33 protein-coding genes and 1 pseudogene (1 of these 34 running past the window's edge) are annotated in these 57,671 nt (G+C 71.7%); 20 read left to right on the top strand and 14 right to left on the bottom strand.

Annotated elements, in window-relative coordinates; genetic code table 11:
* The 3 genes from QOZ89_RS25740 to QOZ89_RS25730 form a co-directional block, all read right to left on the bottom strand.
* Positions 1–372, bottom strand: the 5' end (the start) of a protein-coding gene (locus tag QOZ89_RS25740; RefSeq protein WP_071054186.1) for a sensor domain-containing phosphodiesterase. It extends 849 nt beyond the left edge of the window; 372 of the gene's 1,221 nt are visible here — the first part of the coding sequence; its start codon is at positions 370–372; its stop codon lies beyond the left edge, outside the window.
* Positions 373–1,008: 636 nt separating this feature from the next.
* A complete protein-coding gene (locus tag QOZ89_RS25735; RefSeq protein WP_312625821.1) occupies positions 1,009–2,682 on the bottom strand; it encodes a GMC oxidoreductase in 1,674 nt (557 codons plus the stop codon).
* 715 nt (positions 2,683–3,397) lie between these two features.
* Positions 3,398–3,544 carry a hypothetical protein gene (locus tag QOZ89_RS25730; protein ID WP_198543630.1) on the bottom strand — a complete coding sequence of 49 codons (147 nt, stop codon included), beginning with the start codon at positions 3,542–3,544 and terminating at the stop codon, positions 3,398–3,400.
* A 2,936-nt stretch (positions 3,545–6,480) separates the two neighbouring features.
* On the opposite strand from QOZ89_RS25730, the gene QOZ89_RS25725 reads away from it, so the two are divergent.
* Genes QOZ89_RS25725 through QOZ89_RS25700 form a run of 6 tightly spaced genes read left to right on the top strand, consistent with a single transcriptional unit; the run spans position 6,481 to position 23,336 of the window.
* Positions 6,481–13,839, top strand: coding sequence for a type I polyketide synthase (locus tag QOZ89_RS25725; RefSeq protein WP_071054180.1), 7,359 nt, complete (start codon positions 6,481–6,483; stop codon positions 13,837–13,839).
* A gap of 3 nt (positions 13,840–13,842) precedes the next feature.
* Complete coding sequence (locus QOZ89_RS25720; protein ID WP_071054178.1) at positions 13,843–18,834, top strand: type I polyketide synthase; 4,992 nt, start codon at positions 13,843–13,845, stop codon at positions 18,832–18,834.
* Complete coding sequence (locus QOZ89_RS25715; RefSeq protein WP_071054176.1) at positions 18,831–19,139, top strand: phosphopantetheine-binding protein; 309 nt, start codon at positions 18,831–18,833, stop codon at positions 19,137–19,139. Before QOZ89_RS25720 ends, QOZ89_RS25715 begins: the two co-directional genes overlap by 4 nt.
* Positions 19,140–19,141: 2 nt before the next feature.
* Positions 19,142–19,957, top strand: a complete 816-nt coding sequence (locus QOZ89_RS25710) for an alpha/beta fold hydrolase (RefSeq protein ID WP_312625815.1) — start codon at positions 19,142–19,144, stop codon at positions 19,955–19,957.
* The gene (locus QOZ89_RS25705; protein WP_071054172.1) at positions 19,954–21,204 is read left to right on the top strand and encodes a glycosyltransferase; all 1,251 of its coding nucleotides are present in this window, start codon (positions 19,954–19,956) and stop codon (positions 21,202–21,204) included. Before QOZ89_RS25710 ends, QOZ89_RS25705 begins: the two co-directional genes overlap by 4 nt.
* A 59-nt stretch (positions 21,205–21,263) precedes the next feature.
* Positions 21,264–23,336 carry an ABC transporter ATP-binding protein gene (locus QOZ89_RS25700; protein WP_241842417.1) on the top strand — a complete coding sequence of 691 codons (2,073 nt, stop codon included), beginning with the start codon at positions 21,264–21,266 and terminating at the stop codon, positions 23,334–23,336.
* Between the two features lie 159 nt (positions 23,337–23,495).
* Here QOZ89_RS25700 and QOZ89_RS25695 read toward each other — a convergent pair whose 3' ends face one another.
* On the bottom strand, positions 23,496–24,572 hold the full coding sequence (locus QOZ89_RS25695) for an alanine racemase (protein WP_312625812.1): 1,077 nt from the start codon (positions 24,570–24,572) through the stop codon (positions 23,496–23,498).
* Between the two features lie 449 nt (positions 24,573–25,021).
* On the opposite strand from QOZ89_RS25695, the gene QOZ89_RS25690 reads away from it, so the two are divergent.
* The 3 genes from QOZ89_RS25690 (at position 25,022) to QOZ89_RS25680 (ending at position 28,121) form a co-directional block, all read left to right on the top strand.
* Positions 25,022–26,734: a flavin-containing monooxygenase gene (locus QOZ89_RS25690; protein WP_312625810.1), complete on the top strand. Its 1,713-nt coding sequence runs from the start codon at positions 25,022–25,024 to the stop codon at positions 26,732–26,734.
* Positions 26,735–26,797: 63 nt separating this feature from the next.
* On the top strand, positions 26,798–27,631 hold the full coding sequence (locus QOZ89_RS25685) for a mycofactocin-coupled SDR family oxidoreductase (RefSeq protein ID WP_071054170.1): 834 nt from the start codon (positions 26,798–26,800) through the stop codon (positions 27,629–27,631).
* 58 nt (positions 27,632–27,689) lie between these two features.
* On the top strand, positions 27,690–28,121 hold the full coding sequence (locus QOZ89_RS25680; RefSeq protein ID WP_071054168.1) for a PPOX class F420-dependent oxidoreductase: 432 nt from the start codon (positions 27,690–27,692) through the stop codon (positions 28,119–28,121).
* Positions 28,122–28,422: 301 nt separating this feature from the next.
* Here QOZ89_RS25680 and QOZ89_RS25675 read toward each other — a convergent pair whose 3' ends face one another.
* A complete protein-coding gene (locus QOZ89_RS25675; RefSeq protein WP_071054166.1) occupies positions 28,423–29,712 on the bottom strand; it encodes an ABC transporter substrate-binding protein in 1,290 nt (429 codons plus the stop codon).
* Positions 29,713–30,364: 652 nt separating this feature from the next.
* On the opposite strand from QOZ89_RS25675, the gene QOZ89_RS25670 reads away from it, so the two are divergent.
* Together QOZ89_RS25670 and htpG are read left to right on the top strand one after the other, a co-directional pair.
* On the top strand, positions 30,365–33,433 hold the full coding sequence (locus tag QOZ89_RS25670; RefSeq protein ID WP_241842416.1) for an ExeM/NucH family extracellular endonuclease: 3,069 nt from the start codon (positions 30,365–30,367) through the stop codon (positions 33,431–33,433).
* 291 nt (positions 33,434–33,724) lie between these two features.
* On the top strand, positions 33,725–35,677 hold the full coding sequence (htpG, locus tag QOZ89_RS25665) for a molecular chaperone HtpG (RefSeq protein ID WP_071054162.1): 1,953 nt from the start codon (positions 33,725–33,727) through the stop codon (positions 35,675–35,677).
* A gap of 126 nt (positions 35,678–35,803) precedes the next feature.
* On the opposite strand, the gene QOZ89_RS25660 is transcribed toward htpG, so the two are convergent.
* Positions 35,804–36,541, bottom strand: a complete 738-nt coding sequence (locus QOZ89_RS25660) for a TetR/AcrR family transcriptional regulator (RefSeq protein ID WP_241842415.1) — start codon at positions 36,539–36,541, stop codon at positions 35,804–35,806.
* A gap of 80 nt (positions 36,542–36,621) precedes the next feature.
* On the opposite strand from QOZ89_RS25660, the pseudogene QOZ89_RS25650 reads away from it, so the two are divergent.
* From QOZ89_RS25650 to QOZ89_RS25640, 3 genes and pseudogenes are all read left to right on the top strand, one after another.
* A pseudogene (locus QOZ89_RS25650) lies at positions 36,622–38,024 on the top strand (MFS transporter).
* The gene (locus QOZ89_RS25645) at positions 38,021–38,353 is read left to right on the top strand and encodes a nuclear transport factor 2 family protein (protein ID WP_071054158.1); all 333 of its coding nucleotides are present in this window, start codon (positions 38,021–38,023) and stop codon (positions 38,351–38,353) included. Before QOZ89_RS25650 ends, QOZ89_RS25645 begins: the two are co-directional and overlap by 4 nt.
* A complete protein-coding gene (locus QOZ89_RS25640) occupies positions 38,350–39,540 on the top strand; it encodes an SGNH/GDSL hydrolase family protein (RefSeq protein WP_071054156.1) in 1,191 nt (396 codons plus the stop codon). The genes QOZ89_RS25645 and QOZ89_RS25640 overlap by 4 nt, the downstream gene beginning before the upstream one ends.
* Positions 39,541–39,580: 40 nt before the next feature.
* Here the strand turns inward: QOZ89_RS25640 and QOZ89_RS25635 are convergent, their stop codons facing one another.
* The 5 genes from QOZ89_RS25635 to QOZ89_RS25615 form a co-directional block, all read right to left on the bottom strand.
* Positions 39,581–40,549: a thioesterase II family protein gene (locus QOZ89_RS25635; protein ID WP_071054154.1), complete on the bottom strand. Its 969-nt coding sequence runs from the start codon at positions 40,547–40,549 to the stop codon at positions 39,581–39,583.
* A 252-nt stretch (positions 40,550–40,801) separates the two neighbouring features.
* Positions 40,802–42,010, bottom strand: coding sequence for a beta-1,3-glucanase family protein (locus tag QOZ89_RS25630; RefSeq protein WP_071054151.1), 1,209 nt, complete (start codon positions 42,008–42,010; stop codon positions 40,802–40,804).
* Between the two features lie 232 nt (positions 42,011–42,242).
* The gene (locus QOZ89_RS25625; protein WP_071054149.1) at positions 42,243–43,754 is read right to left on the bottom strand and encodes a cellulose binding domain-containing protein; all 1,512 of its coding nucleotides are present in this window, start codon (positions 43,752–43,754) and stop codon (positions 42,243–42,245) included.
* Positions 43,755–43,857: 103 nt separating this feature from the next.
* Complete coding sequence (locus QOZ89_RS25620; protein WP_071054147.1) at positions 43,858–45,273, bottom strand: sensor histidine kinase; 1,416 nt, start codon at positions 45,271–45,273, stop codon at positions 43,858–43,860.
* Positions 45,270–45,977 carry a response regulator transcription factor gene (locus QOZ89_RS25615; protein WP_071054145.1) on the bottom strand — a complete coding sequence of 236 codons (708 nt, stop codon included), beginning with the start codon at positions 45,975–45,977 and terminating at the stop codon, positions 45,270–45,272. The genes QOZ89_RS25620 and QOZ89_RS25615 overlap by 4 nt, the downstream gene beginning before the upstream one ends.
* Positions 45,978–46,007: 30 nt before the next feature.
* On the opposite strand from QOZ89_RS25615, the gene QOZ89_RS25610 reads away from it, so the two are divergent.
* On the top strand, positions 46,008–46,622 hold the full coding sequence (locus tag QOZ89_RS25610; protein WP_071054143.1) for a hypothetical protein: 615 nt from the start codon (positions 46,008–46,010) through the stop codon (positions 46,620–46,622).
* A gap of 518 nt (positions 46,623–47,140) precedes the next feature.
* Positions 47,141–47,902, top strand: coding sequence for an aminoglycoside adenylyltransferase domain-containing protein (locus QOZ89_RS25605; RefSeq protein WP_198543627.1), 762 nt, complete (start codon positions 47,141–47,143; stop codon positions 47,900–47,902).
* 231 nt (positions 47,903–48,133) lie between these two features.
* Here QOZ89_RS25605 and QOZ89_RS25600 read toward each other — a convergent pair whose 3' ends face one another.
* Together QOZ89_RS25600 and QOZ89_RS25595 are read right to left on the bottom strand one after the other, a co-directional pair.
* Entirely contained in the window at positions 48,134–50,107 is a 1,974-nt protein-coding gene (locus tag QOZ89_RS25600; protein WP_312625796.1) for an acetoacetate--CoA ligase, read from the bottom strand.
* 38 nt (positions 50,108–50,145) lie between these two features.
* Positions 50,146–51,012: a helix-turn-helix domain-containing protein gene (locus tag QOZ89_RS25595; protein ID WP_131804233.1), complete on the bottom strand. Its 867-nt coding sequence runs from the start codon at positions 51,010–51,012 to the stop codon at positions 50,146–50,148.
* Between QOZ89_RS25595 and QOZ89_RS25590 the strand changes: the two genes are divergently transcribed.
* The 3 genes from QOZ89_RS25590 (at position 50,972) to QOZ89_RS25580 (ending at position 53,972) form a co-directional block, all read left to right on the top strand.
* Positions 50,972–52,465: a hydantoinase B/oxoprolinase family protein gene (locus tag QOZ89_RS25590; RefSeq protein WP_131804232.1), complete on the top strand. Its 1,494-nt coding sequence runs from the start codon at positions 50,972–50,974 to the stop codon at positions 52,463–52,465. The two genes, QOZ89_RS25595 and QOZ89_RS25590, sit on opposite strands and share 41 nt — an antisense overlap.
* Before the next feature lie 13 nt (positions 52,466–52,478).
* On the top strand, positions 52,479–52,997 hold the full coding sequence (locus QOZ89_RS25585) for an acetone carboxylase subunit gamma (protein ID WP_071054135.1): 519 nt from the start codon (positions 52,479–52,481) through the stop codon (positions 52,995–52,997).
* A 213-nt stretch (positions 52,998–53,210) separates the two neighbouring features.
* Positions 53,211–53,972 (top strand): SDR family NAD(P)-dependent oxidoreductase, encoded by a 762-nt coding sequence (locus QOZ89_RS25580; protein WP_071054133.1) that lies wholly within the window; start codon positions 53,211–53,213, stop codon positions 53,970–53,972.
* Positions 53,973–54,226: 254 nt separating this feature from the next.
* On the opposite strand, the gene QOZ89_RS25575 is transcribed toward QOZ89_RS25580, so the two are convergent.
* The gene (locus QOZ89_RS25575; protein ID WP_071054131.1) at positions 54,227–55,408 is read right to left on the bottom strand and encodes a sulfotransferase family protein; all 1,182 of its coding nucleotides are present in this window, start codon (positions 55,406–55,408) and stop codon (positions 54,227–54,229) included.
* Positions 55,409–56,906: 1,498 nt separating this feature from the next.
* On the opposite strand from QOZ89_RS25575, the gene QOZ89_RS25570 reads away from it, so the two are divergent.
* Positions 56,907–57,671, top strand: a 765-nt coding sequence (locus QOZ89_RS25570; protein WP_312625787.1) for a DUF222 domain-containing protein, incomplete at its 3' end; no start/stop codon positions are given.

The following is a 57,671-nucleotide window of genomic DNA, read 5'->3' as shown; positions in this document are numbered from 1 at the left end:
GCGTCCGTCGTCGAGCACCACCGGAGCGCCGATGTAGGCCCCGATGCCCCACCGGTGGGTCAGCACGAGGGGAGCGGTCCGCTCGTCCGCCCGCGCGTTGGGGATGACCGGTGGGAGGCGTCCGTCCAGGACCCGCGAGCAGTAGGAGTCGGCGTAGCAGGTGGTGGTCCCGGGGCCGATCCCGAAGGACTCCGCATCGCCGTGCAGAGCCTCGATGATCTGCAGCTCCGGGGTCAACCGGGACAACCAGGACAGTTCCATCATCAAATGGCGGCGAGCCAGCGACAGCAGCCAGGACACCACCTCCTCCGGGTCGAGGGCGGCTTTGCGAGGGCTACGCAGCGCGCGCCCGCAAATGTCGGTCTCGGACATAACAGATCCCCCCGACGCCCTCACGACGCGGCGTTCCCCGCCTTGACCCGGCCTAACCGGTCCCCGCCCACGAGCCCGTTCGGCTCATGCTGTTCCGGATGGCTGTGCCCACGTGTCTGCGCACCTTCCGGCGGCGCCCGCCGTCAACCCGGCCGGGCGGTAATTCCCGACCACCCGACCACCGGACACCGCGGCACGTCGCTTCCGGCCGCCGTGGACCAGACGGCAAGCCGCGATCAGGACGGGCGCGGTCCACGCCACCGCGAGGCTCGGCGGTTCCTCCGATCGCGCCACCCTCCGGGGTCGGACTCTCGACCTATAGTGACCAATAATCTTCCTCGTGGACCGCGGCGACACTCCGTGCGTCGTCCCGTCGGTCGATCCCGTGCGTCATCGCCGCTCTGGCGGGCGACCGGTGCGGCCGGGCCGCGACGCGCCGGTTCCGCGGGCGGGCAGTCGCCGCCCGGGGAACCGGCGCGCCGCGGTGATCACGCCGGCCCGGGAACGGTCGAGGGGCCGTGATGGCGGCGCGGCGCGTGGCGTCGGCCGGTCGGAGCGGAACCCACCCGAGGAACGCCGCTCATATCGGCCCTCGGCCGGGCACCAGTCGCGGCGCTCAGAGGACCCTCCCGATATCTAGAAGACCTGCCCGATGTCCTGACTGACGATCCTTGCCATGCTGTGCTCGGCGAGGGCCGCGATGGTCATGGACGGGTTGCAGGCGCCGGTGGAGCCCGGTATGCGGGCACCGTCGAGGACATAGAGGCCGCTCTGCCCGAGAACGCGGCCATAGAGGTCGACCGCCGATCCCATGGGAACGCCACCGAGAGTGTGCCACGTCGACGCCTGGGTCGCGTTGGTGTCGACCATGGTGCCGCCGCCGGCCTGGGCGATGGCGTTCACCTTGTTGCGGATCAACGTCTGGAGCGCGGCGTCGGCGTTGGTGGGCCAGGTCAGCTTGGCGTCGTCCGTGGTCGAGTCGTAGGCCCAGGTGCCGGACCCGGGGACGATGCCGAAGCCGACCAGGGTCATCAGCCGCTGGCCGGCGAGGGCCGCCGGAGGTGCGCCGGCGTGGATGATCCGCAGCGGGATCGCGCTGAAGGGGTCGGTGCCGCCGACGGCGGCCGGGCCGCCCTGCGTCGTGCCCGGGTCGTCGTTCATGCCGATCCAGGTGTAGATGCGGTCGCCGTTGTTCCCCCACTGGGTGCCGACCGCGTCCGGCAGGTTCGGGATGAGGTTCTTGCCCTTCGCCTTGACCAGCAGCCGCGTCGTTCCCGGCGAGCCGGCGTTGAGGAACACCGCGCTCGCAGTAATGTTCTTGTGCTCCTGGACGACCCCGGCGGTGTCGATGCGGTCGACCGACAGCACCCATTTCTTGTTGGCGCCCAGTTTGATGTCACGGACGACGTGGAGCGTCTGCACCTGCACCTTGCCCGTCGCCTCCGCGGCGGCGAGGTAGGTGACATCGATCGAGTGCTTCCCGCCGTTGTTGACGCCAAAGGCGATGTCGCTGTTGGTGTAGGCGGCGTTGTACTGGCCGCCCAGCTCCCCGCGCACGAAGTTCCAGTCGACCGGCAGCGGCACGCGGAACGTCTGGAGGCCCGCCTTGGGGGCGACGTCCAGGAAGATCCGGGAGGAGGCGTACGGGCTTGCGTTGAGAATGTCGTCGGGAATGGTGGAGATGCCCAGCATCGAGGCGACGGTGGGATACCACTTCGAGTTGAGCTCGGGATAAAGGCCGGTCGCCAGCGGCATGGACCGGGCGAACTCGACTATGTTCGGCTGCAGCGTCATGCCGTGGTACATGATGGAGCCGCCGCCGACGCAGGCGCCGCAGTTGACGGTCATCCCGTTGCCGTTGATGACCTCGAGGACACCGGTGTAGGGCGGCCAGAGCGGGAAGGGCGGGGCGCCCGGTACCGGTGCGTAGGGGGACAGCCAGGCCGACCGGCTGTCCAGGTTCGCGAGGGTCGCGAAGGTGTTCGAGTTCGGGCCCGTCGGCCACCGCAGGCCGCGTTCCAGGACCAACGTGGTCACCCCGGCCTTGGCCAGCCGAAGCGCGGTCACACCCCCGCCGAAGCCTGTGCCGACGACGACGGCCCGTGCGGTCACCTCTGTCGTCGTCACCGCGCGCGCCGGCGTGGCGCCGGCTACCAGCCCGCCGAACGCGACCGCTCCCGCGCCCGCGGCGGCGGCGCCCATGAACCCCCGGCGGCTGAAGCCGGTGGAAGATGTCGGGCTGACCGGCTCGGGTAATGCCGACTCGGATGATGCCGGCTCGGATGATGCCGCGGATGCCTCGTCTGACATGTTCGCCTCCAATTTTCGTGCGTTGCGGTCTCCGCCTCCGCGCCTGGCCCCGACAGGCGCTCACGCCCTGCGGTGACCCCGCTGCGACAGCGTTGGACCAGGTGCTGGATCCATCGCCAAATCGTGCGGGCCGGACCAGGTGGATGACGGCATGAAAAAAGATGGCCGGCTATTCGCAAACCATCTCAAGAAGTTTGGTGAAAAGAGGGGGAAGGCGGCCCGGCGTAGCCAGCCGAGCTGGTGCGTATGCACCGGCCAGAAACGGTGTCGAGCCGGGGCTCGCACGATACCGGACATATGGATAGCATCCGGTTGTCGCGCTGTCAAGAAGACTCGTGGCGTCATCGTATACAAAATACATTCGCGTGGTCCGGCGGCGTGAATGAGGCACGGAGACGTCGTGGCTGGTCCTTCGAAACGGCGTCATGACATGCTCCTGTGGGCACCCGAAACCGGTCGGCAGCATCCAGCCGAGCTCGGCCCGCCAGAGTCTCGGCGGCTAGGGCCTGAATCTGGGCGGTTAGTCAGCTCGATGCGCCGGGCTTGTCCGTGGATCTTTCGGAGCGGTTCTCGGCGGTCAGCCGACGCCAGTTCCCGTGCGCCGCCGGCGATCACCGCCCCTCGGCTGACGAAGCCGGCCCATGATCGACGAGTGGGTCTGTGGGCCGGCGTCTCGTGCCCCCTTCTGTTCGTCTTGCGCATACCCGCGGCGCGATCAACGGATGGTCCACCGCCTGGACGCGTCGAAGATCACCGGCGGGCCTGAACGAGTGATCACATCGGTGACGATGCCCAGGGCCGCGGACGACCCGGCGTGGACGTGGTGGCCGCCGTCGAGTGCGCGCCGAGCCGGGTCTTCCACGCCGGGTTCCAGGCGGCCGAGCTCACCGCGAACGGCCGTGCGCAGGCGATGCCGGGCGGCCCGTCGGCCATCGTGGGGCAGAGCGCGACGTTGCCCCGCGATCCCAGTACAGAAGAAAAGACGGCGGGACAGACCGCCGGGGGCTGTGCCGATGACAACAGGCCGCAATGTGCTTGGCGAGGTCGGCCCGTGGTGGGTGAACGAGATGACGTCATTCGCCGCCGCCGCCAGCGTGCCGGCCACACGGTCATTGGTCGCCGATGACGATCGGCCCTTGGTTCGGGGGCATCAGTTGGTCGGATCGTCGTTTCCGACGGGTCGTCGCCGGCGTTTGTATCGTCATGCCCGTTCGCCGTCCGGTCGCCGGACGCGGCGGCTCTGGTGGTACCGGTCCGCACGGCGATGCGGGCCGATAAAGCCGCCTCGACGGTGAAGTCATTTTCTGTACCTGTCCTTGAGTTTTTCCCGACGGGCACCTCTCCTCCCTGATCCAGCCTTCGCCGGCACAAGCGTGCCGTCTGTCGACCCGAGGAACCCTGAAGACAACCGGTGCGGCATTTGCCTCCACCTCTGTGATCTTCGCGTTCAGCAGCATCAAGGCGACGCGCCGCCGGGGCAACTTCTCCGCGCGGCGCCGGAACGTCCGCAGGGCTGTGACCCCGGCGAACACCGTCGCGCGTCGATGGCACTTTGGTGCCATCGGCGTGGTCGGCGTGCCTAGCCTCGCGGCGGGAGGCGCGAGGGATCCGAGCTGTGAGACGGATGACTTCCGCTCCGGAAGGGGGCGGCAGCGGCCGCGCGGGGCGGGTCGTCTCCGGCTGAGGCGGACGTGGGGGAGGAGCTCCATCTCCGCCGCGCAGCGCCAGCCGGGCGGGCTCGACAGGCCGCTCGTTGGGATTCGTCCTCATTTGGTCCCATGAGCATCGGTACATTTTTTGACATCGACATCGATAAACAGTTCCGTGTCCATCACATCGTGCTCGGGCTGGGGAATCCGGCCTTCGCGGCCGTGCGTCCGCTGGGGAATCCGCGTTGTGGGAACGAGGCGCCTGGTTCCGTGACGCCCACCCTCTGTGTCGCTAGGGCAAAAATTGTGAGTGCTCACTCATCTAGATGGATGGTGTTCGTCGCCGTGACGCGCAGTAGATGATTCGCGACATCTGTGACTCGATTTGTCCGAAGTGGAGGTGCTTGGCGCGGCTCCCTGGGGCGGACCCGCTCCCGGGCCTCGCTCGCGGGCGCCTGCCCGAGATCCGGCGATGCGAGCCGAGCGTGGCGCGTCGCGGAGCGGGCCGCCCGAGAGCTGCCGCGCATGCGCCATCGGGGTTCCCGCTGATCGTCGCGACCGGGCCCGGCCGTGGCCGCGCCGCTGGTCCGCGCGAAGCGCTGCAGGTGGTGGCCCATCTGGATCTGGAGGGCGGCCTGGGTGTTCCGCGAGATCGAATGTCGACTATGGTTCAGCGCCGCCGCGCTGGCGGCGAACGGCCGGGGGCTGTGGGCGTGCCAAGGCGCGCCGAGTGGGTTGTGGCCATGTGGAGGCATGCCAGGTGGTTCGACCGCCTGGCGTGGGCTCAAGGGAGCCTCAGCGGGCGGCGGTAACACGGAGCGACGATCGTGCGTAGTCGGGTGACCTCGGGACGTAATCATCCGTGGTGGCGACGGTGCGTGTAGCCGCCCCTTACTCATCGCTCCTCATCAGTAAGTGCTCACTTGCGCAGATGTGTCCCGTCGTTTACTGTCTGTCCTCGTCAACGGCGGATGGATGGCCGAGAGGGGTACTTGCTGGGTATGGCCAACGCGGCCGCGGGCGACGGTTCCAGGTGATTCGTCTTTTTGTCGAACGCTAAACATCTGCATATTTCCGACCCCTCGGGCCTGGTTGCTCCGGCAGCTCTCGCATCGAGGGGCCGGGCGTCGCCCGGTGGGCGGGGTGGCGGGAGCCGGTGCGGGGACGCGGGACCCACGGTGCCCTGACCGCCTGGGGCGCCGTTGAAGGCGCCTGCCGGCGGTGGCCGTTCATGTTCGCCTGTCGACGGCGAGACAGGCGGCATTACCACACCCAAGATGATGCGTGCAAGCTGTTCCTGCACAGTGGATATCGACGGCCTCTTTCGTTCGACCGCGAACTGGTTCGGCCCGTCGTCTCCTTCATGCGCACGCCGGCGTTGTGAGGCGGCACGCGCTGATGCGCCGCCTCGCGGGCTGACGCCTATTCGCTGACGAACTTTGTGGTTCCCGGCCGCGTCGCAGCCAGGCATGCTCGCGCACCCGCGGGCGTGTCGTTGACCGCAGCCACGGCCGCAGGCCAGTTAGGCGCGGCCGGTTGACGCTCGTTGGACCGTGTCAAAGTGCGGCTGTCATCGTGTTGACGGAGCACCTTGCGCCCGGTCCTGCCGGCCGCGCCATTCGAATGCGTGTGCCGCGCCCGTGCTGTATGAAAGCGGAGACGCTGGACAAAGGATTGGAGGTAGGCCGCCGGTCCACGCGGATCGCGCTGGGAAATGGCCTGGTCGGGAGCCGGACGACGTTGGCTGGCGCGTGACACGGGATCATACGGCGGACCGCTCACCGCCCATCCGGCGACGGGAGGCCGGCGGCGGTCCGCACGGTCAAGAAGTCCGTACTCGAGATGGCGTTCGCCAAAAGCATCATCTGAGATGGCGTTCGCCAAAAAACGGAAAACCAAGCTCATTCGCTGGATACGTAGGTGGCGAGCACCGCCGGACTCGCTGCCCGACGCCGGTCGCATGTCACGGCCCCTCCGCCCCCTTGCCGGCGCCCTCTCGTCGCCGGTCCGCCCAGCCGAAAGCCCCTCGGCCGCCGGGCCGGCGACGCATCACCCACTCCCTGGCCGGCATCGCCGGCCCCATGGACACCTCTGGAAGTGATCTGTGAAGCACAGTGCTACGCGGAGCCCGGTTGTCGGCGGCCGCGGGGTGACAGACGCGCGACGCCGCGACGTCGGGAGACGGGACCAGGTCATCGGGGTAAGCCCGCTCGGAGAACCGGACCCCAGGCTGGCCGCGGCGGTCAGCGGCGCCGGAGCGCTGGGCGTGCTGGATCTGGGATCCGACCCGGCCGGCGCGACCCGGGCGCTGCGATTGACCGCTCGACTGACCGAGTCGTCGTTCGGCGTGTGGGTCTCCCGGCTGGACGCGGTGGACACGGACGAGCTGGCGCGGCACCGCGACCGGATCGACACCCTGCTGGTGGCCGGCAGCGCTCTGGCCGACGCCGCCAGCCAGCGGCTGCTGGACGCGCTGCCCGATGCCCGCGTCCTGGCCGAGGTCACGAGCGTGCGCGAGGCGGTGGCGGCGGTGGCCGCCGGTGCCGACGGCCTGCTGGCCCGGGGTAACGAGGCCGGCGGCCGGGTCGGCGAGCTCAGCTCCTTCGTCCTGCTGCAGCAGGTGCTCGAGGAGCGGGAGCTGCTCGGGGACGAGGGGGCGGCCCTGCCCGTCTGGTGCTGGGGCGGGATGGGCGTGCGCACGGCGGTCGCGGCGGTGGTCGGCGGTGCGGCCGGGATCGTGCTGGACACCCAGCTCAGCCTGCTGCGCGAGGCCACGGTGACCGAGCCGGTCGGCAGCGCGCTGCGCCGCATGGACGGCACGGAGACGGTCGTCGCGGCCGGCTACCGGGTCTACCAGTCGCCCGCCGGCCGGCGGGCGAGCGGCAACGCCGAGGACTGGCCGGCCGAGGCGGTCGCCGCCCGGCTCGGCGGCCAGGACCCTGGTCGCCAGCTGTTGCCGGTGGGGCAGGATGCCTTCCTCGCCCAGCTGTTCGCCAACCGGTTCGGGACCACCGCGCGGGCCGTCCAGGCGATCCGCGCCGCCCTGCGCGCCAGCACGGGCTCGGCGGAACTCGCGGCCGCCGAGTCCGTGCTGGCGACGGACTCGCCGCTGTGCGCCTCCTGGGGAACGACCCGGCCGGTCGCGCAGGGGCCGATGACCCGGGTGAGCGACCAGGCCGGGTTCGCGCGCCGCGTCGCCGTCGACGGCGCGCTGCCGTTCCTGGCGCTGGCGCTGGCGGACGCGGAGCAGTCCCGCCGGCTGCTGCTCGAGACCCGGGACCTGCTCGGCGAGCGCCCCTGGGGGGTCGGCCTGCTCGGCTTCGCCCCTGAGGATCTGCGCGCCTCCCAGCTGGAGGTGGTACGCGAGATCCGGCCGTCCTGTGTCATCGTCGCCGGCGGCCGGCCCTCCCAGGCGGCCGACCTTGAGGCGATCGGCATCCCGACCTTTCTGCACGTGCCGTCGCCGACGCTGCTGCGGCAGTTCCTCGACGCGGGCTGCCGGCGCTTCGTCTTCGAGGGCTCCGAGTGCGGCGGCCACGTCGGCCCGCGCGCGAGCTTCCCGCTCTGGGAGGCACAGCTCGACGTCCTGCTCGACTACCTCGACAGGACATCGCCGGGCGCCAGGACCGCCGGTTCCGGGCCGCGGGCCCAGACCGGCCTGGGCCTGCAGGTCCTGTTCGCGGGCGGGGTGCACGACGCCCGCTCGGCGTCCATGGTGGCGGCGATGGCGAGCCCGGTGGCCGCCCGCGGCGTCGGCGTCGGCGTGCTGATGGGCACCGCCTACCTGTTCACCCGGGAGGCCGTGGAGCTCGGCGCCATCCAGGACGAGTTCCAACGGCAGGTGGTGGCCGCGCGGGGCACGGCCCTGCTGCGGACCGGGCCGGGCCATGCCACCCGCTGTGTGACGAGCCCGTTCGTCGACCGGTTCCACGCCGCCCGCGACGAGCTACGCGCGCGGGGTGTGCCGGACCAGCAGGCCTGGGAGGCGTTGGAGCGGCTCAACGTCGGCCGGCTGCGGGTGGCCAGCAAGGGCCTGGAGCGGCACGGCGACGAGCTGGCCGCGGTCGACGGCGAGCGGCAGCGCGCCGAGGGCCTGTTCATGGCGGGGCAGGTCGCCGTGCTGCGGTCCGCCGCCACCACCATCCACCACCTGCACGACGACGTCACCTCGGGCGCCCGCCGGTTCCTGCGCGACCAGGCCGAGTGGCTGTGGGACGGGCATGGCCCGGCGGCCGCCTCCCGGGCATCCCAGACGGCGCCCCTGGACATCGCCGTCGTCGGCATGGCCTGCGTGCTGCCAGGTGCCGCCGATCTGGCGACCTACTGGGCCAACGTCGTGTCCGGCAAGGACGCGGTCTCGCTCGTGCCACCCGAACGGTGGGACCCCGAGGTCTACCTCGACACCGACGCCGACCATGACGGCGGCCCGAGTGGGGAGAAGACCCGCTCGAAATGGGGCGGGTTCCTGCCCCGGATCCCCTTCGACCCGTTGCGCTACGGCATCCCGCCGGCGTCGCTGGCGAGCATCGAGCCGGTCCAGGCGCTGGCCCTGGAAACCGCCCGGCGCGCGCTCGACGACGCCGGTCTCGATCCCGACCGCGTCAACCACATCCGCACGGGCGTGGTGTTCGGCACCGAGCCCAACAGCGACCTGTCCGCCGCGATCACCCTGCGCGCGCTGCTGCCGGCGTACTACGGCGAGGTTCCACCGGAGCTGCGGGACGTGCTGCCCCGCATCACGGCGGAGACGTTCACGGGCATCCTCGGCAACATCGTCGCGAGCCGGATCTCCAACCGGCTCGACCTGGGCGGCCCGGCCTACGTCGTGGACGCCGCCTGCGCCTCGTCGCTGGCCGCACTGGACATGGCCTGCAAGGAGCTTCGGTTCGGCGGCGCGGACGTGATGATCTGCGGTGGCGCGGACCTGCACAACGGCGTGCTCGACTATCTGCTGTTCTCCTCCGTCGGCGCGCTGTCCCCGACCGGCCGGGCCAGGCCCTTCGCCGCCGACGCCGACGGGACCACCCTCGGCGAGGGCGTCGCCTGCGTCGTCCTGAAGCGGCTCGCCGACGCCGAACGTGACGGCGACCGCGTCTACGCGGTGGTCAAGGGCCTGGGTGCGGCCAGCGACGGCCGGTCCCTCGGCCTGACCGCCCCCCGGCCGGAGGGCCAGCAGCTCGCGCTTGAGCGCGCCTACCACAACGCCGGCCTCTCGCCGGCCGACGTGGGGCTCGTCGAGGCGCACGGCACCGGCACGGTCGTCGGCGACCGCGCCGAGCTCACGACCCTCACCAGGGTGTTCACCGAGGCGGGTGCCCGGCCGGGCACCTGCGCGCTGGGGTCGGTCAAGTCCCAGATCGGCCATACAAAGACCGCCGCCGGTCTCGCGGCCCTGGTCAAGACGTCGCTGGCGCTGCACCACGGAGTCCTGCCGCCGACCCTGCACGTCGAGACACCCAACCCGGCCTGGGAGCCGGACGACAGCCCGTTCGTCCTCGCGGGCACGGCGCGGCCGTGGACGCGGCCCGTCGCCGAACGGGTGGCCGGGGTCAGCGCCTTCGGTTTCGGCGGGGCGAACTACCACGCCGTCCTCGCCGGTCACGCCGGCGCGGTCGACGCCCGCCACGCCCTCGACCAGTGGCCGGCGGAGCTGTTCGTGTTCCGCGGCGCCGACCAGGCGGCTGCCCTCGCCGGGGTCGCCGAGCTGCGGCGGCTGCTGGTCGCGAACGACGCCGGCGGGCGGCCGTGGCCGCTGCGCGACCTGGCCGCCACGGCCACCCGCCGGGCGCGGCCGCGGCGAGGGCTCGTCCGGATCGCGGTCGTCGCGCGGGACCTGGACGACCTCGCCCACCTGCTGGAACGGGCGGCCCGCGGCGAGTCGGACCCGCGGGCGGGGCTGTTCGCCGTCGGCGGCCCCTCTCCGGGTGCCCCTGACGGCGTGGGCGGCGGGGGTGTCCCGGGCGGCGCGGGCGCGGTAGCCGTGCTGTTCCCCGGGCAGGGCAGCCAACGGCCGGGCATGCTGGCCGAGCTGTTCGTCGCGTTCCCGGAGCTCCGGGACTACCTGCGGCTCGGTGAGCCGTGGCGGGACGCCATCTTCCCGCCGTCGACGTTCGACGGGCCGCCGGGATTGTCGCCGGGTGGCGCCGGGTCGGCCGAGGAGCGGCTGCGGGACACCCGGGTCGCGCAGCCGGCGCTCGGGATCGCGGGTCTCGGCGTCTACCATCTGCTGTCCCGGCTGGGCCTCGCGCCGGACATGACCGCCGGCCACAGCTATGGCGAGCTGGTCGCGCTGTGCGCCGCGGGCGCCTACGATCCCGAAACCCTGCTCGACCTGTCCGCCGCCCGGGGCGAGGCGATCGTCCGGGCCGTCACCGGTGTCGCGTCCCAGGCGTCCGCCGGTGGCACCGAGCCGCCGGACCAGGGCGCGATGGCGGCTGTGCGGGCACCGCTGGCGGTCGTCGCCTCGGCGCTGGCCGAGACGCGCCTCGCCGAGCAGGTGGTCGTCGCCAACCACAACGCACCCGACCAGGTCGTGATCTCCGGGGCGACACCGGCCGTGGAGGCGATGATCCGGCTGTTGCGCGACGCCGGGCACAGTGCCATCCGGCTGCCCGTCGCCTGCGCGTTCCACAGCCCGCTGATCGCCGGGGCCGGCCCGGAGTTCGCACAGCGGCTGGCGGGCGCTCCCCTGTCCGACCCGCGTTTGCCGGTGTGGTCGAACCGCACGGCGGAGCCCTACCCGGCCACCGACGGCGTCGGCGCGGCGGGCGACGCCGTCCGGGCCGAGCTCGCCGCGCAGGTGGCGGCGCCGGTGCGGTTCGTCGACCAGATCGAGGCGATGTACGCCGCCGGCGCGCGGGTGTTCGTCGAGGCGGGCCCCGGCCGGGTCCTGACCGGCCTGGTCGACTCCATCCTCGGTGACCGGCCGCACCTGGCCGTGGCCTGCGACGGCCGGCGCCGTGGGCTGACCGGCTTCCTGGACGCGGTCGCGACGCTCCTCGTCGCCGACGTACCGCTGTCCGTCGACTGGCTGGTCGACGGCCGCGACGCCGTCGACCGTGACGGCGCGACGGCGCCGACGCCGCCGCGGTGGAGCGTGGACGGCCGCAGTATCTGCCGCGCGGACGGCGAGCCGCTGCCAGGCGGCCTGCTGCCCGCTGCCCGGGTGCGCCAGGCTGGCCCACCGACGCTCGTGGCCGCGACGACCACGCTGTCCCTGACCGGTGTCCCGACGCCGCGCCACGCGGCGGCGGACGAGCCGGCGGTGGGCCGTCCGGCCGCCGCGCTGGCCGCTCTGGGTGGCACACCGTCGCCGGCCGGCCAGGCGATTCCGGCCGGCCAGGAGACGTCGACCGGCGGCGCGGCGAACCACACGATCGCCCCCGCGACCCGGGAGGCGCTGGTCAGCCAGTTCCTGCGGACCTCGCGGGACAACCTGGCCGCGCAGCGCGACGTGCTGCTGTCCTACCTGGGCGCGGGCCGGGACGCCGCCACGGCACTGTCCACGGCGGCGCGCATGCCGGCGGCCGACGGGCTGGTCGCGTCGTCCGTCGCCCACAGCTGGACGGGTGGGCCCGGTCCGGTCGACCTGCTCGCCAGGCCAGGTACGGCCATCCCCGTCGGTCCGCTCGCCGCGCCAGCCGACACTCCCATCGCCATTGCGGCCGCCGCCGCCGTGGTGCCCTCCGCGCCAGCCGGCGCGCAGGGGGACGTGACAGCCACCGTTCTCGACCTGATCGCCGAGAGCACCGGCTACCCGACCGACATGATCGAGATCGACCTGGACCTCGAGACCGACCTGTCCGTCAACTCCCTGAAGCGCACCGAGCTCGCCGGCCAGTTCGTCGACCGCTTCACGCTCACCGGCGCCGGCGGTGTCGATGAGCTCAGCCGCCTGCGCACCGTGCGCGCCATCGTGGGCTGGCTCACGGAGCACACCGGCACCGCTGCCGGCTCACCGGAACCGCCGACCATACCCGCAGAGCCGGCGGCGCCCACCGAGCTGACCGCGCCCGCACGGCCCGCGGGCGGTGCGCGCAACCGTGGCCCGACGCGGTTCGTCCTCACCCGGCGGCCCGCGTCTCCCGCCGCCCCTGGCCGGGTGGACCTGACGGGAACCACCTGGACGGTGTTCGGCCGCGCCGCCGACGTGCCCGGCCGGAAGCCGATCATGCACCTGCTGGCCGAGCTCGGCGCCGAGGCGCGCTTCAAGCTGGTCGAGGAGCTGGCTGACGGCGACCAGACGGCCCCGGATGGCGCGGTATACCTGGCCGGCTGGGGGGACGGCGGTGGGGAGCCGGAGCTGCCGGACGCCTTCGGCGCGCTGCGCGCCGTGGTGCGCGGTGGCCCGCGCTGGCTGTTGGCCGTGACCCCGCCTGACGCCATGCGGGCCGCCGGCCTGCGCGGCCTGTTCCGCACGCTCGGCCGCGAGTACCCGACGACCACGGTGAAACTGGTGGAGACCGACGCGGCCGCGGGCCCCGCCCTCACCGACGCCGTCGCCGCCGAGCTGGGTGAGCCTCCTGGCGGCCCGGTGGTCGTTGTCCACCGCGACGGCGCGCGCCTGGCCGAGGAGCTGACGGCGGTGTCCGCCGGAGCGCTCGCGACGGCCGGGGCGGGGCCGGCCGACGACGGCACCGCCGAGGCCACGGCGCTCGGCCTGGACCGCGACGCCGTGGTCGTCCTGGTCGGCGGGGCCCGCGGGATCACGGCGGGGTTCACCGCCCTGCTCGCGGGTGCCGCCGGCTGTCACCTGGAGCTGGCCGGGCGCACCCCCGAGCCGGTGAGCGAGGAGGACCCCCGGCTCGCCGCCGCGACTGACCGGGCCGCCCTGCTCGACGCCGTCCGGGAGCTCGGGCACCGGTCCGCGAAAGAGGCCAGCCGCGCGGTCGCGCAGGTCCTGGCACAGCGGGAGATCCGGGCGACGCTGGCCACCGTCGCGGCCCGGGGCGGCGACGCCCGCTACCACCAGCTCGACGTGCTCGACACCGAGGCGGTCCACCGGTTCGTCAAGCAGGTGTTCGCCCACCACGGCCGGATCGACGCCGTCGTGTACTCCGCCGGGGTGATCGAGGACCGTCTGGTGGCGGACAAGGAACCGGAGTCGTTCCGCCGGGTGTTCGACACGAAGGTGGCCGGGGCGCGGGCGCTGCTGGCGGCGTTCGACGAACTGCCCGTCCCGCCACGCACCCTGGCGTTCTTCGGCAGCATCGCCGGCGTCATGGGCAGCCGGGGCCAGAGCGACTACGCCGCGGCGAACGACGCCCTGGAGACCCTCGGCGCGGCCTGGGCACGGCGGACCGGGTCGCGGGCGCTCACGGTCCACTGGGGCCCCTGGGCGCCGGACGCGAGCCACCCCGGCATGGTCAGCGCCGACCTCGAACGGGACTTCGCCCGGCGCGGGGTCGACCTGATCGACCCGGAGGAAGGCCACCGGTGCCTGCTGCGCGAGCTCGCCTGGGGCCCGCGGGACATCCATGGTGTCGTCTACACCGCGTCTGGCTGGTAGGCGATGCCCACCTCCTCCGCCCCGGACTCCTCTTCTCCCTCGGACTGGCGGCCGCCGCCGGTCGCCATCGTCGGCATGGCGGTGCTCCTGCCGGGCGCGCCCGACCTGGAGACGTACTGGCGGAACCTGGTCGACGGCAACGACGCCATCGCCGAGGTCCCGCCGGGCCGCTGGGACCCGGCGTTCTACGACCCGCGGGGCGCGTCGGGGCCGGCCCGCGCCGACCGGATCTACTGCCGGCGCGGCGGGTTCGTCGACGAGTTCGCCTACGCCGACCCGCTGCGCTTCGGTATCGCGCCGAGCGACGTGCGAAGCATCGAACCCGACCAGCTTCTCGCGCTGCGCGTCGCGGCGGCCGCGATCGACGACGCCGGCGGCCCGTCCCGGCTGGGGGACCCGGCCCGGGTCGGGGTCATCCTCGGCCGCGGCGGCTACATCGGCGCGGGCATGGCCCGCCTCGACCAGCGGCTGCGCACGGCCCACCAGCTGGTCCACACCCTCGGGACGCTGCTGCCGGCGCTCGGCCCGGACGACCTCGACCAGGTCCGCGCCGCGTTCACCGACCAGCTCGGGCCGGAGGCGCCGGACGCGGCGATGGGCATCGTGCCGAACCTGACCGCGGCCCGGATCGCGAACCGGCTCGATCTCGGCGGACCGGCGTTCACCGTCGACGCCGCCTGCGCGTCGTCACTGGTCGCCGTGGACTGCGCCGTCAGCGAGCTGGCCTCGGGCCGCTGCGACACGGTGCTGGCCGGCGGGGTCCACCACTGCCACGACATCACCCTGTGGAGCGTGTTCACGCAGCTACGGGCACTGTCGAGGGCGCAGCGGATCCGGCCGTTCGACCGTGGCGCGGACGGCACCCTGATCGGCGAGGGAACGGGCGTCGTCGTCCTCAGACGGCTGGCCGACGCCGAACGCGACGGCGACCGGGTCTACGCCGTGATCCGCGGGACCGGCGTGTCCAGCGACGGCCGTGGCGGCGGGCTGGTCAGCCCGGATCCGGCCGGACAGCAGGTGGCCGTCGAGCGGGCCTGGCGCGCGGCCGGTCTCAACCCGCGCGAGCCCGGCGCCGTCGGCATGATCGAGGCGCATGGCACCGCCACGCCGGCCGGCGACGAGGCCGAGCTGACGACGCTGGCCCGGGTGTTCGGGCCCGGCCGCGACGACGAGGCGGCCCCGGGCGGCCTGGGCGCGCTCGGCTCGGTCAAGGCGATGATCGGGCACGCGATGGCGGCCGCCGGGGTCGCCAGCCTCGTCAAGGCGGCCCTGGCGCTGCACCACCGGGTCCTGCTGCCGGCCGTGAACTGCGACGACCCGCATCCCGCGGTCGCCGCGACCCGGTTCCGTCCGCTGCCGGCCGCCGTGCCCTGGGAGTCGGCCGGCCCTCGCCGGGCCGGCGTCAACGCGTTCGGCTTCGGCGGCACCAACGCCCACGTGCTGCTGGAGGAGGCCTCGGCCGCGGCGGCCGCGGCATCCGACGGCCCCCTCGGCGCACCTGCGCGGGTGGCGGCCGGCGCGCGGGTTCTCGACCCGCCGGTCTCGGCCTCCCCGGTCTCGGCGCCGGCGGCCGCGCGGCTCGCCGGCTCGGTGGCGGCCACGGCCACGGTCGTCGAACCCGAGCTGGTGCTGCGGCTGGCGGCGCCGACCGCGGACGAGCTGGGCGTCCTGCTCGAGGTCGAGGACGCGGTGCTGCGGGCCCAGGCCGCCACCACACCCGTGTACACCGGGGCCGGGGCGCGGCTCGGACTGGTGAACCCGACCGCGCGGCGGCTGGCATCGGCGCGTTACGCGGTCGGCGGGATCCGCCAGGGCGCCTGGAAGGCCTGGCGCGGCCGGAGCGAGGTGTGGGCCAGCGCGGAACCGCTGCTCGCCGGCGGGGACGCGGGCCGGACCGCGTTCGTCTTCCCCGGGCTGGAGGCGGAGTTCTCGCCGCGGCTCGACGACGTCGCCCGCCACTTCGGTTTCGCCGTCACGACGGACCTGTCCAGCGCCGACCTGGGTCACCACGGCACCGGCGTCCTGCTGGTGAGCCGGCTGCTGGACCGGGTGCTGCGGCGGATGCGGGTCAAGCCGGACGCGCTCGCCGGGCACAGCATCGGCGAGTGGAGTGCGATGTTCGCCGCCGGGATGTTCGACGACGACGCGGTCGACGCCGACATCTTCGCCGCCGATCCCTACGAGGGCGACGTCCCCGACGTCGACTACGCGTCGCTGGCCTGTTCGAGCGACCAGGCCAGGCAGGTCCTCGCCGACTACCCCGAGATCGTCCTGTCCCATGACAACGCTCCCCAGAGCTCGGTCGTCTGCGGGCCGCCGGGCGCGATCGCGGATCTGGCCGGCCAGCTGCGGCGCAAGAACGTGGTCGTGCGGGTCCTGCCGTTCCGCTCCGGCTTCCACACCCCGATGCTGCTGCCGCACCTGCCGGCTCTGCGGGCGCGGACGGACCGGCTTCGCCTGCGCAGGCCGGCGCGGGTCGAGCTGTGGTCGGCGACGACGGCGTCGCCGTATCCCGCCGGCCTGGAGGCGGTCCGGGAGCTGTTCGTGCGCCACCTGGTCGAGCCGGTGCTGTTCCGCCAGACCGTCGAGGCGATGTACGCGGCCGGTGTGCGGGTGTTCGTCCAGGTCGGGCCAGGGCGGCTAGGCGGGCTCATCGACGGCGTCCTGGAGGACTCGCCGCACCTGACGATCGCGGCGAACTCGGCCCACCGCGACGGGCTCGGCCAGCTGCGCCGGCTCGCGGCCGCGCTGTGGGTGGAGAACGGGGACCCCGACTTCGCCGCGCTCGACGAGCCCAGCGCCGACCGTGCCGGTCACGGCGGCCAGCCGGGCGCCAGCCTCACCGCCCACGCGGCGGACCCGGCGCCGGACGGTCCCCGCGCGCATCCTGTCCGGCTCGACCTCGGCGCGTCGACGATCATCATCGACCCCGGCAGGCTCCCACGTGTCGGTCTCGTCGGCGCCGGCCCGCCGCGACCAGGCGATGCCCCGACCGGCGTCGGGCAGGCCGGCGAGCCATCGGGGTGGCCCCTGCCCGCCGACCACCCGCTCACCACCCGGGCGGACCGGGACCCGCTGGCCAAGGAGCTCGTGGCGCTGCTGGCCGAGACCGCCGACACGGTCGCGGCCCTCCTGACCTACTCGGCCGGCGACGTCCCGACCGACGGGGTGTCCTCCGCTACCACCGGGATCGCCGCCGGCACCGGGACCGCTGGCACGGTCCTGGGAGCCGTCGTCGGCCGCGGGGCGGCCTCGTCCGGGGGACCGGCCGCGGCGCCGGTCCTCACCGGTGCGGACGACCTGCGCGAGGAGCCCGGGGGAGCGGGCTGGACGGCGACGCTGCGGGTGTCCACCGCGGCCATGCCGTACCTGCTCGACCACGCGCTGACACCGCAGGCGCCGGGCTGGCCGGACCTCGCCGACCGGCGCCCGGTGGTGGCCGCGACCACCACCGTCCGGCTGATGGCCGACTATGCGCAGCGGGCGTCGGGCCGAACCGCCGTCGGCGTCTACGACGTGCGCTTCGACGACTGGCTTCCGGCGGAACCGGCCACCGACGTGGCCGTCACCCTGCGGCCGGAGGGGCCGGACCGGTACCGGGTCACCTTCGCCGGGTACGCGAGCGGCCTGGTCCGGCTGGCCGACGCCTACCCCATGTCGAGGCCGCCGCGGTGGCCGGTCGACGCCGACGCCGAACAGCCGCCGGCCATGACCGGCCGGGACATGTACCGCGAGCGGTGGATGTTCCACGGCCCCGCCTTCCAGGGCGTGACCACCTTCCTCGGCCACGGGCCGTCCCACGTCCGCGGCGTCCTCACCGGCTCCCGGACGCCAGGGGCGCTCCTGGACACGGCCGGTCAGCTCATCGGCTACTGGGTTCGCATGCGGGAGTCGGACCGTTTCCTGATGTTCCCGGTCAGGATCGGAGGAGTCGAGTTCTTCGGCCCCGAGCCCGCGCCGGGCAGCCCGGTCGCCTGCCACGTCTGGGTCAGGCAGTTCGACAACGAGTGGGCCGAGGCGTACATGCAGCTCGCCGCCGGCAACCAGGTCTGGGCGAACGTCTATGGCTGGGTGAACCGCAGGTTCGACCTGCCCGTGGAGCTCGACGAGGCGTTCCGCTGGCCGGAGCGGCGGCCGTTCGCCGACCTCCGCCCCGGTGGCTGGGTCATGGCCACCGAGCGCTGGTCCGACCTGGCCGTCCGCGAGATGGTGCTCAGCCGCTACATCGGCTCGGCCGAACGCGCGCAGTACGACGCGCTGCCGCCCGGCCTGCGCCGGGAGTGGCTGCTGCGGCGGATCGCGATCAAGGACGCCGTCCGTGTCCGGCTCTGGGGGCCACGGCACCCGGCGATCTTCCCTGCCCAGATCGAGGTGTCGGACCCGTTCGGCCCCACCGCCGGACGGGACGGCACCGGCCGGCGGGCCGGCACTGCCGCCGGCGCCGCCGCGGGCCTGCCGGTGACCGTGTCCGGCGCCCACGGCTTCCCGCTCGCGCCCTTCGAGGTGCGCGTCGCGAGCGTCCAGGATCTCGCGGTCGCGCTCGCCGTGCCGCTGGACGGGCCGACGCGGGGCGGGCACGCCGTGCCGGGCTGGCAGGCAGCCGTCGGCCTCGCCATCGAGCCCGTCGCGGCGGAACCGTCGAACCCGGCTGCCGGCGCGGCCACGTGGGAGGCGCCGGCGGGCGTCGATCCCAACGACCCGTGGTGGCGCTGCCGCCTGGCGGCCGTGACGAACGCCGCCGCGCGGGCGGCCGGCGTCGACGCGTCCCTGCCACGGGTCACGGCGGCGGCGCGGGCCGCCACCGACCGGGACACGGTGACCGCGGCCGTCACCGCGGACGGCACCCGGTACTCGGTGAGCTGCGTCGAGGTGGCCACCAGCCCGCCAGGGCTGCCTGCCCGCGGATACGTGGTGGCCTGGACGACCGGTGCCCGGCCGGAGCACGACGAGAGAGACGACAACAGGCACATGGAGCGGAGGGGAGTCGACGCATGACCGTGGACGACAGCCGGACCAGCGAGGTCCTGGGCGAGGTCAACGACATGATCAATAAAATCACCCGGAAGTACGGGTCGCCGCCCGTCCAGGTGACCATGGACACGTTCTTCCACAGCGAGCTCGAGCTGGAGAGCATCGACCTGGTCACGCTCGGCGTGATGCTGGCGGAGCGGTACGGGGACGACGTGAGCATGGCCGAGTTCCTGGCCGACAAGGATCTCGACGACGTCATCGCGCTGCGGGTCGGCGAGGTCGTCGACTACGTCGTGTCCTGCCTGGACGTCCCGACCACCGTCGACTGAGCATGCCGACCATCCGCGTCCACGACACCGACATCCACTACCTGCACACGCCGGGCAGGCCGTCGGAGAACCCGGCGCCGACCCTCGTCTGCATCCACGGCCTCGGCACCGACAGCCTCGCCAGCTTCTACCTGACGCTGGCCGCGCCGCTGGCCGCCGCCGGCGTCGACATGCTGTTCTACGACCTGCGCGGCCATGGCAACAGCGGACGGCCATCCAGTGGCTACCAGGTGGGCGACTTCGTGGCGGACCTCGAAGGGCTGCTCAGCGAGCTCGACGTGCGGCCGCCGGTGCACCTGATCGGCAACAGCTTCGGCGGCACCGTCGCGTTCGGGTTCGCGGCGGCCCACCCGGACAAGGTCGCCAGCCTGGTCTCGATCGAGTCGGAGCCGCCGACCGAGCAGTGGGCGCTGCGGGTGGGCGACGTGCTGGAGAACTCCAAGCACGAGCTGTCGCGCGCAGAGACCTACCAGTTGATCTCGTTGCAGTTCGGCGACCATCACGCCCGGCTGTCGCGGCAGGCCTACCGGCGCCTGGCGGAGACCTCGATGGTCGAGGAGATCCCGAGCGGGCCGATGCTGGACCTCACGGACCTGAGCCGGATCACCGTCCCCGTCCTGAACATCGTCGGCAGCGACGGGTTCCAGTCCGACGATCCGTACCTGCTCGAAGGCGTGCTGCCCGACTGCCAGACCGTGGTCATCCAGGACCAGGACCATTCCGTCCTCGTCGAGGCCCACCGGCAGGTGCGCGACCTGCTGCTCGACTGGGTCTTCTCGCACCATCCCGTCGCGGCGGCGCCGGGAGCGCAGGCGTGAGCACCTTCCTGCTCGTCGTCCCGCCGCTCGCGGGCCACATCACCCCGCTGGTCGCGGTGGCCGAGCGGCTGGGCGCCCTCGGCCACCGCGTCGACTGGTGCGGCGAGCCGTCGCTGATCAGGCGGCTCGCCAGCCCGGACGCGGTGGTGCACCCCGCCCTCGGCGGCCCGGCCGACCCCGAGCGCGGTCTCGGCCTGCGCGGTTATGCGGCCGTCAGGTTCCTCTGGGAGGAGTTCCTCATCCCGCTCGCCGAATCCGCCCACGAGGCGGTCGCCGACGCGGCCAGGCGGTCCGGCGCCGACCTCGTCGTCGCCGACATGCAGGCCCTGGCCGGCCCGCTCGCCGCGGCCCGGCTCGGGATCCCGTGGGCCACCTCCGCCACGACCTCCACGTCCTTGCGGGACCCCTTCGGCGCCACGCCGAAGGTCCGGCAGTGGCTCGACGGCCTGTTCGCGGACCTGATCGTGCGGCTGTGCCCGGGCGCGACCGTGCCGCTGACGCCCGCGACGCTCGAACGCTCCCCGCTGCTCGTGCTCGCCTTCACCACCGAGGCGCTCGCGGGCCCGGCCGACCCGGCCGGCCCGGCGGAACCACCGATCGCCTGGGTCGGCCCGGCGCTGCGCCGCCCGACCGCCGCGGCGCCGCCGGACGCTGTCGCCACGGTGTCGCCAGCGGGCGCCGCCCCGGCGTTCGACGAGCCGTTCCCGCGGTCCTGGCTCGACCCGGCGAGCTCGCTGGTCGTCATCAGTCTGGGCACCGTCAACGGTCCGGTCGGCGGCCGCTTCCTGCTGGCCTGCGCGGACGCGCTGCGCCAGCTCGGCGGCGGGGTGCAGGCCGTGATAGCCGACCCGGCGGGCGCCATCGCGGGGGCACCCGACAACGTCCTCGCCCGGCCGTACCTGCCGATCCAGGAGCTGCTGCCCCGCGCGGCCGCCGTCGTCTGCCACGGCGGTCACAACACGGTGTGCGAGGCGCTCGCGCACGACCTGCCGCTGGTCGTCGCGCCGATCCGCGACGACCAGCCGGCCGTCGCGCAGCAGGTGGCCGACGCCGGCGCGGGCATCCGGCTGCACTTCGGCCACGCCACGGCCGACCTCATCGCGGCCGCGGTCAGCGATGTCCTGGACGACCCCCGGTACCGCCGGGCCGCCCGGCAGGTCGGCACCTCGTTCCGGGCCGCCGGCGGAGCCGTCGCGGCGGCCGACCACCTGGTGCGGCTCGCCGCCAGCCGCGGCCGGCGCGGATGAGCGGGAACGGCGAGCTGGGCCGGAACGGCCAGCTGGGCGGGAACGGCGAGATGGGTGGCATGAGCGAGACGGGCGGGATGAGCGCGACGGGCGAGATGGGTGGGATGGGTGCGGGCGAGCTCGGTGCCCCGGCCCCACAGCACCAGCCGCGCGGCCCCTTCGACCTTGTCCTCCGGTACACCGCCGGCTTCCGGGCCCGCCTCGTCCTCGGCGGCGTGCTGACGCTGTCGGGCACAGCGCTGTCACTGGCGCAGCCACTCATCGCGCAGCGCGTCCTGGACCGGCTCGCCCGCCACCAGCCGGTCACCGGTCTGCTGCTGATTCTGGCCGGCGCCGTCGTTCTCGGAACGGCCGTCGGGGCCGTGGGCTACTTCCTCGTCGAGACCGTCGGCGAGTCCGTCGTCCGGACCGTGCGGCGACTGCTGGTGGCTCGCATCCTGCGGCTGCGGCCAGCCGCGACCGACGAGGTCGGCCCCGCGGACCTGATGTCCCGGCTGGTCGCCGACACCACGCTGCTGCGCCAGGTGACGACCCAGTCGATGGTCGCCTCCGTCACGGCCGTGCTCGCCCTGCTGGGATCCCTCGTCCTCATGGGCCTGATCGACTATGTGCTGCTGGCGGTCACGCTCACCGCGGTCGTGACGATGAGCGTCTCGGTGCGCTGGTCCGCGGCCCGGATCGGGCGAGCCACCGGCAGGACGCAGGAGTCCGTCGCCTACCTGGCGATGCTGCTCGACCGCGACCTGGGGGCCTTCCGGACTGTGAAGGCGGCCGGCGCCGAGGCCCACGAGGTCGGCCTGCTGACCGACGCGGCGGACGCCGCCTGGCGCCGTGGCCTGCGGGTCGCGGGCTGGCAGGCGGCCAGCGGAGCGTCCGCGGGCCTGCTGATGCAGGCGTCGTTCCTCGCCGTGCTCGGCGTCGGTGGCGCCCGCGTGGCGTCTGGGCGGCTGCCGCTCGCCGACCTGATCGCCTACCTGCTCTACATGTTCTTCCTGACGCAGCCCGTGACGACCCTGGTCAGCGCCTGGGGCCAGCTCAGGGTCGGCGGGGCCGCCGCCGAGCGCATCGAGGCCGTGCTCCGGCTCGCCGTCGAACCCGTCGCCGTGCCCGTGCCCGCCGAGCCTCGGCCTCCCTGGAGCCGTTCCGGCAGCCGGCCTGCCGGCGCGCGCCATGCCCGCGCACGACGGCCCGGCGCCGGCAGCCCAGACACCGACGCCGCCGCGCCTGCTCCCGTTCCCGCCGTCGCACTGGCGGCCGCCGGTGCGAGGACGAGGGCCGGCGGGAGCGACCAGCCGGGCGCGAGCGGCCCGCCGGGCGGTTTCCCGTTCTACGGCCGGCCTGATCTCGCCCGTCCCAGCACGGGGGAGGCCGGCCACGGCGTGGCGGACGCCTGCGCCACCGTCGCGTTCCAACAGGTCGTGTTCAGCTACCGGCCAGGCCTGCCGTTCGTCCACCAGGGCGTGACGTTCACCGTCCCCGCCGGCGGCATGACCGCCGTCGTCGGACCGTCCGGGGCTGGCAAGTCCAGCCTGTTCGCCCTGCTCGAGCGGTTCTACGACGTGACGGCCGGCCGGGTTCTCGTCGACGGCCGGGACGTCCGCGACTGGCGGCTGACCGACCTGCGCCGCTCGATCGGCTACGTCGAGCAGGAGGCCCCGGTCCTCGCCGGCACCCTGCGGGCGAACCTCACGCTCGGGCTCTCCGACATCGAGGAGGAACACCTGTGGGAGGTGGTCCGGCTGGCTCGGCTCGACGACGTCATCCAGATTCTCCCCGGCGGCCTCGACGGCTGGATCGGACATCGCGGCGGCACCCTGTCCGGTGGTCAGCGGCAGCGGATCGCGATCGGCCGGGCCCTGCTGCGCCAGCCGCGCCTGCTGCTGCTCGACGAGGCGACCTCGGCACTGGACGCGGTCAACGAGGCGGCGCTGCGCGACGCGCTCGCGACCGCGGCAGAGACGACCACGGTGATGGTCGTCGCCCACCGGCTGTCCACCGTGGTCAACGCCCGTCAGATCGTCGTCCTGGAAGCGGGACAGGTGCGTGCCGTCGGCACCCACGCCGACCTGCTTGACCTCGACCCCGTATATCGGGAGCTCGCCACAAACCAGCTTCTCGTGCCCGACGCCTGACCCTGGCCGGCCGTTGCCGCGAGGTGCCGGCCACGACCGCGCTGGTGCATCGCCGGAGTGGCGCCGGGCGTGCCGAGTTCGACGCGCGCAGACGATCCGCGGAACGCCCACGACGGGTGCGTCGGCGCCGCGCGGGGGCTTGGCGCGTCAGGTTTCGGGTCAGAGGTTGGCACCGCGGGCGGTGACCGGCCAGTGGCCGGCCACGACGCCGCCACGGGTGACCACGAGGTGATCGACCAGGTTCACGGCGGCGCAGACGTGGTTGGGCACGATGAGAGTGGTGCTCCCGATCGAAGGAACGGGGCCGCCTGGCGTGACGGTGACCACGGCATGGTGTTCGGACAAGGACGTCACGGTGGCATCCGGAAACTCCGGGAGATAGCCGAATCCGGGTGTCCAGCCAGGACGGTCGGCCCCGAGGATCTTGCTGCCGGCGTCGAGCACGAACCGGTCGGGAGCCGGTGCGCTCACCACCGTCGTCGCGGCGGCCAGCGCTATCTGATCGGCGGTGCACGAACCGAGCGCGAGCTGCTGCGCGTCGTTGAAGACGTATACCCCGGGGCGGAGTTCGGTGGCCGTCCCAGGACGGGAGTACGCCAGGCTGGGCGTCGACCCGCCGCTGAGCACCGTGATGGTCAGACCCGCGGCGCCGATGGTCCGCGCGGCGATGGCGAGCGCGGTCTCCTCGTCGCGCGCCGCCTGGGACCGTGCATCGGGGTGGTAGGCGTGTCCGGGGAAGGTGAACACGCCGCGAACCCGCAGACCGGCGCCCGCGGCCGCGAGGGCGACCTCGGCTGCGGCGTCGGGCGCGACTCCGCTGCGGTGATGACCGCTGTCCACCTCGATCATCACCTCGACGGGCGCGTTCGCCGCGCCGAGGCGACGCGCGGCCGGGATGGAGTCGACGCCGACCGCGACCCGCGCGCGGTCGGCCAGGCGCCGCAGCCGTTCGGCCTTGGCCGAATCAGCCCACACCGGATAGGCGATGAACAGGTCATCGAACCCGGCCGCCGCGAACGCCTCGGCCTCACCGATGGTCGCCACGGTCAGGCCGACGGCTCCCGCTCTGCGCTGCAGGTCAGCGAGCCGCGGAGTCTTGTGCGTCTTGGCATGAGGCCGTACCGCGAACCCGCCGTCCGCGGCGGCGGAAGCCAACCGGCCGATGTTGTCGTCGACGACATCAAGATCCACCACGAGTGCGGGCGTGCTGATCCCATCGGGAACCGGGAAGATCACAGATGCCCTCGCAATACGCCCTCGCCACGTCGGGTTCGCTTCCGCGGCGCCGACCCGCCGGTGCCGACATCGGGTCAACGGATCGGCCGGGCCCATTGTCGCCTCGGCCGCCGATCGTTTTCCGGACGTTCGCCGCTCGACACCTGATCGTGGATCTCGCGCACCGGGCCACCAGTGGTGGTCTGCTGGCCGCCAGGTCACCGCCGGGCTCGTGGCAGGGATTCTGCGGTCAGAATGGTATACGTTATCCAATTGAGTCTCGGCGAGGCCCGGCCGAGCGGGGCAGCCGACGCCGGTGGGTCTGGCGTCACCGCTTGGGTCAGGTGGCCTGCTCGCGCTGCTCTCCGCCGGGCTCGGGATCGTCCGAACCGGCGAGAACAGGAGAGGGGGCGGGACGGCGTGACGACAGCGACTGGCACCGCGCCGAGCGACCATGGCGGCGTGACCGGATGACCGCCGACCTGAACCTCCCGGCCGACCTGAACCTCCCGGCCGACGTGAGCCCCGCGGCGGCGCTCGAACCCACGCTCGACCACGAGGTCGTCGTCATCGGGGCCGGGTTCGGCGGCCTGTATGCCCTCCACGAGCTTCGCGAAGCCGGCTTCTCGGCCCACGCGTTCGAGTCGGGCGGCGGCGTCGGCGGCACCTGGTACTGGAACCGTTACCCGGGGGCCCGCTGCGACGTCGAGAGCGTCGACTACTGCTATTCGTTCTCTCGCGAGCTGAACGCGGAATGGGCCTGGTCGGAGCGGTTCGCCGGCCAGCCCGAGATCCTGCGGTACGCGGAGCACGTCGCCGAGCGTTTCGACCTGCTGCCGATGATCACCTTCGACACGCGGATCACCTCCGCGCGCTACGACGACGGCGACCATACCTGGACCGTCGAGACCGACCAGGGCCGGCGATTACGCTGCCGGTTCCTCGTGGCGGCGGTCGGTGCGCTCTCGGCGACGCAGGTGCCGGAGATCCCCGGCCATGACCGCTTCACCGGCCCCACCCACCACACCGGCCGGTGGCCGCACGAGGGCGTGAACCTCGCGGGCAAGCGGGTCGGAGTGATCGGCACCGGCTCCTCGGGCATCCAGGCCATCCCTGAGATCGCCGCCGAGGCCGCCCACCTCACGGTCTTCCAGCGCACGCCGAACTACAGCCTGCCGGCGCGCAACCGGCCGATGTCCAGCCGGGAGATCTGGGTCGCCCAGCGCGACTACGAGGGACTTCTCGCGTCCGGCAACGCCACCAACGCGGGCGTGTACAACGTCGGGACCGGCCGTCCCGCCCTGGCCGACCCGCCCGAGCGACGCGCCGAGGAGTACGAACACCGCTGGGCCGTCGGCGGTACCGATCTCATGCGTACCTATGGCGACACCGGGCGCGACGTGGAGGCCAACGAGACACTGGCCGAGTTCGTCCGGGGCAAGATCCGCGAGATCGTCGCCGACCCGGCCACCGCGGCGTCGCTCGTCCCGACGGACCATCCGATCGGCTCGAAGCGGATCTGCCTCGACAGCGGCTACTTCGCGACCTACAACCGCGACAACGTCACGCTGGTCGACCTGCGGCGCGAGCCGATCGTGACGATCACCGAGACCGGGATCGACACCGACGCGGCGTCCTACGACCTGGACGTGCTGGTCTTCGCGACCGGGTACGACGCCATGACCGGCCCGCTGACCCGGATCGACCTGCGCGGCGCGGACGGCGACTCGCTCGCGCAGCGGTGGTCCGGCGGGCCGCGCAGCCTGCTCGGCATCGCCGTCGCCGGCTTCCCGAACCTGTTCACCCTGACCGGGCCGGGCAGCCCCTCGGTGCTGGCCAACGTGATCCGGGCGAACGAGCAGCACGTCGACTGGGTCGTCGCCTGCCTCACCTACCTGCGCGAGCGGGGCCTCACCCGGATCGAGGCCGACGCCCAGGCCCAGGACGCCTGGGCCGCCCACGTGCACGAGGTCGCGACCTACACCCTCTACCTCCACGCGAAGTCCTGGTATCTGGGCGCGAACATCGACGGCAAGCCCCGGCAGTTCATGCCCTACATCGGCGGCATGGTCGCCTATCGCAAGGCGTGCGACGACTGCGCCGCCGCCGGCTACCCGGGATTCGCCCTGGCGGGCGCCCCGCGCGGCTCCGCGGCCGCGACACCGGTCACGAAACCAGCCTGACCAGTCTGGCCGGACCCACGAACCTGATCAGCGAGCTTTGATCCACGAGACGGGAGTTCACTCATGGGGCGGTTCGACGGACGCGTCGTCTTCATCTCCGGGGGAGCCCGCGGCCAGGGCCGCTCGCACGCACTGCGGTTCGCCTCGGAGGGCGCCGACGTGGCGATCTTCGACGCGCCTGGGCAGCCCGGGTCCATCGTCTACCCGCTCGGAACGCGCGAGGAGCTGGCCGAGACCGCCAAGCTGGTCGAGGACCTCGGCCGCCGGTGCGTGACGATCGTCGCCGACGTCCGTGATCCGGCTCAGGTCGCCCAGGCGGTCACCGAGACGGTCGGGGAACTCGGCCGCCTCGACTTCTGCCTGGCCAACGCGGCCGTTCTCAGCAAGAGCTCGATCGCCAAGATGACCGACGACACATGGCGCGACGTCATCGACATCAACCTCACCGGTGTCTTCCACACCCTGCGGGCGGTGCTGCCGACGATGGTCGAGCAGCGGTTCGGCCGGATCGTGGCGACCTCGTCGCTCGCCGGGCGCACCGGCCAGCCGTACCTGGGGCACTATGCCGCCGCCAAGTGGGGCGTCATCGGCCTGGTCAAGACGCTCGCCCTGGAGGTCGCCGCGCAGGGCATCACCGTCAACGCGGTCCTGCCGACCTCGGTCGACACGCCGATGATCCTGAGCCGGGAGATGCTGCGCGAGATGGTGCCGGGCGAGAACCCGACGGTGGCCGACGCCGCGGCCGCGTACGGCTCGAGCCACGCCATCCCGGTCCCGTGGGTCGAGGCCGCCGACATCTCGGGCGCCATGGCCTATCTCTGCTCGGACGACGCCCGCTACGTCACCGGCGAGACGCTGTCGGTGACGGCCGGGGCGATGGCCCGGAACTCGGCGTAGGGGAGCCGGGGCTCCGGCAGGCGGAATGCGTCGCACGGTGGAGCTCCTTCTACCGGGCATGACCACCACGTCGTTCGACCCGCACGCGCTGCTCGCGGAAAGCCGGCTCGGCGTCCTCGCGACGATCAAGTCGGATGGCCGCCCGCAGCTTTCACCCGTCCTGCCTTACTACGACCATGGGGCCGGCGTCCTCTACGTGTCGATGACCGAGGGGCGCGCCAAGACGGCGAACCTGCGCCGGGATCCACGGGCGGCGCTGGAGGTGACCAGTCCCGACGGCAGGGCGTGGGCCACCGCCGAAGGCGGCGCGACGCTCATCGGGCCGGGGAGCGACCCCCTCGGCCCGGAGGTCGATGCCCTGGTGGACTACTACCGTCTCGCCGCCGGCGAGCATCCAGACTGGGACGAGTACCGCTCGGCGATGGTGTCCGACCGCAGGGTGCTCATGACGATGACGGTTGACCACGTGTACGGCACCAGGCTCGGCTGACGACGGCTCGGCTGACGACGGCTCGGTTGCCGCCGCGCGGGTATCGCCGAAGGCGGTGCGACCCCGGCCTGGGCCACTGGTGGGACCGTGGCCCAGGCCCGGGCCGAGGCCGGTCAGTAGCAGGGGAGACGCAGGTCGTAGGGGAGTCCCAGGTCGTTGAGGACCCTGCAGTAGGTGTCGCGGCTCACCTGCCAGCCGGCACGCCTCGTCTCCCTGGGAAGGCCCAATGTTGCCCCTTCCCACGCGCATCCGGCTCGGCCCACGATGCCTCCGGATGTCAGGCGGGCTTGTGCCTGAACCGTCAGGGCTGCTGGAGCAGGGTGCTCATCCGTTCCGGGGTGATCTTGACGCCGCATTCGGGCTGGGTGTCCGGCTCGAACCGGTCGCCGGCCTGGCTGATCCGGATGACGTCGTAGCAGACCGAGACGTTCTGGTAGTTCGTCGACAGGCTGATGGTGTCCTCGGGGGTCATTCCCGCGCTGTCGTAGTCCTTGACGCCGCGCAGGCCGGAGATGAACGACTCCCTGGTCGGGCACGGACCGGCCTCCTTGAGGCCGCGGACGAACAGGTCCGCCGACAGCCAGCCCTGGACCGCGCTGTCCTGCGTCGGTGGCTGGACCTCCGGGGAGTAGGTGGCCATCGCCTGCCTGAACTTCTGCTGCCCTTGAGTGTTGATCTCGAAGGGCTTGACGTTGGTGAAGATCGACACGCCGGCCAGCGACTGGCCGTACTTCGCCAGGTTGCTGCTGTCGTAGCCCGTCGGCATCAGCACGACCTTGAGCTTGCCGCCCAGCGCCAGGCCGACCTTGCGGAGCTCCGGCAGCAGGTTGGCCGCCATGTCCGGAGGCAGAACGCCGCCGATGGTGTCGGCGCCGGCTGCCTTGATCTGCTGCGCGACGCTCCGGTAGTCGATGACGGTGCTGGTGGTCTGAAACGTCTTGACGACTTTTACGCCGCGGGCCTTCAGGCTCGCGACGAACTGCTGCGTGAAGTCTCCGCTGGTGGCGCTCCCGTCGATCGCGAAGACGGCCGCGCGTGTTCCGCCCTGCCTGTAGACATACTTGCCCCAGGCGGTGCTGGAGCCATTTCCCATGTAGAACCACGAGAACATGTTGTTCTTGCCCTGCCAGTCGGGGTCGCTGGCCAGGCCCGTCACCGGGACGTTGCGCTCCTGCAACAGGTTGGCTGAATCCTCGCTGGCGCCGGACCCGTAGATGAATCCGAAGATGTTCTCCTGGTCGAGGAGCTCCTGGACCAGGGTCACGTTGAGCCTCGGGTCCCCCTGGTCGTCCCGCCAGGCGTAGGTGACCTTGCGGCCGAAGACGCCGCCCTCCTCGTCGTTGGCGACGTCGAGCCGGGCGTCCACGCCGGCCCGGAAGGCAAGCGTGCTGCTGGCCGATGGGCCGGTGTCACTCCAGGTCATGCCGGCCTTGACCTCGGTGGGCGTGACGCCCGGCGCGGTGTCGCAGACCGCGCCACCGGCCGCGCCACCGCCCTCGGCACCGCAGGCGACCAGCCCGACCGCCAGGCTGCCGGCGCTGGCCGCCAGCGCGATGGCCCTGAGTGTTCGCCGACGAAGTGGTAGCGGCATCGCGGGCAGGCTCCTCTGAGCGACAACGGCGGCCGTTCGGCTTCGTGAATCTCGTGTCCGCCGCCTCGGAAGACCCGCTGCCGAATGTTGTCCATGTCACAGCTGCCCGGCATTGCGCGGCCCGCCGTGCTCTGGATCCGCCGCTTTGGATCGATATCGGGCGCAATGCTATCGACCCACGCCGCCGTCAAGATAAACGGGTGCAGGCAAACGCCCGGTAAACATTGAGTTTATTTATCGGGGTTGCCTAATGTGGTCGCGGTCTCGCTGATTCTGTTGGTGCCGGTGGGATGGGTGTGGCCGAGTGCGTGCGCGTCCGGGCGTGGCGCGGGCCGTCGCCGGGCGGGTCGGGCTCGGTCGGGGACTTGTCACTGGACGCGAGGGGCCCGACCTGGCCACCGCACCCGGAGGCGTGTCCCCGAAGAGCGCCAGGCAAGGCGGCCCGAACCGTCCGTGCCCGGTCTGACCGAAGATCAAGAGAAGTGCGAAAACATAGTTGGACCTGTCACCTGGCGTTCAGGCTCCGTCCCCGGCAGGGCGAAGGCGCGGCCCTAGCGTCCATAGATCGGCCCGCTGGACGGCGGAGCCGAGTCGTTACAGTTGGAGGCCCGGGTCAATGCCGCGTGCGCCGATCAGGCGAGTCGCAGTCGCCATGTTGTCCGCAGGTATAGCCAGCGTGTCGCTCGCCGCGCCCGCGTTGGCGAACCCGGCGGGGACGGTGCTGGTCATCAGTGAGGCCTATGTCAACGGCGGCTCGTCGGGAGCCAGCTACCTCAACAAGTTCGTCGAGCTCTACAACCCGACGTCGAGCCCCGTCGCCCTCACCGGCGACACCCTGCAGTACCGCGCTCCCACGAGCACGGTGACCCCGAGCGGCTCGCAGGTGTTCGCGCTGTCGGGGACGGTGGCCCCGCACGGCCACTTCCTCGTCCAGCTGCCAAGTAACAACGCGGGCACCAGCCCCGGCGCCCCACTGCCCACGGCCGACCTCAACACCGGGGGCAGCATCAACCCGGGCGCCGGCGGCGGCACGCTCTTCGTCGCGGCCAGCGCGGCGGGCGTGCTTCCCACCGACAGCTCCGTCATCGACAAGATCGGCTGGGGGACCAGCAACTCGCCCGAGGGCACCGCCCCGACCGGCAACTCGGTCATCCTGAGCTACCAGCGGAACACGACCGGCGCCGACACGGACAACAACGCCGCCGACTTCCAGGTCGCCACCCCGACGCCGCAGAACGCGGCGTCCGACGGCGGCACGGCCGCCGTCACGGTGGCGAGCCCCGGCACCCAGAGCGCGACCGTCGACACCGCTATCACCCCGCTCACCCTGACCGCCTCGGGCGGCACCGCGCCGTACACGTGGACGGCGACCGGCCTGCCCGCGGGCCTCGCGATCTCCTCGGACGGCGTCGTCTCCGGTACGCCGACGGCGGCCGGCACCTCATCGGTGACGGTGACGGCCACCGACTCGACCAGCGCGGCCGGCTCGGCGTCCTTCACCTTCCAGGTCACGACGGCGCAGGCGACGGTCGTCCCGATCGCGGCGATCCAGGGCACGAACACCGACACCTCGCCGTACGCCGACCAGACCGTGACGACCGAAGGCGTCGTGACGGCGGTCTACACGACCGGCGGCTTCAACGGTTTCTACCTGGAGACCGGCGGCGCCGGCGGCACCCCCGCGAACGACGCGACGCCGGGGGCCTCTGACGCCCTGTACGTGTTCGGGTCCGCGGCGGCCAGCCAGGTCGCCGTCGGCGACAGCCTGCGGGTCAGCGGCACGGTGGAGGAGTTCCAGGGCCAGACCGAGATCGACGGCCCGACGGTCACCAAGCTCACCACCGCGCTCCCGGCCGTGGTCCCGGACGCGATCGCGTGGTCCGACCTCGCGACGGACGCGCAGAAGGAGGCCCACGAGGGCGAGCTGATGGCGCCGCAGGGCCACTTCACCGTGTCGGACAACTTCGACACGAACTTCTTCGGCTCGTTCACGCTGGCCGCGGGTGACACGCCGCTGCGCCAGCCGACCGACGCCGGGCGCGCCGGAAGCCCCGAGGCGCAGGCCGTCGCCGCCGACAATGCCGCGCGGATGGTCACCCTCGACGACGGGGCGAGCTGGAGCTTCAGCACCACCAGCACGCACACCGGTGACCCGCTTCCCTGGCTCACCCCGACGCATTCGGTGCGGGTCGGCTCGGCGGTCACCTTCCACGCGCCGGTGATCCTCGACTACCGGTTCTCGCTCTGGAACCTCCAGCCGACGCGGCAGGTCACCGACGACGGCGCCGCCGTGGCGACCTTCAGCGACACCCGGCCCGAGAACCAGCAGCCGGCCGCCGCCGGCAGCGACGTCCGCCTGGCGACGTTCAACGTCGAGAACTACTTCCCGATGACCGGCGAGAAGTACGTCGCGGCGGGCCTCGGCACCTGCACCTACTTCACGGACCGGCAGGGAAACCGGATCGCGGACAACTCCTGCTCCGGTCCGAACAACGCCCCCGGCCCGCGCGGCGCGGCCAATGACGCCAGCTTCGCCCGCCAGCAGGCGAAGATCGTGACCGGTATCAACCGCCTCGGCGCGAGCATCGTCACCCTGGAGGAGGTCGAGAACTCGGTCTGGTTCAACCAGTCCCGGGACACCGCGCTGTCAGGCCTGGTCGCCGCGCTCAACGCGGCGGCGGGCTCGAGCGTGTGGGCCTATGTGCCGTCGCCGGCCGCCGACCAGCTGCCCCCGCTGGACCAGCAGGACGTCATCCGCACGGCCTTCATCTACAAGCCGGCGGCCGTGAGCCTGGTCGGAACGTCGAAGGTGCTCGCGAACGACTCCGGCCCGGGCCAGCCCTTCTCGATCGCCCGTGAGCCGCTGGCGCAGGGCTTCAAGAAGGCCGGCGCCACCGACGCGGACGCCTTCCTGGTGGTCGTCAACCACTTCAAGTCGAAGGGCGCCGGCCCCGCGCTCTACGACGGCGACGCCGAGGACACCTCGTCCCCGGCCGTCGACCAGGGCGCGTTCAACGCCACCCGCGTTCGCGAGGCGCAGGACCTCACCGCGTTCGCGTCCCAGACGGCGGCGGGCCTCGGCACCAACCGGATCTTCCTGGCCGGTGACTTCAACGCCTACACGCACGAGGACCCGATGGAGACGCTGTACGCGGCCGGCTACACCGACCTCGGCAGCACCTTCGACCCGACGGAGCACTCGTACTCCTTCAACAGCCTGCAGGGCTCGCTCGACCACGTGCTCGCCAACACGGCCGCGAAGGCGATGGTGACCGGGGCGGACGTGTGGCAGATCAACGCCCAGGAGGCCGTCGCCTACAACTACAGCCGCTACAACTACAACGTCACGCAGCTGTTCAACGGCACTGACCCGTTCGCGGCCTCGGACCACAACCCGGAGATCGTCGGACTGAACCTCCCGGCGACCCCGGCCGCGCCGACCTGGAACGCGTCGACGATCTACAACACCGGCAACCTGGTGACCTACAACGGGTCGACCTGGCGGGCGCTGTGGTGGACGCAGAACCAGAAGCCGGGAGACCCGTACGGCCCGTGGGAGCAGATCGCGACCGCGCCCGACGGCACCGCGTTGTGGACCCCGTCGCGGATCTTCACCAGCGGCGACGTCGTCATCTACCAGGGCAAGAAGTACATCGCCAAGTGGTGGACCCGCAACCAGGCGCCCGGCGATCCCAACGGCCCCTGGCAGCTCTCGAGCTGACCTGGGCCTGACCCCCGCGGGGCCGCCTTCGGCCTGAGCCGAAGGCGGCCCTGTGCCGTTCTGACCCCGGAGGTAGCCCGGCGGTGGCGCCACCGCTGATCGTCAGGTCAGGCGGGACCCGTCGCCGGCACGGCGATGCCGCGGGGATGGCGACGGCGATATGATCTAGGCTGCCGGTCCCGTCGCCTGACAGTGACGGCGGCGAGTGCGGATGTCGCGACGCTGCCCGCCGCCCGCCGGACCGGTCCGACAACCGTTGTGCAGACTGCTCGTGTGCATGGAGGAGCCCCCGTGAGCAGCCGGGTCGAGACACTGGAGTTTCAGGCCGAGGCGCGTCAGCTTCTGCAGCTGATGATCCATTCGATCTATTCGAACAAGGACATCTTCCTGCGGGAGCTGATCTCCAACGCGTCCGACGCCCTGGACAAGCTGCGTATCGCGTCGTTGGTCGACGACGGCCCGCGGGTCGACGCCGCCGATCTGCGCATCGAGATCGAGGCCGACAGGGAGAAGCGCACGCTGACCGTGCGCGACAACGGCATCGGGATGTCTCGCGACGAGGTCATCGGGCTCATCGGCACCATTGCCAAGTCCGGGACGGCCGAGCTGCTGCGCAAGCTGAGGGAGTCCAAGGACGCCCGGGCGTCGTCCGATCTCATCGGGCAGTTCGGCGTCGGCTTCTACTCCACCTTCATGGTCGCCGACAGGGTCACCCTGCTCACCGGGCGGGCTGGCGAGAGCGGCGGCATCCGGTGGGAGTCCGACGGCGAGGGCACCTACGTCATAGAGGCGGTGGACGACGCGCCCCGGGGCACCGCGGTCACCGTCCACCTGAAGCCCGAGGACAGCGAGGACCACCTCTTCGACTACACGGACGAGGGCAAGATCCGGGAGATCGTCAAGCGGTACTCCGACTTCATCGCGTGGCCCATCCGGCTGGTCTCGGAGCCCGGCGAGAACGGCAGGAGCGCGGAAGGCGACGAGACGGCCGAGGCCGGCGAGAGCGGCGAGAAGGCCGACGACAAGCCGCTCAACTCGATGAAGGCGCTGTGGGCCCGGTCACAGAGCGAGGTCGACAAGGCCGAGTACGACGAGTTCTACCGTCACCTCAGCCACGACTGGACGGACCCGCTCGAGGTCATCCACATGAAGGGCGAGGGGACCTTCGAGTACGAGGCACTGTTGTTCATCCCGTCCCGCGCACCGTTCGACCTGTTCACCCGGGACGCCAGGCGGGGCGTCCAGCTGTATGTGAAGCGCGTGTTCATCATGGACGACTGCGCGGAGCTGCTGCCGAACTACCTGCGCTTCGTCAGGGGCGTCGTCGACGCGCATGACCTGTCGCTCAACATCTCCCGGGAGATCCTTCAGCGGGACCGCCGGATCCAGCTGGTGCGCCGCCGGCTGGTCAAGAAGACGCTGGCCTCGGTCAGGGCCCTTCAGGAGAACGACACCGAGCGGTATCGCACCTTCTGGAAGGAGTTCGGCGCCGCCGTCAAGGAGGGTCTCGTCGACGACGTCGACAACCAGGAGGCGATCCTCGACATCGTCTCGGTGGACTCGACGCGCGACGCCGAGCAGGCGACCACCCTGCGCGAGTACGTCGATCGGATGAAGGACGGCCAGAACGAGATCTACTACCTGACCGGCGACTCCCGGGCGATGGTCGAGAACTCGCCGCACATGGAGGCCTTCCAGGCTAGGGGCTACGAGGTCCTGATCCTGACCGACCCGGTCGACGAGGTCTGGGTCGAGCGGGTGGCGCAGTTCGACGGCAGGCCACTGAAATCGATCGCCAAGGGCCAGGTCGACCTCGACACCGACGAGGAGAAGAAGAGCGGCGAGCTTGAGCGGGAACAGCGGCGCAAGGAGTTCGCCGCCCTGCTGCCCTGGCTGGCGGGCAGGCTTCAGGACGACGTGAAGGAGGTCCGCCTGTCCACCCGCCTCACCACGTCGCCGGCCTGCCTCGTGGGCGACACGTTCGACATGACCCCGGCCCTGGAGAAGATGTACCGCGCCATGGGGCAGAACGTGCCGCACCCCCGGCGCATCCTGGAGCTCAACCCCACCCATCCGCTGGTCGTCGGGCTGCGCAAGGCACACGAACAGGACGCGGACTCCGACGTTCTCGCCGAGACGGCGGACCTGCTGTACGGTCTGGCGCTGCTCGCCGAGGGCGGAGAACTTCGCGACCCGGCTCGCTTCACCCGCCTCCTCGCCGACCGCCTGGCCAGCGCACTCTGACACGGTTCCGCTTATGGCGGTGGTGTGGCTGGGACCGGGCTGACGAGGTGGCTGGGTAGGTATTGCGCCTATGCGCCGTCACCAGCTGTGGCTGGACATCCGAGCCCATGGGATGTCTGTCGGCCGTCAGTGAAACGGGGTCTGGGAGGGGGCCGGGGGCATGAGGCCGAGGGACGCGATGAGGTCGCGCATCTCGTCGCGGTAGACGGTCGCCGGATCGTGCATGAGTGTGCGCAGGTGGCCGTAGATCTCGAGGGCCATGAGGCCGTGCATGCGGCCCCACACGCGCAGGGCCAGTGCCACTGCGGCCGGCGGAAGATCCGGGAAGTCCGTCTGGACGTGGGCGGCTAGACCCGGGTCGAAATCGGTCCAGATGTACTGCCGGTCGTTCGGCTGAAGCGCGTGGGCCGCCGGCCAGGCGCCGGCCACGAGACCGATGAGTCCGGTGCAGGCGCGCAGCTCGGCGTCCTTGGCGGGGCCGTCGTCGGGTGCGTGGTAACCGGGCACCGGGTCGCCGTAGATGAGCCGGAAGCCTTCGGGATTCGCGAGGGCCCACGCGCGTATGGCCTGCGCCCAGGCCATGATCCGGCCGCCCGGATCGCTTTCCGGCATGGCGTCCCTGGCGGACTCGAGGGTCTGGATCGCGGACGTGTAGACGTCGCCGATCAGCGCGGTGATCAGGTCGTCGCGGGTGGCGAAGTAGCTGTAGATCGCGCCGGCCGTCATGCCCATCTCGCGGGCGATGGCGCGCAGCGAGATGGCGTCGGGGCCGCCGTCCGCCATGAGCTTGAGCGCGATCGCCTTGATCTCGGCGCTGGTCTCCGCGCGCAGCCGGTCGCGGCGGCTCGGGGTGTGGTCGGTCACCCTTGACACTCTACAGCGTTCCGTTACTGTACGGCGCATCGATGCTGAACACCGTGTAGTAAATCTTCTGCGTGTAGAGAATGAGGATCATGGAGCGAGAACGACTTCGCCTCGCGCTGCTGGCCGTGACCCAGCTGATCGTGGCGCTTGACTACAACATCGTGTACGTGGCGCTGCCCGACATCGGGGACGCGCTGGACTTCAGCCCGCGGTCCGTCCAGTGGGTGGTCAGCGCGTACGCCGTCGGGCTTGGCGGCCTGCTGCTGTTCGGCGGGCGGGCCGTGGACCGGCTGGGGCCGCGCCGGATGTTCATGACCGGGCTGGCGCTGTCGGCGTCGCGTCGCTGGCGGGTGGCCTGGCTCCTGGTCCCGAGGCACTCGTCGCCGCCCGCGCGGTTCAGGGGGCGGGTGGGGCTCTGCTGACTCCGGCGACGCTCACGCTCATCTACCGGGGGTTCGCGGAGGGGCCCGCGCGCAACCGGGCGCTGGGCGCCTGGGGTATGGCCGGCAGCGCGGGGCTGGCCGCCGGGTCGCTGCTGGGCGGGGTGCTGACCAACTACCTGGGCTGGGAATGGGTGTTCTTCGTCAACGTGCCGTTGGCGTTCGGCTGCGTCCTTGCCGGGTCCCGGCTGCTGCCCGCCGACCCGAGCCGCACCGCCGGTGGGTTCGATGCGCTGGGGGCTGTGCTGGCCACGGCGGGTGCGGCACTACTCGTGTTCGGCCTGGCGTCCGGCCCGGAGGCCGGATGGGCCTCGGTGCGCGGCACAGGTGCGTTGGCCGCCGGGGTGGTCATGCTCGTGCTGCTGCTGATTGTGGAGGCCCGCGCCCGCGATCCGCTGATACCCCTGCGGCTGGCGCGGGGCCGGAACCTCGCCACCACCATGATCGTTATTGCCGTCTTCCAGGGCACGCTCGGCGGCGGCTTCTACATCCTCACCACCTACCTGCAACCCGTCCTCGGCTACAGCTCGCTGCGGGCAGGACTCACGTTCCTGCCGCTCACGCTCGCCTGCATGGTCGCCGCCATCAAGGTCACCCCGCCGCTGCTCAACCGCTGGGGAATCCGCGCGACGCTCGCGGTGTCGACGGTCGGAACCGGCGTGGGCATCGCTGTCATGGTCGCGGGCACCTCCGCCGAGGGCGGTTTCTGGACCCTGCTGCCCGGCAGCGTGGTGTGGGGCCTGTTCGGCGGCGTCGCCTTTGTCACGCTGTTCGCGTCCGCCGGATCCGGCGTCGCGCCCCATGAGCAGGGCGTCGCGTCGGGGCTGGCCAGCACCGCCAAGGAGGTCGGCGGCGCGCTGGGCCTCGCGGTCTTCGTCGCGATCGTCACCGGCTCGCCCCACCCGCTCCACGGCCTGCACGCCGCCGGATGGACGGCCGCCGCCGCCACCGTCGTCGGCGGCCTGATCGCCCTCGCGCTCAAGCCATCCCAGCCCGCCGCCGAAACACCGCGGACCCCCGTTCTGGAAGGAACCAGCGCGTGAGCACCACTGACCTGATCCTCAAGTACCTCGACGTCTGGAACGAGCGGGACAGCGCGGCCCGGGAGACGCTCATGACATCTGTCCTGACGGAGGACTCGGTCTACACCGACCCCGACTACGCCGGCCTGCGAGGCCACGACGCACTGTCGGAGGCGATCGGCCAGGCGCAGGAAAGGTTCGGCGACCTGCGGTTCACCCTCGACGTGGTGCTCGGCGCCCACCACGACCGCGCGCTGTTCACCTGGCGGCTAGGCACCGTGGCCACCGGCTACGACCTTGTGGAGTTCGCCGAGAACCGGATCCGCACCGTCGTTGGATTCTTCGCATGAGCGGCCAGAAGCACCGCTGGACGGCCGCCTGGACCACCTCGCCGCAGCGGCCCGGGGCCGGCTTCGCCCCTAACTGGTCCGAGGAAGGCTTCGCCGACCAGACCATCCGCCAGGTTGTCCGGCTCAGCATCGGCGGCGAGACGCTGAGAATACGGCTGTCCAATCGCTACGGGACCCTTCCCCTGCGCGTCACGGGCCTTACTGTGGCAGTCACTGTGGGTGGTGCCGCGGTGAAGCCCAACACCCTGCGGGAGCTGACCGTGGGCGGCAATGCGACATTTACCGTCCCGGCCGGCTCCGACCTGGCCACCGATGGGGTCGCCTTTCCTGCCGATGCGCTGGACTCGGTGACCGTCACGGCGTACCTGGCCGAGCCTTCCGGGCCCGCGACCTACCACGCCCAGGCGCTGGCGACGGCCTACCGGGCGACGGGCGACCACCGCGCGGACCCGGACGACACGGCGTTCACTGAGACCTCCCAGTCCTGGTACTACCTGGTCGGGGTCGACGTGGCCGGAGCCCAACACGACGGCATCCACGACGACGGCAACCACGACGACGGCATTGTGGTGTTCGGCGACTCGCTCACCGACGGAACCGGCAGCACCCAGGACACCAACCACCGCTTCCCCGACCAGCTCTCGCGGAGGCTGGTGGCCGCGGGCATGCCGCGGGCGGTGCTGAACCAGGGGATCGGAGGCAACCGCGTCATGGTCGACTCGCCCTGGCTGGGCGACCGGGCCACCACCCGGTTCCACCGCGACGTGCTGACCCAGCCGGGGGTGAACACAGTGATGATCTTCGCCGGAATCAACGACATCGGGATCAGCGAGGTGGCGCTGGACTCGCCTTTCCCAGTCCTCGCGCCATTTACCGAGGTCTCGGCGGAGGAGGTCATAGCCGGACACCGGGACATGGCCCGGCGGGCTCGAGCCACGGGCCTGCGCACGGTCGGGGTGACGCTGCTGCCCATACGCGGCTCGGCGTTCTCCACCCCGAGCAGCGAGGCCAAGCGCACCACGGTCAACGCCTGGATCCACGGGTCGGGGGAGTACGACACGGTCATCGACCTGGCCCTGGCAATGGGCGACGCGCTCGACCCAACCCACGACTCCGGCGACCATCTGCACCCCAACGACGCCGGCTACCAGGCAATGGCCGACGCCATCGACCTCACCCTCCTATAGTGATCCTGGGGACAACGGCCGCCGGGTGTGCGAAGGAAGATCATTTTCGCACACCCTTTGGCCCTCTAGCGCGGCAACCGACCACCATCTCATCGACGCTGTCGCCGGATGGCCGGCTGCTTTCCCAGGTCGGCTCAGGAGTCGACCGTGCCTCACGCGACGGTTCCCGCTGATCGACGAGTCGCAGGTGTCGTACGAGTTCGGTGATGACCGGGGCCGGGTTCTCGCGGAGGTAGAAATGCCCTCCGGGGAAGATCATTCCGTCGAAGGAGGCCGTTGTCACGTCGGCCCAGGCCAGGACGTCCGCCACCCGGACCGTCGGGTCGTCCGCGCCGGCGAACGCGAGGATGTCCACCGGCAGCCGGTCGTCCGACGGCGGCCGGTAGGTCTCGATCAGCCGGTAGTCGTTGCGGATGATGGGCAGCAGGTAGTCCAGCAGGTCCTCGTGCTCGAGGATCGACTCGTCGGTGCCGCCCTGGCCGCGGAGCACCTCGAGGAACCGCTCGCGGGACAGCAGGTGTTCCTGGCCCGGGCTCGCGACCGACGGCGCGGCGCGCGCGGAGACGACCAGCAGCCGGACGAGGCCCGGCCGGCGTTCCCGCAGGCGGCGGGCCGTCTCGTGGGCGACGGACGCGCCCATGCTGTGGCCGAACAGCACCAGCGGCACTCCGGTCCTGGCGGGATCGGAAGTCCCGGCACGGTCGGGAGTCCCGGCAGAGTGAGGCCTGACCGCGGGAGCCTCGGTGTCCCACGTCTGGGCCTGGTCGGCGATGGCGGCGGCGATGCCGTCCACCAGCGGATCCATGGCGTCCACCAGCGGCTCGGCGCTCCGGTTCTCCCTGCCGGGGTACTGCGTCATCCACACCTCGCAGTCGGCGGGGAACTCCGCTGCCCAGGTCCAGTACGCGTTGGCGGTACCGCCGGCGTGCGGAAAGACGACGACCCGGTACCGGGCGTCAGGACGCCGCCCGCGGCACCGCAGCCAGACCGAGGAACGCGGGGCGGTCATGCGCCAGCCGGGTGACGTGGGGCGGCGCCACCGCTGGCAACGCCCGTCATCTGCTGCACCGCGTCCTCCACTATGGTCCCTCTGCATTAGGTTTGCCTAACCTAATGGAGGGGGTCGTAGGTCACAAGCCCGTGGCGCTGACCGTTACTCGTGGCGGTGAGGGCCGCCATGGGCGGGCGGCGCGGACAGCGCCGGCCAGTCGCGTCAAACCCGCGCCCGGGGCCGCGGGCCGCGGCCCCGGGTCAGAACGGGTCAGAACGGGGTCAGTACGAGGGTGAGCTGCGACGGCGCGTGGTCCTCGACGTAGGAGGCCTGGCCGGCGACGTCGTCGAAGGCGAAGCCGTAGGCGCGGTGGCTGTCGGTGTGCTCGTGCAGGACTCGTGCGTAGTGGTTGGTGACGGCGTCCTGGTAATACGCACCCGGGTCACTGGCGGGCTGCTCGGCGCTGGTCAGCAGTGTCGAGCGGTTGAACCCGGCCCCGAGCACGGCCGCGACCGGCCCGGTGACCCCGTCGTTGGGTGCCCCGAGAGCGCCGTCGCAGAAGAAGACGTCGCGGGTGCTTGGCCGGGCGAACGGGGCCACCCCGCCGTCGAAGGCCAGCGCGCCGCCGGCCACCCGGCCGGTGACGCGCCGCCCGGCGGCGTCGACGGTGAGCCCTCCCGAGGCGTAGCGGTTCCACACCGCGTCGATGTAGGGGTCGTAGTACGTGGCCGGGAACAGCCCGGCGTCGATGCCATGCCCCGGGGCGATCACCCGGACGTCACCGGTCACCAGCGGGGCGAACGCCGGGTTCGCGCGGAGCGCGGCGAAGATCGCGTCACGGCCGCCGGGCACGACCTGGCCGGTGGTCTGGTCACCGTCGCCGTGCAGCCGCAGCAGGAGCGGGACGCTGAACATGTCGACCATGGTGGTGTTGCAGAACATGCCGGCCGCGTTGTGCGTGAACTCGACGAAGTCGTGCAGCACCGCGTATCCGGGCGCGTCCCGCACCCAGCCGGCCGGGTACTGCAACGCCGGCCTGCCCGCCCCGTCGGCGACGATCCGGAAGTCGAGCCTCGCGCCGATCGAGACATAGATCCGCCCGGACATCCCGGTGGGGACGGCGGCCACGGTGTCGCCGTCGGCCACCAGTGGGATCGCGATGCCACCGCTGTCCGCTCCCAGCGCGACCTCGGCGACGCTTCCGTCCGCTCGGCCGTAGACCTGCCGGCCGGTGCCCAGGTCGGTGCCGACGATGTAGAACCAGATCTCGCGGTTGGCGTACCGGTAGGTGTGGTTGACGATGACCAGCGGCAGCGGCGTGCCAGGGGTATGGGCCGGGATGTCGACCGCCACCTGGCTGGCGGCGAGCAGCGTGGCCTGGCCCGCGCCGCCGGCGCGGGTGGCCGCGACGGCGCCGCCCATGCCGGCGCCGGCCAGCGCGGCGGCGCCACCGACCAGCAGGGCGCGTCGGTTCAGCATCACGGGTCTCCTCAGGGATGACTTGATGGTGAGGATCGGGTGGCGTCGGCCGCGCCGGCGCCACCGACGTTGACGTTGACTGCACCGGCACCGGCAGCAACACCGGCACCGGCGGCGTCGACACGAGTGGTGCCGACGCCGCCGGTGGTGTCGACGGCGCCCCGGGAGGGGGACGGAGGAGGCCACCGTCGACGCCGGCCGCGGCGGCAGCGTGGCCGCGGCCGGGGCCTGCTCAGCCGGTGGCGCCGGCGGCGAAGATCCGGGTGAACTCCAGCGGCTGCTGGTCGAGGCTGCTGCAGGTCGCCTGGGCGAAGTCGGCCGGGCCGCCGGGGCACGGCTGGTCGCGGGTCAGCGACCACATGGACCACCAGGCGAGGCCGTGCTGCGCGGCGAACGCGGCGACCTGGCGGGCGTCGGACTGCCGGAACACCTCGGTGCGCACGTCGTTGACGCCGATCATCGGGGTGACCGCGAGCCGCGACCAGGCCTCGGTGTCCGACAGCCCGAACACGCCCTTCACCTGGGCCTGCGTGGCGGTGACCGAGTCGATGGCGTAGCCGCCCATGCGGCCGTCGGGGTTCGGCGCCACGCCGTCGCCGAAGTCCATCGCCATGACGTTGACCGCGTCGACCGTGACCCCGCGCTGCCGCGCGTTCTCCAGCAGCGCCACGCCCGTCTGGGTGAGCCCGGAGGGGAGCACCGGCAGCGTGAACGACACGTCGAGGCGCCGGCCCTGGGACGCCGCGTCCCGCTGGAGCTGGGCGATGGCCTGGGCGCGCCGGTCATTGGCCGCCGTGTCGGACAGCGACGAGCCCTCGATGTCGAAGTCCACCTGGCTCAGCCCGTAGGCGCTGATCACCTGGCCGTAGGCGGCGGCCAGCGCGGCCGGGCTGCCGCAGGCGTGTGCGAGCTCGGTGCCGTTCGCGCCGCCGAACGAGACCCGCGCGTCACCGCCCAGCTCGCGCAGCCGGCCGATCTGGCCGGGCACACCGTCCTGGTTCAGCTCGGACACGCCACCCCACCTGGGGGTGCAGCCGCCACCGCCCGCCAGCACGAACGCGAGCGTGTACGTCTTGACCCCGGTGGCCTGCGCGGCCGAGACCAGGTCGAACGGCGGGTACAGCGAGGTGTCGATGTAGGGGGCGAAGTGACCGGCCCCGCCGCCGGGCGCGGTGGTGGCGGGTGGCGCGGTGGTCGTCGCCGGAGCCGACGGGGATGCGGCCGGAGCGGACGCCGTCGGCGACGACGAGGACGGCGGGGCGGACGTGGTGACCGGTGGCGCCGAGGTCGGCTCCGCCGGATCGCCGGCGGGCACGCACGGGCTGCCGTCGATCCGGCACTGGGTCGGGTCGACGACCCCGCCCGGCGTGCTCACCACGAAGCCCACGTCGACCGCCGCGTCGGGGGCGAGCTCGCGCTGCCACGACGGCGGGGTGACGGTCACGTGCTGGCCGTCGACCCGGTGCTCGGCATTCCACAGCGAGGTGAGCCGCGCGCCGGCGGGCAGGTCGAACTCGAGGGTGAACCCACGGACCGACCCGGACGTGTTCGTCACCCTGTACTGGGCGGAGTAGCCGGTCTCCCAGGCCGCCGTCCGTGTGTACGCCGCCCCGAAGACCGACGCCGAGGCGGTGCCGGGAATGGTGAGTGCCAGGACGAGCCCGGCCACGGCCGCGAGCGCGACCGCCGTGCCGGAGATGATCTGCCGGCGGCGTCGGCGGTGCCGGCCCTGCTTCGACGACATCGTGTTAATGACCTCCTTGGGGAACCCCCGCGGCGGACGCTAGCCAGCGTGATGGCCGGCGCCGCTCGGCCTGAGGCAGCCGAGAAGGTCTCTTAGGACTGGCTTAGGGAAAGGCGGCCCGATACCAGCGCCGCCTTCGCCGTGCCTGCCGCCGCGTCCGCCCCGCGCCGGGGCCGGCGGTGGTACGCAGGCGCAGCCGGATCTCCGCGCCGCCCAGCGCGGACCGCCCGACCGTCAGCTCGCCGCCGGTCGACGTGGCCACCCGCCTGGCGATGTCCAGGCCCAGCCCGGTGGAGCCGGCGCCGCCGGCACCGGCGCCGCGCCGCATCGCCTCGGCCGGGTCGGCGATGCCGGGACCCGCGTCCGCGACCGTGATGGTGACGGCGCCGGGGGCGGCCCGCAGCGTGACCGCGAACCCGACGCCCTCGCCGGTGTGCTGGAAGACGTTGCCCAGCAGCGCGTCAAGGGCGGCGACCAGCTCGGCCCGGGCGACGGGCACCGGCGCGCCGCCGCCATCGCCGTCCTCGTCCTCGGCTCCGGCCAGCCACCAGGGGCGGCCCTGGTCCTCGGCGAGCACCGACCAGAAGCCGACCCGGTCGCGGACCACCTCGGTCGCGTCGCAGCTCGCCGCGGCCGGCCCGCCGGCGCCACGGTCGCGCGCCGCGCGGATGATGTGGTCCACCTCGCGCTCCAGCCGCTCGACGGCCTGCTGGACCTGGTCGGCCGGCCCGGCGTCGGCCAGCGCGGCGTCGGCCAGCGCGGCGGTGTTGAGCCGCAGCACGGTCAGCGGGGTCCGGAGCCGGTGCGACAGGTCGGCCGCCAGCTCGCGCTCGGCGGCGACCAGCTGGCGGACCCGGTCGGCCATGGTGTTGAACGCGACGGCCGCGTCGCGTAGCTCCGGCGGCACCCCGGTGCCCGAGGTGGGCACCCGGGCGTCGAGGTCGCCCGAGCCGAGCCGGCGGGCGGTGGCGGCGAGCCCTCGGGTCGCGCGCACGGTGCGGCTGGCCAGGCGGTCGGCGACCAGCACCGAGATCGCCACCAGGACCACCGCGAGCCCGCCGAGCACCAGCCAGGCCGTGCGCACTCCCTGGCTCATCGACGAGGCGGGCACGAACACCTCGACCACCGCGATCCGCGCGTCGCTGACGGCCACGGGACGCAGCAGGACCGAGCCGCCCGGTGCGTCGACCACCGCGGACTGGCCGCTCGTCGCGGCACCGGCCAGCTGGTCCGGCGTCACCCGCGACGGGCCGATCGTGGTCAGGGCCCCGTTCGCGGCCGGCAGGTGGACGGCGGCCAGGCCGTCGGCGCCGTCGCGGGTGGTGGCCAGCGCCCGGTCGAGGGCGAACGGGTCGGTGGTGATCGCCAGGGCCGGGCCGAGCTCGGCCGCCGTCCGTTCCGCCCGGACGAAGGCGCGGTCGCGCGCGGTCTGGGCCACGATCAGCCCGAGCGGGATGAGGAAGGCCAGCGCCACCATCGACGTGACCGCGATCGAGACGCGGATCAGCTCCCGCCTCATGACGCGGGCGCCTCGAGCTTCACGCCCACCCCGCGCACGGTGTGCAGGTAGCGCGGGCTGGCGGCGGTCTCGCCGAGCTTGCGCCGCAGCCACGACAGGTGCACGTCGATGGTCTGGCCACCGCCGTACGCCTGGTGCCACACCGCCGAGAGCAGCTCGTCGCGCGTCACCACGACCCCGGGGCGGGCGGCGAGGTAGGCCAGCAGGTCGAACTCGCGGCGGGTGAGGTCGAGCGGCGCGCCGGCCAGCGTCGCCGTCCGGCGACGGATGTCGACGAGCAGCTCGGCGACCCGCAACGGTGGGCTCGCCTCGGTCGCCCGGCCCGCGGCGTCCCGTCCGGCCGGGCTCGTCCGGCGCAGCACCGCGGCGACCCGGGCGTTGAGATGCTGCGGCGTGAACGGCTTGACGAGGTAGTCGTCGGCGCCGCTGTTGAGCAGCCGCACGATGCTGGCGTCGTCGTCGCGCGCGGTGGCGACCACCACCGGCACGTCCGTGATGCCGCGCAGCATGCGCAGCGCGGCGGCGCCGTCGAGGTCGGGCAGCCCCAGGTCGAGCACGACCAGGTCGCAGCCGACCTGCGTGACCTCGCGCATCGCGTCCAGGGCCGCGCCGGCGCTGCGCACCGCGTGCCCGGCGGCCGTGAGGTGACGGACCAGCGCCGCCCGCACCGACGGATCGTCCTCGACCACGAGCACTGTCGCCATACCGCCGTACCGTAGAGCCCGCCGACCGATATGTCCGCCCTGTACCATGCCCAGGTGGCCAGGACGCTGCGCCGCCTCGCCCTGTGGACCATCGGCACCGGGCTGGCCGTACTGGTGTCCTGGTTCGGCGTCCAGCGGGTGCTCCCCCTGGACACGGCCGCGGGCATACCGCGGGCCGTCCCGGTCGGGCCGTTTGTCTCCCCTTCCGCTTCCGCGATTCCGGGCGCCGCCGCGCCCACGCCCGGCGCGTCGGCGACCGCCTCGCCCGGCGACGCCGCGGCGAGATCCGCGACGTCCGAGCCGGCGGGGGACACGCCAGGGACCGGGGCTGGAGCAGTCGGGGCGACCGCCGCCGGCCGCCCGGCGGGACCCGCGGGCGGGCAGGTCTCGCGGCCGCCCGCGTCGGCCCCGGCGACCTCTGGCGGCGCCGCCGTCCGGAGCTACCAGCTGACCGGCGGCCGGGTCGTGCTGGAGATGACCGAGACCTCGGCGCGGCTGGTGTCCGCGACCCCGGAGCCGGACTGGCGGGTCCAGGCCTGGGAGGCCGAAGGCTGGCTGCGCGTGGACTTCAGCCGTGACGGCGCGGCCACGTCCTCCTGCTTCGTCACCTGGAACGGGCATCCCCCGACGGTGCAGACCACCTGAGCGAGGGTCGCAGACCACGCTGGGCGGGACCGTCCTCGGCGGCCCACCAGGCGTCCGCGGCGCCTCCCGCACGGCGTACGAGGCGGGCACGCTGCGCGGGCTGCTCGGTCTTTCCCGGCCCGCCAACGGCTACGCGGCCGCTCGCTGAACCCGTGACAGTGACCCCGCCGACCCGCGACGTGACTCCGTCGACCCGCGATTCGAGGTATCCGGCATGAGCGGCCCGCGCAAGCAGATCATCCCCGGCGCCTATGCCGCCGGCGTCCTTCAGCCTCGATCCACCAGGTAGTCATTTCTCGCCCCGCTTGTCGGGCCGACAGGTCGGGCGGCCGACAGTTGTCGCCTTTCCGGTCGATCCGGACAGTTGGCTGCGCTCGCGGAGCTGACTCGACGTATGGCCGTCGTCGACGCGACGTCCGTGGCACGGTTAAGTGGCACGGTTAACAGGAGAGCTTGCTCGGTTGTCCGACGGTCGGTGACCGGATCCACGGGCCGACGACATGATGGGTGGGGCCACCGTGCTGCCTGAACGGGAGACTCAGTATCTGCGCCGCGTTGTCGAGTTACTCCGGGGGCTGTTCGCCGAGCGGCTGGTGGCCGTCTACCTGTTCGGTTCGGGTTCCTATGGCGACTACGACCCGGGACCCAGCGATCTCGACGTTCAGGTGGTCATCGATGGCGCCCTCGAACCAGTCGAGCTGACCCGGCTCGTCGAGGGGCTCGACCATGCGGTGTTCCCGTGCCCGGCCCGCCGTCTCGAGTTCGTGTGCTACGACATCCAGAACGTCTCGCGGCCGGCCCGCCACCCTCGTTTCCAGCTCAACCTCAACACGGGCTCGGACATCGCTCGCCACGTCTCGACCGATCCCGCCACCGAGCCGAGCCACTGGTTCCTGCTCGACCTGGCGATCGGCCGCGACCTTGGCCAGGCCCTGCACGGCCCGCCGCCCGCGGACCTGCTGACGGAGGTCCCCCGGGCCTGGCAGCTGTGCGCGATCCTCGACTCCCTCTCGTGGCACGACACCAGCGAGCCGGCGACGCCTAACCGCGTCCTCAACGCGTGCCGTGGCTGGCGGTATGCCGAGACTGAGATCTGGGGCTCAAAGCGGCAGGGAGCGCGCTGGGTCGCCAGTCGTCATCCGGATCTCACCGTGGTAGCCGCGGCACTCTCGAGCCGCCGCGGCTACGGCACCGTCACCCCCGCCGCCGCCGATGATCTCGTCACCCGAACGCGTGCCGCGGTCAACGCCGCGATCGAGACGACCAACTGGCCCCGCTGACGCAACTCCTTGTTGCGGGCGGCGTGAATTCCGGCGAGAGCGACGACGAGCCGGGCCGCGGGACCGGTCGCGGCGTCGGGCCGATCGTCAAGTATTGGCACGGCCCGCTCATCAAGACCCCTGCGGACCTTCCGTCGTGGGCGAAGGTCCGCAATCTCAGTCGGATGGTGAGCCGATATCTATATCCTGTATTTCGCATGGCTATGATGGTGGTGTCGTCGAGCTGGGCTCCTAGCCGATGCCCGGTCGGCGGCGGCTGATGTACCAGTCGAGGAGTTCTGGGCGGTCAATGGTCGCGGGGTCGGCGACGGAATCGATGGTGGCGCCTTGTAGCAGTCTTTTGATGGGGATTTCGAGTTTCTTTCCGGTCCGGGTGTGGGGGACGCCTGGAGCGTGGATGATCTCGTCTGGGAGGTGTCGGGGGGAGACGTTGTCGCGGATCGCCGCGCGGATTCGGGCGGTGAGCTCCTGATCGAGTTGTCCGCCGTCGGCGAGTTCCACGAACAGGGGCATCCAATACGTGCCGTCGGGTTGTTCGGCGCCGATGACGAGGGCCTCGATGATTTCGGGGAGTTGTTCGACGGCGTGGTGGATATCGGCGCTGCCCATCCGTACTCCGTTGCGGTTGAGGGTGGAGTCGGAGCGGCCGTGGACAATGATGGTGCCGCGGGAGGTGACGGTGATCCAGTCGCCGTGGCGCCACACGCCGGGATAGACGTCGAAGTACGCGCCGTGATACCGCGAACCGTCGGCGTCGTCCCAGAAGGACAGCGGCATAGAGGGCATGGGGCGCGTGACGACGAGCTCTCCTACTTCATCACGGACGGACCTGCCCTTCTCGTCCCAGGCGTCGAGGGCGACGCCGAGGCACGGGGCGGATATCTGCGCCGGCCAGACCGGCATGGTTCGAGCGCCGCCGGCAAAGCCGGTCACGACATCCGTCCCCCCGGTTGTCGAGGCGAGCTGGACGTCGGATCCGACCTGCTCATGTACCCACTGGTAGTCGGTGGCGGGCACGGTTGATCCGGTGGCGCCGAGCAGGCGCAGTCGGGTCAGGTCGTATTCGGCGGCCGGGTGGACGCCGGCCTTCTGGCAGGACTGCAAGTGTGCCGGGCTGGTGCCCAGCACCGTCACGCGGTGGCGCGCGGCCAATTCCCACAATGCGTCCGGGCCTGGGTAGGTGGGATTGCCGTCGTAGCAGACGATGGTGGACCCGACGAGCAGGCCGGCAACCTGGAAGTTCCACATCATCCAGCTGGGCGAGGTATACCAGAAGTAGATGTCCTCGGGGCCGAGATCCAGATGCAGCGCGGCGGATTTCAGGTGCTCGAGCAGCACGCCGCCGTGGCCGTGGACGATGCCTTTAGGTCGGCCTGTGGTGCCGGATGAGAACAATACCCACAGCGGCTGGTCGAACGGCACCGGTGTCGGAATCAAAGGGTGGTTCCCGGCGCTGGCGGTCGCCCAGCTCGCGACCTGCTCCGACGGGCCGTGGTCTAGGCCGAGGCGGGGAATGACAATCGTGTGACGCAAGGTGGGCATGCTGCCGCGGAGCACGTCGACCTCCGCGCGGCGGTCGTGATCCTTGCCGCCGTAGCGGTAGCCGTCCGTGGTGACGAGCACGACGGGATCGAGTTGCCCGAGCCGGGCAGCCGCGGCTGCCGCGGCATAGTCCTGTCCGCAGACCGACCAGATCGCACCGATGCTGGCGGTGGCCAGGAAGGCGATCACAGTCTCGGCCACGTGGGGTAGATAGCCGACGACCCGATCTCCCGGCTGGACACCCATCCCGCGCAATGTGGCCGCGACGGCGGCGACCTGGCGCAGCAACTCCGCCCAGCTGTACTCGCGGACGCCGATCCCGCCTGGCTCGCTGTGGTCGATCAGCGCCGGCCTGTCCGCTCGGGCGTGGCGCAGGATCTGGTTGACGTAGTTCAGCCGCGCGTCGGGAAACCATCGAACACCGGGCATCTGGTCATCGGTGAGGACCGGTGTTGGGGCTGGGGCTCTCTCGACGTCGAAGTATTCCCACACCGCGGCCCAGAAAGGCTCCGTATGCTCCACCGACCAGACCCACAACCGGTGGTAATCCTCGCCGACATCGACGCCGCGCTCGCGGCTGAGCCAGGTCGTGAATTGGGTGATGCGCGCCCGTTCGATGGTCTGCGGAGTGGGTGTCCACACCGCCTGGATATTATCGGGCATGCGGGACTCCTGGGTGGGGCGGAAACCGAGGGTCTGGTTTACGCGGCGAGTCGGTATTGCCGTGGGGTGACGCCGAGGTGGCGTTTGAAGACCCGGGTCATGTGGGACTGGTCACAGAAGCCGCAGTCCAGTGCGATGTCGCGGATCGGCATCCGGGAACGGCTGAGCAGGCGCTGGGCGTGCTCGACCCGCTGCTGGAGGACGAACTCGTGCGGGCTGCACCCACGAGCGACGCGGAACTGGCGGGCGAAATGGTAGGGGCTCAGCGCCGCGCAGGCCGCCAGCTGGGCCAGGGACATGCTCTCACCGATGTGCGCGGCAACGTAGTCCCGCACTGCGCGGAGCTGGAGACACGTCAGGCCTCCGTCTGTGGGCCGCCCGCGGAAGGTGACGTCGGCGTGGCGGCGGATGAGGTGCACGATGAGCTGCGCGGACAGTGATTCCACCAGCAAGCGGCTGCCGAGGCCGCCGGCGGCGGCCTCGGCGGCGATGAGCATCGCGGTCCGGTGGATGGCGGGGTCGTTCGCCTTGAGCAAGTCGCGGAGCTCCACGTCGCCGATATCGCGGTCGAAGACCTGACCGCACACCGACGACACTGCCTGTTGAGTCAGGTACAGGTGCACGACCTCGATGGGTTCGGGCCAGCGCCAGTGCGATTCGGACGCCCGCGTCAGGAGCGACACGTCGCCGGGCGCGAGGTCCTCGTAGGACCAACGTGAGTCGAAGCGGCGGTGCATCGCGGTAGCGCCGCGCCGGTAGGCGACGATCATGTAGTCCCGCATCGGCGGGACGGGCACGTCCGATCCGGCGTATTTGTAGCCGCGGACCGAGATCCCGTCCCAGCCAGCCTCCGGGCTCTGCACGGTGAGCGTGCCGGGAACCCAGGGCCGACTCAGCTTCCTCAAGCGGGTCCGCGCCACGATGGTGCCCGGCACCTACCGCGGCCTGACCATGCCCGTGCACATGCGCACCCACGTTCCCTACGTGCATCCGCTGGCCAAGAACGACTTCATCGACCTCGTCCGCCAAGAGATGACCGTCACCGGCGAGGGAAAGCTGGAACTCGACTACGAGGGCTCCACCGGCTGGAGCTTCCATCCGTTCAACTGCGCGCCCGGCCCGATGAACGGCGGCTTCTGGATCACGCTCACCCAGCTGCTGGCCTACGACGGACGCGTCAACGACGGCGCCTACCTCGGAGTGAAGCAGTACCTGCCCGAAGGCACCATCGTGAACGCCACCTACAAGGGCGTAGCGACCTCGCTGGCGTGGTGGACCCTCATTCCGATCTTCGCCAACATCTGGCGGCTGATGGGGATCAGCTGGTACGCGCGGGGGTTCCCCGAGGAGATCATCATGTCCACACCGACGTGCATGGTGGGGGTGGCCGGCTTCGACCAGTTCGGCGGTCCGACCGGCTACCAGAACTTCGAGATGGCCGGCGAGAGCTTTGGCGCTCGCGGTGTCGCTGATGGGATGGACTGTGGCAGCCCGATCTGGAACTCCGAAGGGATCCAGGGCGACGCCGAGACCTGGGAGATGGTCGGTCCGAACGTCTACCTCGGACGCAGTTTCGTGCCCGACCACCACGGCTACGGCCGGTTCCGCGGCGGTGCCGCCTGGCAGTCACTGTGGACCGTGCGTGGCTCCGAACTGGTCAACGTGACCCTCTCCGCGTCGGGCGCGATGAATGGCGGGGTGTTCCACAAGGGCCTGTTCGGCGGCTACCCGCCCGCGGGGTGGAAGTGCCTGTGGGTCGCCGACACCAACGTCAAGGACCTCATCGCGGCCGGGGAGAAGTTGCCGTCCTCGGTCGACGAGGCCGAGGAGATGCTCAAAGACGGACGGCTCACCGCCCGCGAGTGGTACTGCGGCCCGCTTAACCAGTGGTCACCCAACCTGAGTGAGGGCGACCTGTTCGGCATCATCTACTACGGCGGGGTCGGGTACGGCGACCCGCTCGCCCGCGACACCCGCGCGATCGAGGCGGATCTGGTCAAGGGCCTGATGACCGTCGACGGAGCGAAGGCCGCCTACGGCTACGGCGGATCGGCCGAGGCGACCACGGCCAGCAGAGACGAACGCCGCGCGGCACGGCTGGCGAAGTCGGTAACCGCGGGGGAATGGTGGGAGTCCGAGCGCGAGCGCGCCAGGACCGGTGACGTGTCCGATCTGGTCGCGCACATGTACGCGCGTTCGGCGAAGCTCTCGGACTCGATCGTAAACCAGTACAAGGCCTTCTGGCAGATCGCCGAGTTCCCCTACGCCGACACCGGCGAGCCGACCTTCACCGCGCCCGCACCAACCGACTTCTACTTCCCCAACTCGTCCAGCCGCCCCAAGCCGACCACCTCCTGAAGGGCGAACGACCATGACCCACACCGCACAGGGCTCGACCGGCTCCGCCGAAGTCGTCAACGCCCTGATACGTAACAAGCTGAGCTGGGAGGAACTGCTCGGACTAATGCGGGCACCGAAGTCCGAGACCCGCTTCGAGGAGACCATCGCCGCGTGGCAGAGCCTCGTAACCTGGGACGAGCAGATCCTGCTTCCACTCGGGGAAAACCTGTTCATCGTCGCCAAGAACGGCAGCGCCATCGTCAAGACGATCGCCGGCGCCGAACTCGGGCCATGGGACGGCAACTGGAAAATGCAGTGCCGCATGATCGTGCGCCGCACACGGGAAGACCTGCTCGAGATCTACCCCGAGAACGACATGACCATCGATCCAGGCCTGGTCGAGATCCGCGAATTCCTCTGTCCCGTCAGCGGAACCCTGCTCGACACCGACTGCGTCCCCCCGGGATTCCCTGTCGAGGTCGACTTCACCCCCGACCTCGGCACGTTCTACCGAGACTGGCTCGGTAAGGAACTGCCCGTTACCCTCTGACGCCCGGTCGAGGGACGGTCGGCTACGGCCCGCCGCCCCTCTGCCGCGCGTTCCGCCCTGGCGACGCATCGAATCTGTCGGGCACTGGTGCGTTGGCGGACGCCACTACCGAGCCGGGAACTGCCCGTCGCGCTATGAAAGCGAGTCGTGCCTGCCCGACTCACCGACACCGGCCGGCACGGCAGCCCGGAACACACCACCAAAGGAGCAATCATGGGACGACTCGAAGGCAAGGTCGCTGTCGTGACCGGCGGCGCCAACAACATCGGGCTCGCGATCGCCACCCGAATGGCGGACGAGGGCGCCACGATCGCGATCCTCGACCTCGACGATGCCGCAGCGTACGCCGCAGCGGGCAAACTCGGCGGTGCGAATACCTCGTTCGCCTGCGACGTGACCGACGAGAGCCAGGTCGCCGCCACCCTCGCTGCGATCGCCGACCGGCACAACCGGCTGGATGTCCTCGTCAACAACGCCGGCATCGAAGGAAGGAACAAACCCACCCACGAACTTGAGTTAGCCGACTGGGAACGCGTCATGGCCGTCAACGCCACTGCAGTCTTTCTGTGTACAAAGCACGCCATCCCGCACCTGAAACGCTCGAGCGCCGGGAGCATCATCAACATCTCCTCTATCTACGGCCTCGTCGGCGGCGGAGACATTCCGCCGTATCACGCCTCCAAAGGCGCCGTGCGGCTGATGAGCAAGAACGACGCGCTCACCTACGCACCGGACAACATCCGGGTCAACTCCATCCACCCCGGTTTCATTTTCACCGACATGGTTATCCGCTACGCCACCGACAGCGGACTTCCACTCGACGACGCCCGGATCGCTCTGAACGCTGCCCATCCGCTCAACGGCACCGGCGACCCCGACGACGTGGCATGGGGAGCGGTCTACCTGGCCTCTGACCAGGCCAAGTGGGTCACCGGCAGCGAGTTGGTCATCGACGGCGGCTACACTGCCCGCTAACGTCAGCCACTGCCTTCCATCCCCCGGGTACCTAGCAGCCGTGGATTTGTGGTCAGTTGGTTTTGGCTGTTGCGGCGGGCTGGCCAGGTCGGCATGCGGGCGTGGTGGTTCGGGACGCAGGGTGGCCACCAGTTGATCATCGCGGGTGGTGTGGACTCTTGATGATCTCCTGGTGGCCGCGGGCCTCGGCCCGATCGCGGAAGCCAAGCCTCCGACGATCATGCACGAAGAAGAGTGTCCCCGGGGTGAGGCGGCTACACGTCCTCCTCAGGGACGTTGAAGTACTTGGTGTACCGGGCCGTGTGGGCCCGGACCTCGGCGAGGTCCAGCCCGGTGTCGGCGAAGTCGTAGCTGTGCCCGCTCGTGCCCCGTTTGTTGCCCCGTACGAAGTCCGCCATCCGGGTCTCGCTCTGGGGGCTCAGCTCGAGGCCGAAGCGGTCGTAGATTGCCCGTACTGTCGCCATCGGGTCGGCCATGAGGTCGGTGAACTGGATGTCGATGACCTGGTCGGCCGGGACGGTCCCGTCGAGCCGGGCGTCCACGGAGCGTTCGACCCCGTCGAGGAGCAGCTCGGCGAACAGCGCCGCGGTCTCCTCCCGGTCGACCTGGTCGGAGTGAAGGCCGCGCAGCGCGGCGGACAGGCTGGTGTTCGAGGCGACCAGCCTCGCCACGTCGCGGTGGGTCTGCACGAGCAGGGCATTCGGGTACTCCGCCATCAACTGCGGCAGCGTCCAGATGTGCGACGGCCACTTGATCAGCCAGCGCTCCCCACGGTGCTCGCTCTGCAGCACCTCGAGAAAACGCCGGTGCCAGACGTACGCGCCCGCGATGTGGCCGTCCCTGACAGCGTCGTGCAGCCACCAGTGCATGTAGTTGGGCACGTGGTACTGGTAAGGGAAGATCGTACTGATGAACGCGGTACCCATGATCCGGCCGCATTCCTGCGCGAGCCGTCCACCAAGCTGGTGGATCTTGCGGAAGCCCGGGATGAGCGCATCGGTGGCGGCGTAGAGCTCGTCGGCCTCGGCGATGCGCGGGTCGGTCTCAAAGGTCTCGGTCCGCGGCGGCGGTACCGGCTGCTCGACCTCCCAGGTCATCGGCGCCCGATGGGCCCGGTCCTGGGCGAGGGCGTCGTGCAGCAGCGTGGTGCCGGTGCGGGCCTGTCCCACGATGATCACCGGCGGGACGATGTCGAGATCCCGGATCTGCGGGTTGGTGCGGTGGTAGTCCACGATCCGCAGCCGGCGGCTGAGGTAGGCGCCCATCTCGAGCCCGAGGGCCACATGCCCCAGCTCGTTGAACCGTGCCCCCGGAAGGTCGTCGAGCAGTCGGGCAAGCCCGTCCCGCCACCCGTCCCCGCCGAAGACCTCGTCGTCGCCGAAGTCGGACAGCCCGGTGCTGTCCACGGCCGCCGCGAGTAGCTCGTCTGCGTGCACGCCTCAACCTCTCGCCGTGGGACGACCCACATGGCAAGGGGCCTATGAGGCAAAAGATAACAAAGGTCGCATCGACGGTCGCGGGGGGTTGGCCCAGCCCGGACGACCCGACAGCCAGCGGCCCTCGTCGCGCGGCCGCGGGACGCCCGCCCGGTGCTCGCCTTGCCTCGGTGCCTCGGTGCCTCGGTGCCTCGGTGCCTCGGTGCCTCGGGTCCGGTGGTCCCATGCCGACACCCTCGTCCGTCGCCGGCTGATGGCTTTCGGCTGCGGCCGCCCCGGATCAGGCCGGGCGGGCTGTCCGCGCGGCCGGTGCGGTGAGCGCGGCCGGAAGGCATGCGCCAGATCGAGACGATCTCCGGTGGCACGGTCGGTCCCGTCGACCTCTGGCTGGGGCAGACGCCGTCGCCGCCGCGACGAGGCCGGCGAACCATCACCATGGCAGCTCCGGGACCGGGATCGACGTCGTGAAGGCCATCCCCAGCTGCGTCTCCCTGGAGGGCGCGGAGGAGATGCGGATCGAGGCCGGTCCTGGTGACGACATCTACGCGCCGTGGTGGGTGCCGCACCGGGAGGGAGAACCCTGATCTCGACGAGGAGGCGGTGGTGATGACGGTCGGGACGCGTGTGGTGCGCTCGAGGTCGGCGGTCTTGCCGGTGATGGCGGGCAGGTAGTGGAACGGCCCGCTGACTTTCAGGACCGTCAGCGATGTCGTCGGCGAGCCTCTCTCTGATCAGCACGAGCACGGGGTGACCCGGGTGGGCGCGGCCAGGACGCCGGTTGCGAGGTCCGTGGCGCCGCGGTCCGAACTGGGGCGGTGATGCGGTGTGTAAAGGGACGTGGCCGTCTGTGGGAGGTAACCGTCCTCATCGCGTTCCCGGTGCTCTGCCGGCCGGTTTTCATATACGTAGAAGAATATCGGTACCAGCTTCTTGGTAAGGCTTCTTTTCGGGCCTCCTGGTGTTTAACTTCTAGGTGCGTCGGGATTGAATGCGAAGGCCTCGTGGCTGTTTATAGGTGCGCGGTTGGCGGTTTGTGATATTCCGTTTTCCTGGCTAGGATGAACGCATGTTTGAAATGCGCGGCAACGGTCCGGGTGGTGGCACTGTGCCCTTGTCGCAGAACTCCTCGACCGCGGACGGCGCCGCGGCTGTCGCGACCGGCTCGGCGCGGTCGGATCGGGCGTCGCGGCTGGCGGGTCCTGGGGGTGGCCGGTCGGCTCTGCGTGTAACACCACGCCGTCCGGCATCACATGCCGACACGCGGGCACGGTGGGCCGGGACGGGGCCAGCGGAGGGCACCGCGAATTCGGTGAAGATCCCGGACCCGCGGCGTCCCGCCGACTCGCCGACCACCAGCGACACCTCCGCTGCCCCGGCGACGTCCGTTCCACCTGGTGACAGGCCCGTCGTCGGCGTCGCTGACTTCGAAGGGCCGACCACCAGCGGGCGGGCCGTCGATGGGTCTGTCGTCGATGGGCTTGGGGCGGGTGGTGGGTTGGTGGCTCGGTTGGCTGCGGTGGGTGGGGTCTTCGACGAGGTGCTGGCGGGTCTGGGGGCGTGCGGGGAGGCGGAGGCGTTCGATCTGGTGGTAGGTCTCGTGCGGCTGGCGTCGCGGTTGGAGGGGCTGGCGATCCGGGCGCAGGTGCGGCTGGCGGAGCTACGCCCGGACACCGGCCGGTGCCTGGACGGCGACGGGGAGGGTGAGCCGTTCTCGCCGTATCTGGGTGACGAGCTGGCGGCCGAGCTGGGTCAGTCGCCGCGGACGATGACCAGCCGGCTCGACCAGGCCTGGGACCTCGCCCACCGCCTCCCGGCCGCCCTCGACGCCCTGACGGCCGGCGAGCTGGACCAGACCCGGCTACGCGCGCTGCACGCGCTGACCGGTGTCCTGTCCGATGGGCAACGCGCGACAGTGGAGGCACAGATGCTCGCCGGCAGCCAGCTGAGCTCACCCACCCAGTGGCGACGCAAAATCCACCGCATGATCAGCCGGCTCGACCCCGACGCCGCCGCCCGGCGCCGCGACGAAGCGAAAGCGAAACGGGACGTGTCCCTCGAGCCGGCCGAGGACGGCATGGCGCTGCTGTCGGCGACCCTGCCCGCCGAGGACGCACGGGCGATCTTCGACCTGATCGACCGGATCGCCAGAACCGACGCCCACAGCGACGGCGACAGCCGCCCGATCGGCGCCCGACGCGCCGACGTCCTGACCGCCCTGCTCCTCGGGAACCGGCGCGAACGGGTCACCGTCGAGATCCAGGTG

Source organism: Pseudofrankia coriaricola (assembly GCF_032027725.1).
Taxonomy (GTDB): Bacteria; Actinomycetota; Actinomycetes; order Frankiales; family Frankiaceae; genus Pseudofrankia.
The sequence above is the reverse complement of the archived record's forward strand: the minus strand, read 5'-3'. Positions and strand labels throughout refer to the sequence as shown.

Coding starts and splice junctions, on each gene's coding strand:
- QOZ89_RS25670 (WP_241842416.1), top strand. CDS start 30,365: ATGTTGTCCGCAGGTATAGCCAGCGTGTCGCTCGCCGCGCCCGCGTTG.
- QOZ89_RS25680 (WP_071054168.1), top strand. CDS start 27,690: ATGACCACCACGTCGTTCGACCCGCACGCGCTGCTCGCGGAAAGCCGG.
- QOZ89_RS25615 (WP_071054145.1), bottom strand. CDS start 45,977: ATGGCGACAGTGCTCGTGGTCGAGGACGATCCGTCGGTGCGGGCGGCG.
- QOZ89_RS25675 (WP_071054166.1), bottom strand. CDS start 29,712: ATGCCGCTACCACTTCGTCGGCGAACACTCAGGGCCATCGCGCTGGCG.
- QOZ89_RS25620 (WP_071054147.1), bottom strand. CDS start 45,273: ATGAGGCGGGAGCTGATCCGCGTCTCGATCGCGGTCACGTCGATGGTG.
- QOZ89_RS25640 (WP_071054156.1), top strand. CDS start 38,350: ATGAGCGGCCAGAAGCACCGCTGGACGGCCGCCTGGACCACCTCGCCG.
- QOZ89_RS25635 (WP_071054154.1), bottom strand. CDS start 40,549: ATGACCGCCCCGCGTTCCTCGGTCTGGCTGCGGTGCCGCGGGCGGCGT.
- QOZ89_RS25690 (WP_312625810.1), top strand. CDS start 25,022: ATGACCGCCGACCTGAACCTCCCGGCCGACCTGAACCTCCCGGCCGAC.
- QOZ89_RS25600 (WP_312625796.1), bottom strand. CDS start 50,107: ATGCCCGATAATATCCAGGCGGTGTGGACACCCACTCCGCAGACCATC.
- QOZ89_RS25715 (WP_071054176.1), top strand. CDS start 18,831: ATGACCGTGGACGACAGCCGGACCAGCGAGGTCCTGGGCGAGGTCAAC.
- QOZ89_RS25610 (WP_071054143.1), top strand. CDS start 46,008: ATGTCCGCCCTGTACCATGCCCAGGTGGCCAGGACGCTGCGCCGCCTC.
- QOZ89_RS25625 (WP_071054149.1), bottom strand. CDS start 43,754: ATGTCGTCGAAGCAGGGCCGGCACCGCCGACGCCGCCGGCAGATCATC.
- QOZ89_RS25630 (WP_071054151.1), bottom strand. CDS start 42,010: ATGCTGAACCGACGCGCCCTGCTGGTCGGTGGCGCCGCCGCGCTGGCC.
- QOZ89_RS25735 (WP_312625821.1), bottom strand. CDS start 2,682: ATGTCAGACGAGGCATCCGCGGCATCATCCGAGCCGGCATCATCCGAG.
- QOZ89_RS25585 (WP_071054135.1), top strand. CDS start 52,479: ATGACCCACACCGCACAGGGCTCGACCGGCTCCGCCGAAGTCGTCAAC.
- QOZ89_RS25720 (WP_071054178.1), top strand. CDS start 13,843: ATGCCCACCTCCTCCGCCCCGGACTCCTCTTCTCCCTCGGACTGGCGG.
- QOZ89_RS25710 (WP_312625815.1), top strand. CDS start 19,142: ATGCCGACCATCCGCGTCCACGACACCGACATCCACTACCTGCACACG.
- QOZ89_RS25580 (WP_071054133.1), top strand. CDS start 53,211: ATGGGACGACTCGAAGGCAAGGTCGCTGTCGTGACCGGCGGCGCCAAC.
- QOZ89_RS25685 (WP_071054170.1), top strand. CDS start 26,798: ATGGGGCGGTTCGACGGACGCGTCGTCTTCATCTCCGGGGGAGCCCGC.
- QOZ89_RS25700 (WP_241842417.1), top strand. CDS start 21,264: ATGAGCGAGACGGGCGGGATGAGCGCGACGGGCGAGATGGGTGGGATG.